General features: G+C 70.3%; 54 protein-coding genes and 1 pseudogene (1 of these 55 running past the window's edge). 31 read left to right on the forward strand and 24 right to left on the reverse strand.

Annotation, left to right across the window (positions count from 1 at the left end; genetic code table 11):
• Window positions 1-1,331 (reverse strand): DEAD/DEAH box helicase family protein (locus ABD156_RS18435; RefSeq protein WP_344274543.1); only part of this gene is annotated, 1,331 nt, incomplete at its 3' end.
• Window positions 1,332-2,316: 985 nt separating this feature from the next.
• Complete coding sequence (locus tag ABD156_RS18440; RefSeq protein WP_344274547.1) at window positions 2,317-2,511, reverse strand: hypothetical protein; 195 nt, start codon at window positions 2,509-2,511, stop codon at window positions 2,317-2,319.
• A gap of 574 nt (window positions 2,512-3,085) precedes the next feature.
• Here ABD156_RS18440 and ABD156_RS18445 point away from each other — a divergent pair.
• The 5 genes from ABD156_RS18445 to ABD156_RS18465 all read left to right on the forward strand — a co-directional run bounded on the left by ABD156_RS18445 (window position 3,086) and on the right by ABD156_RS18465 (window position 5,664).
• Window positions 3,086-3,283 carry a hypothetical protein gene (locus tag ABD156_RS18445; RefSeq protein WP_344274550.1) on the forward strand — a complete coding sequence of 66 codons (198 nt, stop codon included), beginning with the start codon at window positions 3,086-3,088 and terminating at the stop codon, window positions 3,281-3,283.
• Between the two features lie 233 nt (window positions 3,284-3,516).
• Entirely contained in the window at window positions 3,517-3,987 is a 471-nt protein-coding gene (locus tag ABD156_RS18450; protein WP_344274553.1) for a VOC family protein, read from the forward strand.
• 392 nt (window positions 3,988-4,379) lie between these two features.
• Complete coding sequence (locus ABD156_RS18455) at window positions 4,380-4,766, forward strand: YunG family protein (protein WP_344274556.1); 387 nt, start codon at window positions 4,380-4,382, stop codon at window positions 4,764-4,766.
• Between the two features lie 138 nt (window positions 4,767-4,904).
• Window positions 4,905-5,126: a hypothetical protein gene (locus ABD156_RS18460; protein WP_344274559.1), complete on the forward strand. Its 222-nt coding sequence runs from the start codon at window positions 4,905-4,907 to the stop codon at window positions 5,124-5,126.
• Window positions 5,127-5,166: 40 nt separating this feature from the next.
• A complete protein-coding gene (locus tag ABD156_RS18465) occupies window positions 5,167-5,664 on the forward strand; it encodes a tetratricopeptide repeat protein (RefSeq protein ID WP_344274561.1) in 498 nt (165 codons plus the stop codon).
• A 1,122-nt stretch (window positions 5,665-6,786) separates the two neighbouring features.
• On the opposite strand, the gene ABD156_RS18470 is transcribed toward ABD156_RS18465, so the two are convergent.
• A complete protein-coding gene (locus tag ABD156_RS18470) occupies window positions 6,787-7,089 on the reverse strand; it encodes a hypothetical protein (RefSeq protein ID WP_344274564.1) in 303 nt (100 codons plus the stop codon).
• Window positions 7,090-7,554: 465 nt separating this feature from the next.
• Between ABD156_RS18470 and ABD156_RS18475 the strand changes: the two genes are divergently transcribed.
• Window positions 7,555-8,223, forward strand: a complete 669-nt coding sequence (locus ABD156_RS18475) for an alpha/beta fold hydrolase (protein WP_344274567.1) — start codon at window positions 7,555-7,557, stop codon at window positions 8,221-8,223.
• 48 nt (window positions 8,224-8,271) lie between these two features.
• On the forward strand, window positions 8,272-8,775 hold the full coding sequence (locus ABD156_RS18480) for a hypothetical protein (protein ID WP_344274570.1): 504 nt from the start codon (window positions 8,272-8,274) through the stop codon (window positions 8,773-8,775).
• A 7-nt stretch (window positions 8,776-8,782) separates the two neighbouring features.
• On the opposite strand, the gene ABD156_RS18485 is transcribed toward ABD156_RS18480, so the two are convergent.
• Window positions 8,783-9,997 carry an FAD-dependent oxidoreductase gene (locus tag ABD156_RS18485; RefSeq protein WP_344274573.1) on the reverse strand — a complete coding sequence of 405 codons (1,215 nt, stop codon included), beginning with the start codon at window positions 9,995-9,997 and terminating at the stop codon, window positions 8,783-8,785.
• An 85-nt stretch (window positions 9,998-10,082) separates the two neighbouring features.
• On the opposite strand from ABD156_RS18485, the gene ABD156_RS18490 reads away from it, so the two are divergent.
• Window positions 10,083-11,081 (forward strand): helix-turn-helix transcriptional regulator, encoded by a 999-nt coding sequence (locus ABD156_RS18490; protein ID WP_344274576.1) that lies wholly within the window; start codon window positions 10,083-10,085, stop codon window positions 11,079-11,081.
• Here ABD156_RS18490 and ABD156_RS18495 read toward each other — a convergent pair.
• Window positions 11,059-11,691, reverse strand: coding sequence for a TetR/AcrR family transcriptional regulator (locus ABD156_RS18495; RefSeq protein ID WP_344274578.1), 633 nt, complete (start codon window positions 11,689-11,691; stop codon window positions 11,059-11,061). The genes ABD156_RS18490 and ABD156_RS18495 overlap by 23 nt on opposite strands.
• Window positions 11,692-11,781: 90 nt before the next feature.
• Between ABD156_RS18495 and ABD156_RS18500 the strand changes: the two genes are divergently transcribed.
• The 6 genes from ABD156_RS18500 to ABD156_RS18525 all read left to right on the forward strand — a co-directional run bounded on the left by ABD156_RS18500 (window position 11,782) and on the right by ABD156_RS18525 (window position 18,288).
• Complete coding sequence (locus tag ABD156_RS18500) at window positions 11,782-13,326, forward strand: AMP-binding protein (protein ID WP_344274581.1); 1,545 nt, start codon at window positions 11,782-11,784, stop codon at window positions 13,324-13,326.
• A gap of 11 nt (window positions 13,327-13,337) precedes the next feature.
• Complete coding sequence (locus ABD156_RS18505; protein WP_344274583.1) at window positions 13,338-14,528, forward strand: acyl-CoA dehydrogenase family protein; 1,191 nt, start codon at window positions 13,338-13,340, stop codon at window positions 14,526-14,528.
• Window positions 14,525-15,847, forward strand: a complete 1,323-nt coding sequence (locus ABD156_RS18510; RefSeq protein ID WP_344274586.1) for an MFS transporter — start codon at window positions 14,525-14,527, stop codon at window positions 15,845-15,847. Before ABD156_RS18505 ends, ABD156_RS18510 begins: the two co-directional genes overlap by 4 nt.
• Window positions 15,844-17,004 (forward strand): serine hydrolase domain-containing protein, encoded by a 1,161-nt coding sequence (locus tag ABD156_RS18515; protein ID WP_344274589.1) that lies wholly within the window; start codon window positions 15,844-15,846, stop codon window positions 17,002-17,004. Before ABD156_RS18510 ends, ABD156_RS18515 begins: the two co-directional genes overlap by 4 nt.
• A 42-nt stretch (window positions 17,005-17,046) precedes the next feature.
• Window positions 17,047-17,616 carry a TetR/AcrR family transcriptional regulator gene (locus tag ABD156_RS18520; protein WP_344277596.1) on the forward strand — a complete coding sequence of 190 codons (570 nt, stop codon included), beginning with the start codon at window positions 17,047-17,049 and terminating at the stop codon, window positions 17,614-17,616.
• A gap of 114 nt (window positions 17,617-17,730) precedes the next feature.
• Complete coding sequence (locus ABD156_RS18525) at window positions 17,731-18,288, forward strand: hypothetical protein (RefSeq protein ID WP_344274592.1); 558 nt, start codon at window positions 17,731-17,733, stop codon at window positions 18,286-18,288.
• Here the strand turns inward: ABD156_RS18525 and ABD156_RS18530 are convergent.
• The 4 genes from ABD156_RS18530 to ABD156_RS18545 all read right to left on the reverse strand — a co-directional run bounded on the left by ABD156_RS18530 (window position 18,275) and on the right by ABD156_RS18545 (window position 25,651).
• Window positions 18,275-18,544, reverse strand: a complete 270-nt coding sequence (locus tag ABD156_RS18530; protein WP_344274595.1) for a metal-sensitive transcriptional regulator — start codon at window positions 18,542-18,544, stop codon at window positions 18,275-18,277. The two genes, ABD156_RS18525 and ABD156_RS18530, sit on opposite strands and share 14 nt — an antisense overlap.
• A gap of 210 nt (window positions 18,545-18,754) precedes the next feature.
• Complete coding sequence (locus ABD156_RS18535) at window positions 18,755-19,339, reverse strand: mycothiol-dependent nitroreductase Rv2466c family protein (RefSeq protein WP_344274598.1); 585 nt, start codon at window positions 19,337-19,339, stop codon at window positions 18,755-18,757.
• Window positions 19,336-19,734, reverse strand: coding sequence for a DUF302 domain-containing protein (locus tag ABD156_RS18540; protein WP_344274601.1), 399 nt, complete (start codon window positions 19,732-19,734; stop codon window positions 19,336-19,338). Before ABD156_RS18540 ends, ABD156_RS18535 begins: the two co-directional genes overlap by 4 nt.
• Window positions 19,735-19,870: 136 nt before the next feature.
• On the reverse strand, window positions 19,871-25,651 hold the full coding sequence (locus ABD156_RS18545) for an outer membrane protein assembly factor BamB family protein (protein WP_344274604.1): 5,781 nt from the start codon (window positions 25,649-25,651) through the stop codon (window positions 19,871-19,873).
• Window positions 25,652-25,920: 269 nt separating this feature from the next.
• Here ABD156_RS18545 and ABD156_RS18550 point away from each other — a divergent pair, with 269 nt between their 5' ends.
• The 9 genes from ABD156_RS18550 (at window position 25,921) to ABD156_RS18590 (ending at window position 35,031) form a co-directional block, all read left to right on the forward strand.
• On the forward strand, window positions 25,921-27,060 hold the full coding sequence (locus tag ABD156_RS18550; RefSeq protein ID WP_344274607.1) for an acetate/propionate family kinase: 1,140 nt from the start codon (window positions 25,921-25,923) through the stop codon (window positions 27,058-27,060).
• Window positions 27,026-27,418, forward strand: coding sequence for a hypothetical protein (locus tag ABD156_RS18555; RefSeq protein ID WP_344274610.1), 393 nt, complete (start codon window positions 27,026-27,028; stop codon window positions 27,416-27,418). The genes ABD156_RS18550 and ABD156_RS18555 overlap by 35 nt, the downstream gene beginning before the upstream one ends.
• Window positions 27,415-28,041, forward strand: coding sequence for a hypothetical protein (locus ABD156_RS18560; RefSeq protein WP_344274612.1), 627 nt, complete (start codon window positions 27,415-27,417; stop codon window positions 28,039-28,041). Before ABD156_RS18555 ends, ABD156_RS18560 begins: the two co-directional genes overlap by 4 nt.
• A 236-nt stretch (window positions 28,042-28,277) precedes the next feature.
• Entirely contained in the window at window positions 28,278-29,270 is a 993-nt protein-coding gene (locus ABD156_RS18565; protein ID WP_344274615.1) for a nitroreductase family protein, read from the forward strand.
• 73 nt (window positions 29,271-29,343) lie between these two features.
• The gene (locus ABD156_RS18570) at window positions 29,344-29,946 is read left to right on the forward strand and encodes a CBS domain-containing protein (protein ID WP_344274617.1); all 603 of its coding nucleotides are present in this window, start codon (window positions 29,344-29,346) and stop codon (window positions 29,944-29,946) included.
• Complete coding sequence (locus ABD156_RS18575; RefSeq protein ID WP_344274621.1) at window positions 29,943-30,839, forward strand: universal stress protein; 897 nt, start codon at window positions 29,943-29,945, stop codon at window positions 30,837-30,839. Before ABD156_RS18570 ends, ABD156_RS18575 begins: the two co-directional genes overlap by 4 nt.
• Complete coding sequence (locus tag ABD156_RS18580) at window positions 30,836-33,190, forward strand: phosphoketolase family protein (protein WP_344274623.1); 2,355 nt, start codon at window positions 30,836-30,838, stop codon at window positions 33,188-33,190. Before ABD156_RS18575 ends, ABD156_RS18580 begins: the two co-directional genes overlap by 4 nt.
• A gap of 161 nt (window positions 33,191-33,351) precedes the next feature.
• Window positions 33,352-34,338 (forward strand): Acg family FMN-binding oxidoreductase, encoded by a 987-nt coding sequence (locus ABD156_RS18585; protein ID WP_344274626.1) that lies wholly within the window; start codon window positions 33,352-33,354, stop codon window positions 34,336-34,338.
• Window positions 34,339-34,431: 93 nt separating this feature from the next.
• Window positions 34,432-35,031, forward strand: a complete 600-nt coding sequence (locus tag ABD156_RS18590) for an Rv1733c family protein (protein WP_344274629.1) — start codon at window positions 34,432-34,434, stop codon at window positions 35,029-35,031.
• A gap of 24 nt (window positions 35,032-35,055) precedes the next feature.
• Here the strand turns inward: ABD156_RS18590 and ABD156_RS18595 are convergent.
• A pseudogene (locus ABD156_RS18595) lies at window positions 35,056-35,274 on the reverse strand (IS5/IS1182 family transposase); the annotation flags it as partial.
• A gap of 87 nt (window positions 35,275-35,361) precedes the next feature.
• Entirely contained in the window at window positions 35,362-36,084 is a 723-nt protein-coding gene (locus tag ABD156_RS18600; protein ID WP_344274632.1) for a CPBP family intramembrane glutamic endopeptidase, read from the reverse strand.
• A gap of 79 nt (window positions 36,085-36,163) precedes the next feature.
• Between ABD156_RS18600 and ABD156_RS18605 the strand changes: the two genes are divergently transcribed.
• The 5 genes from ABD156_RS18605 (at window position 36,164) to ABD156_RS18625 (ending at window position 41,808) form a co-directional block, all read left to right on the forward strand.
• A complete protein-coding gene (locus ABD156_RS18605; RefSeq protein WP_344274635.1) occupies window positions 36,164-37,144 on the forward strand; it encodes a threonine ammonia-lyase in 981 nt (326 codons plus the stop codon).
• Window positions 37,145-37,349: 205 nt separating this feature from the next.
• Window positions 37,350-37,796: a CBS domain-containing protein gene (locus tag ABD156_RS18610; RefSeq protein ID WP_344274639.1), complete on the forward strand. Its 447-nt coding sequence runs from the start codon at window positions 37,350-37,352 to the stop codon at window positions 37,794-37,796.
• 31 nt (window positions 37,797-37,827) lie between these two features.
• Window positions 37,828-39,117: an ArsB/NhaD family transporter gene (locus tag ABD156_RS18615; RefSeq protein ID WP_344274642.1), complete on the forward strand. Its 1,290-nt coding sequence runs from the start codon at window positions 37,828-37,830 to the stop codon at window positions 39,115-39,117.
• Between the two features lie 111 nt (window positions 39,118-39,228).
• Window positions 39,229-40,998, forward strand: a complete 1,770-nt coding sequence (locus ABD156_RS18620; protein WP_344274645.1) for a chloride channel protein — start codon at window positions 39,229-39,231, stop codon at window positions 40,996-40,998.
• Between the two features lie 156 nt (window positions 40,999-41,154).
• Window positions 41,155-41,808 carry a cutinase family protein gene (locus ABD156_RS18625; protein WP_344274648.1) on the forward strand — a complete coding sequence of 218 codons (654 nt, stop codon included), beginning with the start codon at window positions 41,155-41,157 and terminating at the stop codon, window positions 41,806-41,808.
• A gap of 123 nt (window positions 41,809-41,931) precedes the next feature.
• On the opposite strand, the gene ABD156_RS18630 is transcribed toward ABD156_RS18625, so the two are convergent.
• The 3 genes from ABD156_RS18630 to ABD156_RS18640 are packed head-to-tail and all read right to left on the reverse strand — an operon-like array spanning window position 41,932 to window position 45,523.
• Window positions 41,932-43,674, reverse strand: a complete 1,743-nt coding sequence (locus ABD156_RS18630; RefSeq protein ID WP_344274651.1) for an FAD-dependent monooxygenase — start codon at window positions 43,672-43,674, stop codon at window positions 41,932-41,934.
• Window positions 43,675-43,732: 58 nt separating this feature from the next.
• Window positions 43,733-44,656, reverse strand: coding sequence for a VOC family protein (locus ABD156_RS18635; protein ID WP_344274654.1), 924 nt, complete (start codon window positions 44,654-44,656; stop codon window positions 43,733-43,735).
• Between the two features lie 15 nt (window positions 44,657-44,671).
• The gene (locus ABD156_RS18640) at window positions 44,672-45,523 is read right to left on the reverse strand and encodes a fumarylacetoacetate hydrolase family protein (RefSeq protein ID WP_344274657.1); all 852 of its coding nucleotides are present in this window, start codon (window positions 45,521-45,523) and stop codon (window positions 44,672-44,674) included.
• 114 nt (window positions 45,524-45,637) lie between these two features.
• Between ABD156_RS18640 and ABD156_RS18645 the strand changes: the two genes are divergently transcribed.
• Window positions 45,638-46,318: a GntR family transcriptional regulator gene (locus ABD156_RS18645; protein ID WP_344274660.1), complete on the forward strand. Its 681-nt coding sequence runs from the start codon at window positions 45,638-45,640 to the stop codon at window positions 46,316-46,318.
• A 44-nt stretch (window positions 46,319-46,362) separates the two neighbouring features.
• Here ABD156_RS18645 and ABD156_RS18650 read toward each other — a convergent pair whose 3' ends face one another.
• Both ABD156_RS18650 and ABD156_RS18655 read right to left on the reverse strand, forming a co-directional pair.
• Entirely contained in the window at window positions 46,363-47,370 is a 1,008-nt protein-coding gene (locus ABD156_RS18650) for a 2Fe-2S iron-sulfur cluster-binding protein (protein ID WP_344274662.1), read from the reverse strand.
• A gap of 1 nt (window position 47,371) precedes the next feature.
• On the reverse strand, window positions 47,372-48,601 hold the full coding sequence (locus ABD156_RS18655; protein WP_344274665.1) for a cytochrome P450: 1,230 nt from the start codon (window positions 48,599-48,601) through the stop codon (window positions 47,372-47,374).
• 136 nt (window positions 48,602-48,737) lie between these two features.
• Here ABD156_RS18655 and ABD156_RS18660 point away from each other — a divergent pair, with 136 nt between their 5' ends.
• Window positions 48,738-49,667 carry an AraC family transcriptional regulator gene (locus tag ABD156_RS18660; protein ID WP_344274668.1) on the forward strand — a complete coding sequence of 310 codons (930 nt, stop codon included), beginning with the start codon at window positions 48,738-48,740 and terminating at the stop codon, window positions 49,665-49,667.
• A gap of 46 nt (window positions 49,668-49,713) precedes the next feature.
• Here the strand turns inward: ABD156_RS18660 and ABD156_RS18665 are convergent, their stop codons facing one another.
• Genes ABD156_RS18665 through ABD156_RS18680 form a run of 4 tightly spaced genes read right to left on the reverse strand, consistent with a single transcriptional unit; the run spans window position 49,714 to window position 52,409 of the window.
• Window positions 49,714-49,998 (reverse strand): FAD-binding protein, encoded by a 285-nt coding sequence (locus ABD156_RS18665; protein ID WP_344277599.1) that lies wholly within the window; start codon window positions 49,996-49,998, stop codon window positions 49,714-49,716.
• A complete protein-coding gene (locus tag ABD156_RS18670; RefSeq protein WP_344274671.1) occupies window positions 49,995-50,291 on the reverse strand; it encodes a DUF1905 domain-containing protein in 297 nt (98 codons plus the stop codon). Before ABD156_RS18670 ends, ABD156_RS18665 begins: the two co-directional genes overlap by 4 nt.
• Window positions 50,292-50,295: 4 nt before the next feature.
• Complete coding sequence (locus tag ABD156_RS18675; RefSeq protein WP_344274674.1) at window positions 50,296-51,732, reverse strand: sensor histidine kinase; 1,437 nt, start codon at window positions 51,730-51,732, stop codon at window positions 50,296-50,298.
• Window positions 51,729-52,409, reverse strand: coding sequence for a response regulator (locus ABD156_RS18680; protein ID WP_344274677.1), 681 nt, complete (start codon window positions 52,407-52,409; stop codon window positions 51,729-51,731). Before ABD156_RS18680 ends, ABD156_RS18675 begins: the two co-directional genes overlap by 4 nt.
• 244 nt (window positions 52,410-52,653) lie before the next feature.
• Here ABD156_RS18680 and ABD156_RS18685 point away from each other — a divergent pair, with 244 nt between their 5' ends.
• Complete coding sequence (locus tag ABD156_RS18685; protein ID WP_344274680.1) at window positions 52,654-53,169, forward strand: DUF4232 domain-containing protein; 516 nt, start codon at window positions 52,654-52,656, stop codon at window positions 53,167-53,169.
• 42 nt (window positions 53,170-53,211) lie between these two features.
• Here ABD156_RS18685 and ABD156_RS18690 read toward each other — a convergent pair whose 3' ends face one another.
• The 4 genes in view from ABD156_RS18690 to ABD156_RS18705 are tightly spaced (each overlapping or abutting the next) and all read right to left on the reverse strand, a layout consistent with a single transcriptional unit that may run on beyond the window.
• Window positions 53,212-53,895 (reverse strand): class II aldolase/adducin family protein, encoded by a 684-nt coding sequence (locus ABD156_RS18690; protein ID WP_344274683.1) that lies wholly within the window; start codon window positions 53,893-53,895, stop codon window positions 53,212-53,214.
• Entirely contained in the window at window positions 53,892-54,653 is a 762-nt protein-coding gene (locus ABD156_RS18695; RefSeq protein ID WP_344274686.1) for an SDR family NAD(P)-dependent oxidoreductase, read from the reverse strand. Before ABD156_RS18695 ends, ABD156_RS18690 begins: the two co-directional genes overlap by 4 nt.
• Window positions 54,650-54,934 carry an acetone carboxylase subunit gamma gene (locus ABD156_RS18700; RefSeq protein ID WP_344274689.1) on the reverse strand — a complete coding sequence of 95 codons (285 nt, stop codon included), beginning with the start codon at window positions 54,932-54,934 and terminating at the stop codon, window positions 54,650-54,652. Before ABD156_RS18700 ends, ABD156_RS18695 begins: the two co-directional genes overlap by 4 nt.
• A protein-coding gene (locus ABD156_RS18705; RefSeq protein ID WP_344274692.1) for a hydantoinase B/oxoprolinase family protein crosses the window boundary here: on the reverse strand, window positions 54,931-56,048 show its 3' portion. 856 nt of this gene lie beyond the right edge of the window; the window shows 1,118 of its 1,974 coding nt (coding positions 857-1,974); its start codon lies beyond the right edge, outside the window; its stop codon occupies window positions 54,931-54,933. The genes ABD156_RS18700 and ABD156_RS18705 overlap by 4 nt, the downstream gene beginning before the upstream one ends.

Consider the following 56,048-nt stretch of genomic DNA (forward strand, 5'->3'; position numbering starts at 1 on the left):
TCGGCCTTGCGCAGGGTCTGCAGCATGGTGGACCAGCCGGAGGTTTCGACGAGGTCGGGGATCGCGCCGTCGTCGGGCAGCAGGAGCGGGACGAGGACCAGCGAGGAGCCGCGGCCGTCGGGGTGGGGCCGCAGAGCGCGCCCGACGGCTTGCAGGACTCCGGCGCTGCTTTTGGTGCGTACGGTGAGCACGACCCCGTCGATCGCCGGGACGTCGACGCCTTCGGCGAGGCAGCGGGCGTTCGCGAGCACCGTCCAGCCCGCGTCCGGCGGGTCGCGCAGATCGGCCAGGGCTGCGCGGCGCTGCCCGCCCGGCATCACGCCCGAGACGTGGGAGGCGGTCAGCCGCCCCGGCGGGCGGTTCTCAGGCGGCAGCGCGGCGACCGCCTGGGGCAGGGTCTGCGCGAAGGACGCGGCGTCGGCGACGCGCCCGGTGAACACCAGCACCCGGCGCAGGCCCCACGTGGTCGCCGCCTTGGCGAGGGCGGCCTGCACGACCGCGCGGTGCAGGCCGGCTCCTTCGTGCCCGGTCGCCCGTCCGCCGTGCCTGCCGTTGCGGAGCAAGGACGTCGCCTCGGAGCGGGGAACGCCGATGACCGCGACCCGGTAGTCGTCCACCCAGCCTTCGGCGATCGCCCGCGACGCGGGATAGTCGTAGGCGACCGGACCGTACACGGCCGGGTCGGCCATCGACACCGACTCGAGTTCGCCGCCGGGACGCGCGACGACGACTTTCGGCGTCGCGGTCGCGTACAGCCGGAACCTGCTCGGGAACCTGGCCTCGTCGTGGACGACGGCGATCGCCTTGTCTGCGCGGCCCGCCGTCCAATGGGCCTCGTCCACGACCGTCACGTCCGCGCTCACACCCGATCGGAGCAGCGCGCACGCCACCCGATCGGCGGAGAAATGCGTCGCCAGCACCAGTTTCAACCCGCGCGACGGGCGTGCCAGCCACCGCGCAGCCACCTCGGGGTCGCGGCTGACCGGGCACGGAAGATCGTCCGGATGCGTCCAGCTTTCGCCGATGTCGGGATCGCCGCACACCGCGGTCGCCTCGTGGTCCACTCCCGCCGACGCCCAGACGGCCAGTGTCTGGGACAGAAGATCCAGGGTCGGCACCAACACCACGACGACCCCGTCCGGCGGCGCGATCCGCACCGCGGAGCACAGAGCCACGAGTGTCTTGCCGGTGGCGCAGAACATCAGCAACCGCGCACGGCCGGACGCCGCCGCGAGCGCCGTCACGCTCGCGACAGCGTCGGCCTGGTAGTCCCGCAACACAACGGGACAGTCGGCGCCGCCGCGCACCTCCGCGGGGAACGAAATGGACACGGCGGGCGAGCGTACCGGCGGCAGCCTGCTCCACTCCGCAGCGCGATCCGATGTCTAGGCGCCTGAGGACAGGGGAGCCCCGGAGGTGCCGACCAGCGCAGATCGATGTTCCGGACGACGTCGTCTAGGCGTCGGTTCACGTCAACCGATCGTGTGATGGCTGTTCGCGCACCCGCGCACGATTCGACAGAGTTCGCCGCCACGCGGGTGCGTTCGCTCCCGACGAACAACCACGGTCGCATCGGACCAGCAAAATCGTCTCCGCGCTGACGCGGTGCCGGCCCGAGCGAGGCTGGGGTCGCCGGGAGAACCGGCGGGCATGGCCCTCTGCGGATTCGAGCCGGCTTCGCTGTTTCCGGAGGACGCGGTTGCCCGGCGAGCGACACGGAACGCGGAGAAGGAGATGAGCATGGCTGCCGCCGTGCACTGCTGCGTGGCGCGTGCAGCAGTGCAGTCCTCCGCTGCCTGGTGTCGGTGCCGCACCCCGTCCTCGCTGTGGCAAGGATTCGTCTGCGATGCACACCGACATCAGGTCCGTGCGCGGAGTTCCCTTGTCTGGCTGGCACCGTCGCGCTCGGTCCGCGGTACAGCCAGCCCGCGGCAGGGCCGATAGTTGTTGCGGAACGGTCCCGGGCGCGCCGCCCGCCACTGCGGCGCCGCGCATGTCGACGTCCACTGTGCGGAGACTCTCGACGATTTCGGGCGCATCATTGCGGAGCAGGGAAACCGGACGACGTCCGCAACGCGTGGCAGGACGCTCTGTTCGTGTTCGACGGCATCGACCCCGCGCCATCCGCGCGGATCGATTCCCTCGATCGGGAAACGACCTGATTGGGCACGGCGGCGATCAGCTGATCAGGTTGGCGCTGTCGATCGGTGGGCGATGGAGCGACGTGGGCACGCGGTCGCGCGGTCGTGGTGCGGGGGCTCGGGGAGGTTTGGGCTTCGGTGGCCGCGTGTTCAAGCCGGTCGAAGGAGCGACTGGTCAGCGAGGTGGCCGGTAGGCCGGCACGTCGGGGAAGACACCAATCGTGCAGCCGGTTGCAGCCAGGTCAGTGGGGGAGAAGCAACTGCGGCAGACCCGGACGCCGATGGTGATCTCGGTCGTAGGAACGGTGTCGTTGGCGGAGCCGCTGACCGCGGAGACGAGCTGGCGTGCCTGGTCGTCGGGAAGCCCCATCGCGCCGAGTCAGGCGAGTGCCCATTCCGCCTCCGCCGGGCCGAATGCCAGGCCGGTGTCCGTGCCGTGCAAGCACAAAAGGCACGACTGGCTGTAGCTGCCGTCGATTCCGGTCGGAGGGAGGGGAGTCTGCACTGATCCGTTCAAGGGTCGGGTCTCCTTACAAGGCTGGGCCGGGTGCAAGCGCTGAGCCCGGCAGGACTCGATTCCGCTCTCGACGGTGCTCGCGTTGAGCGTCGTCCGGTCGACGCTCGCGCAAGAAAGCGCGACCACGAGCGGCTTCTCTACGTGCATGGCGAGTTGGCAGTAGTCGTGAGCGGCCAGGACGGTTTCGCCAGCATGCGATGCACTGCAAGCGCGAACCCGCCGCGAAGTCTGGCCGGGCACTCTGAGCCCGATGCCGGCTGTCTCGACCAGCGCGTGACGGCGGCATCCCTTTGCGGTGCCGGTCGTAGCGTATTTGCCAGTGCCGCAGCGGGTTTCGGCTGCGTAGCCGACCGGACCGGCGGGTGGCTGCTGCGCGGGAGGAATCAGGGAGAATCGGAGCTGTTCGCCGCTGATCTTTGCCTCAAGCATGCGGTGGCGACAGACCTGTCGGATCGTCGCGGCCAAGACCTTTGCCGCCGGCCATCGTGGCGATCGCGTCGGGCTTGAAAAGACTCATGTACTCGTCTACGAGGTGATGCTCGTAGACGTGCTGGAAGTCGGCGGTCAGCTGCGTGATCGCCTCGATGTCGGCTTCACGGGACTGAGCGTTGTTCCAGTTTGCTAGAGGTCAATGGATCACCGTCCGCATCGGCGGCGAAGTCGGCTCGGCTGACCCGGCCCGAACGCCAACCCATTCACCAGATTCGTCACCGGTATCGCGTCCCGATTCTCGCAGGATATCAGCACACAAGGGAGTTGCTTCCCTTGTGTGCGTCACGACCATCCTTGACTTTAAGCGCGGTTGAAGTTCTAACTTCGCGGTCGTCACTACATCGACTTCGTCGAAGGGATGGTCAGATGGCCGCGCGAGCAACGCCCGACCGCTACCGAAACGCGGCGATTGCGCATGTCATGGTTGACGGAGCTGCTGCGGCGATCCAGTTCTACGCCCAGGCGTTCGGTGCTGAGGAACTGTTCCGCATTGCTCGCCCGGATGGGCGCATCATGCACGCCGAGATCATCATTGAGGGCTCGGTCGTCATGGTGGGCGACGCGGAGGGCTTGTTCAAGGCTCCGGGCCAGCTGGGCGGCTCGACGGTGGGCCTGCACATTTTCGTCGAGAACGTGGATGCGCTGGGTGCGCGAGCCGCCGACGCCGGGGCGGAGTTGCTTCAGCCGCCGACCGACATGTTCTACGGGGCCAGGACGGTCATGCTGCGGGACCCGTTCGGGCATGTCTGGGTCCTCCTGCACCAGCAAGAGGATGTGCCGCCAGCGGAGATCGCCCGGCGGGGTGCCGAGTCGCTCGGGTCCGCGGCTGCCGGGTAACGCCGGTCGGCGCGCCGGGCCCAGCCTCATGGCCCTTGGCGATCAACCCAGATTTACACGGCCGGTCATCGGCAGGACGGGCCGTCAGGTGCCGGTGGCCGTGTAGGCGGCCAGCACGTAGTTCGGGTGCCGGTCGAGGTTGGTGCGGGCACGGTCGTAGCGCATGGTGGTGACGAGGGCATGCCTTGTGTCCGACGTCGTGTGCCGCTGGTTCGATGTGGCGATTCGCGTGCCAGTCCGGCGACTGGCGTCTCTGTGACCGAGGTGCTGTGCCGTGATGCGATTCTCGGTTCCGGAGCCGGCAGACGTCGCGTTCGCTGAGTATTGATGTCTTCGGTCGCGGACGGCCGCGTGCGACGGGATTGTCGGTGGTTGCTGGCACCATCTCGGCCATGTCCGCATTGAGCTTTACTGACGTTGAGCGCGCTGTGCGCGCGAGCTGGAGTGCAGAGACCTGTGATCTGCCCGACGTGGATGAGTGGCGTCCGGACAATCCCGCCCGGGGCCAGTGCGGGGTGACGGCCCTCGTCGTCCAGGATCTCTTCGGGGGTGACCTGGTGCTTGCCGAGGTCCATGTCGATGGCCGCAAGGTCGAATGCCACTATTGGAACCGGTTCGGCCTTGGACTCGACCTGGACCTGACTCGTGAGCAGTTTCGTCCGGAGCAGGTCATCGTCGGTGGCGAGGTGGTCGTGCGGCCCCCGGATGCGCCCCGACGTTGCCGTGAACAGTACGAACTCCTGCGGGATCGAGTGATGACTCGGCTGTCTTTGCAGTGATCCCGAGTCCCGTTGGCTGGTGGCCGTGGCCGTGGCCGTGGCCGACGATCCTCAACGTGATTCCGCTGCGGGCTGGTTCCGCAGCGGAATCACGATGACTGGAGTGTTCAGTGCTCTGCGTAGCCTGATGATCTCCTCATGCTGGGCGGCGAGCCCGCGAGAGCCTTGGTCTGGAAGTCGGTGAGTTCGCCGATCGTGGTGGTGGCCTTGGTGATTCGTTCCTTCAGGCCGGATGATTCGGCCGCGGACGCGCGCGTCGTGGAGCGACTGGACCTGGAGCGAGATGCCGACGAGAACCGCGACTCCTGGTTACGCTGGAACAGATCCGTCGCACTGCTGGATCTTGGCGACGACCGGTGAACTCGGCGATGGGTGACAACGAAAACGGCGGGAGTCCACTTTGCTCGATCTCGTAGCACTGGCGATCAAGGACGGCTGGACGTCCGCTCGGCGCGATGACTACCCGGTGACGCTCGAGTACTTCCAGGCTCTCCGTTCCGAACACCCGGAGGACCCGCGGACCCAGTACGCGCTCGCTTGCGCGCTGGACTACTCCGGCTTGGAGGCCGGTGCGGCGGAGGAGTACGAGCGGTGTGACTGGTCAGCGCTGCCGGATGACGATCGTCGCGGCGGGAGGGTGCAGTATGCCAGCACGCTGCGGAACCTGGGCCGGCACGACGAGGCGCTCGCCGTGCTTCGGGTCGTGCGGCAGGAACACCGCCTGGATGGCGCCGCTGCCGTGTTCACGGCGCTGACTCTGGTCGATCTGGGGAACGCGGCCGCTGGTGTCGCGGAGTTGGCGAACCATCTCCTGGATGTGTCCGACGACCAGAGGCTGCTGCGCTATGAGTGGGCGCTTCGCCGGTACATCGGGGCGATCGGGACATCGCCTTCCTGACAGTCGCCGGACCGCGATTCCGATCTGGGCCAAACTTCGCGTCGGCGTAGGTCCTGTCCGGAACGGATCCCGATCGGCCGGGAAATGCGGGTTCGCCGGGTTGTCGCCCAGCCGGCGCCCCAGGCCTCGTTGTTCCGGACAGTCTGGTCGGAAGGGCGGAAGCAGTCGATCATCTGGGCGTCGATGATCGCGGCGGTGGGCATCGGGTCACGGCCGGCCTCGACCCGGGTCCGGTCGTACAGGGCGTCGTGGATTCAGGGAGCCGGTTGAGGGTGATGGTTGGCTGGCCACTGCCACTGGCTTGAGAAGCGACGACCTAACTATGCGCGAGCTGCGGCATGACAGGACGTTCCGGGGAAGGTCCCTTCAGCCGGGCGGCGAGTGGTAGGTGCGTGAGGCTTGCCGATGTCGCAATCGGCAGCCGGCATGTTCCCGGGAGGCGAGGCGCTGCGCGAGATCGGCGCGCGGCGTCGGAGCCGTCGGTGCCGACGTCGCCGATGTAGACCAGATCGCCGGTGGCCCGGTCGTGCTCGCCGAGCAGCAGCCCGCCGAGCGTGCCGGCCAGGCGGCCTTGGCCAGGTGTTGGTAGGCAACGTGGCGAATGGCACGCGATCCGGGCGGTGCCGCGAGGTGGGGCCGCACACGACGGGCTCCGCAGTTGGCGAACTTCGGGCAAGCCTAGTCGATGCCGTGGCACCGATGATTCCGCCGAGATTCGCGAGGTGCGGCTGCGGCCAGAGCGACGTCGCCAGTGGTGGCAGGAGCCGGTGAAGATGAGACGTTGCCGTCTTCGCTGGCTTGCCCGTCTCTCCGCCGTTCGGTGGAGCAACGGAAGCCGCCATTCGAACTAGGGGCGATTTACTGTCGATTTTTAGCGCAAACTGAGGTCGATCGAGGGCGAATCAGGGCGTAAACTTTTGGAAACCTTCCAGCTGGATCGACTGACATCGACTCGAATGTGCAAAAAGCTGTTAACCGGAGGGTTCTTGGTTCGAGTCGATGGCCTGGCCTTTTTCTACCCGTAAGCAGGGTCGATTTAGCGTCGATTTTGACGGGTCGTCCAGCGATCGGGTACCGCTCCACTGGCACTGGAACGTGGTGGCCCGCCGACTGGGCTGACGATCAGGGAGGTATCCCCGTTGGGATGTCGTTGCGGGTCAGGCATCGGTCCCAGTCGCGGACATCGACCCACGCTTCCTCCGAGGCGGTGATCTGGATGTACCAGAAGCGCCGGTTGCGGCTGGGCGGGTTCCGCCAGTCCATGATCTCCATGACGATCCGGTCGGCGTCGAACCAATGGGCGTCGCCGCGGACCGCCTCGATGATCGCTTCGTCGCTGCGGCTGTGGAACTGCCGGAGAACCTGCTTGGCGAACTCGACCGGGATGATCGGGAGTGGCTTGGCCGGGATGCGGGGTGGGTTCATGCGGGCCATCGGGTGGTGCTCGGTCAGGGGCCAGTTGAACCGGGCTCTCGGCACCTGGTAGTTGTGGTTCGTATTGCCAGTACTGGTGGTCGCGAGGCGTGAGAGGCCTGGCGCTGGGGGTATATCCCCGGAAAACTCGACTTAGCGGGCTGTTGCCTCCGCTGATGGCTGCCTTGCGAGACAGCGGCCGGACGGATGCGGCGACTTTCGAGCTCGTCCAGTGCGCTGACCTGTAAGAACTTCGAGATCAACTGAGGTTCCTCGGTCTGAAGTTGGCATTGAGTGCGGTGCGCCAGTGGCGGTGGATGGTCCGTGAAGGGCTCTCGAAGTCATGGGGTTGGTTCAACGCCGGCTGGTCCTCACGGAACTCTGGACCGGGTCCTGGTTTTTGTCTACGCTTGGAGAATGACTTCCGCGTTTCCGGTCACTCGCACGCTCTCCAGTCGTCCTGTCACAGGACCCCCGGTGGTGCTGATTCATGGGTTCGCGTCGTCGGCGACGTCCGATTGGCCTGCGGAGTACTGGGCCGATCCGCTGGCGGCCGCGGGACGGGAGACGATCGTGGTGCATCTGCCGGGGCATCCTGGCGGGCCCAAGGTCGGCGCGGCCGCGGAGGCCACCGCGGCTCGGGTGGTCGACGCGCTGGCGGAATGTGCTGGCGCGGAGGACGTCGACGTCGTCGGGTACTCGCTCGGGGCGCGGCTCGCGTGGGATCTTGCTTCGCATCCCAAGGTTTCCGTGCGGCGGTTGGTGCTCGGCGGTTTGAGTCCGCAGGAGCCGTTCGCGACCGTGGATCTCGGGGCTGCCCGAGCGGCTGTCCAAGGTGGACCGTCGCCGGATGATCCGTTGACCGGGGCGATCACGGCCATGGCGGCGGCGGGGGACTCGGCGTCGTTGCTGAATCTCGTCGAGGGGTTGGCCAGCGAGCCGTTCGACCCGGGGGCGGGGGTTCCGCGGGTGCCGACGTTGTTCCTCGCTGGGCGGCAGGACTTCATGGCGCACGGGATCGAGCAGCTGGTGGCGCGGGTGCCGGGCGCGCGGTTGCGGCAGGTCGTGGGGGACCACCGGGGGGCGTTGGTGGGGGTCGAGCTGCGGGAAGCGGTGTTCGACTTTCTCGGGGCCGAGACCGTCTGAGGAGTGTCGAAATGGCCTCGGCGGCGCAGTCGTGCCAGCCTGGGGGTCATGACGACACCGGCGCAGCTCCGCAGAACCGCCCTGTCCTACCCGGAGACGGCCGAGCTCGACGTTGACGGCACGGTCGCGTTCACGGTGCAGGGCAAGGAGTTCGCTGCCTTGCGACCGGACCGGCAGGTCGTGCTCCGGATGACTGCGTCCGATGTGGACGAGATGCGCGGGGAACACCCGACCGCGCGCCGGGTCGCGCGGGCTGGGGTGCGGTTGCCGATCGGGGACATCAACGGGCAGCAGCTCAATCACTGGGTGCGCCGGGCGTGGCTGGCCCGCGCGCCGAAGCGGTTGGCGGCTCCGGTGGCCGCCGCGGGGACGGCGGTGGCGGGGGAGGTCGGAGACTTGCCCAAGGCGATCGGGAGTCCGGCCACCCGGGCGTTGCACGGTGCGGGGATCACGACCTTGGCGCAGACCGCCGAGTGGACCGACGCCGAGCTGCTGGCGTTGCACGGCGTCGGTCCGAAGGCGGTGCGTCTCCTCCGTGAGGCGCAGGGCTGATAGGCCCTCAGCGGCGCAGTCGGGCGGCTGTGGCCAGGATCGGCGTTAGCACGGCGGTGGCTGCGGCGCCGAGCGGGGTGTCGGTGGCGAGGATCCATTTGACCGTCTTCAACGCCAGAGTCAGGACCTCGCTGCCGCGTTCGCGCATTTCGGCTTCGAACCGTGCGACGGCGGTGGTGCTGTCGGTTTCGGACAGGTGCTTGACCAGGCTGGCGGCGTCGCGAATCGCTGCGCCTGCGCCCATTCCGGCGGTGGGCGGCGTGGCGTGGACGGCGTCGCCGAGGGCGGTGATCCGGCCGGTGGGCCAGGGAGCTAGGTCGGCCGCACGGGTGGAGGCGGCGTTGAAGCGGAAGGCGGCGACGCTGTCCGGGGCGGCTTTGGCGATGACCCCCAGAGTGCGCTCGGCCCAGCGGCGGTTGCGGAACGTCTCCAGGATCGCGGTCTGGAGTTCGCCGCCTCGCAGAGCGCGCAAAGCGTCGGTTGCGGCAGATTCGGGGAGCATCGCGCCCCAGATGTAGGTGGGGCCGGTGGTGACGGACATCCGCAACTCGGGCGCGTCGAGGGCGGCATTGCCGACAGGGTCTAGGAAACCGATATACAGCGCGGCACCGTGCGGAGCGATCGCGATGCCGGAGCGCGAGCGCAAGCGTTCCTGTTCCGGCAGGCTGAGGTCCCGGCGGAGGGTGCGGCCGGAGAAGCCGATGACGCCTGCGGGACGGTTGGTCGGGCCGCCTGCCAGGTGGCGGGCGACTACCGAGTGGGCGCCGTCCGCGCCGACCACCAGGTCCGCCGAGACCGGTGCGCCGTCGGAGAAGAGGACTCGGGGGCCGTCCGAGCTGACACCGGACACGGTCCGCCCCAGGTGCAGGTCGTCTCCGACGGCTTCGGCCAGCAGGGTGCGCAAGGTGATCCGGTCGACGTCCACGCTGCCGCTGCCGCGCAGATCCGGGCCGTGTCCGAGGAGCCGGCCGCGGCGGTCCCAGAACGCGTCGCGTTCGCGGAGCCGCAGTGCCGAAGCCGAGGCCAGCAATCGTCGCATGATCTTCGGTTCCACCAGTTCGGCCAGCGCCGACTGTGCCCGGTCGTCCAAGGTGATGTGGTAACCGCCGGTCGCTGTCACGTCGGTGTCGCGGTCGAACACCGTCACCTCGAATCCCCGGCTGCGCAATCCCGCGCCCAACGCGAGACCGCCGATTCCGCCGCCGACTACCACTACCCGCATGCCTGACTGTCCTTCCGCTCTTTCTGGAACGGAACCGACCTTGCCCGGGGTAGTGGACATCGAGTGGCCAGTACATGATAAGGCGATGGCGAATACTTCCCACCGGGCGCTCCGGCTGCTGTCGCTGCTGGGGTCAGGACGGGTGTGGCCGCTGCGCGAACTTGCCAAGCGGCTCGAAGCCAGCGAACGCACTGTCCGCCGCGACATCGAGACCCTGCGCGGGCTCGACTACTCGATCGCCACCGTGCACGGTCCGGACGGCGGCTATCGGCTCGGTGCCGGAAACACGTTGCCGCCGTTGCTGTTTGACCACGATCAGGCTCTGGCGGTCGCGGTGGCGTTGCAGACCGCGCCCAGCACGATGTTCGGTCTCGGCGACGACGCTTCGCGCGCCCTGGCGACGCTGCATCAGGTCATGCCTCCCGCGCTGCGGGCGTCGATGGAATCCCTGCGCCTGACCCGGCTGCGGAACTACTGGGAATTCCCCGGACCGCCGATCGATCCGGCGGCGCTCACCGCTGTCGGAACCGCGGTGCGGCACCGGCAGGTGCTCGTCGCCGAGATCCTGCGTCCGGACGGCACCCGCGCCGAACCCGGCGACGCCGACTTCGAGGCCGCGCACCGGATCGAGCCGCATCACCTGGTTGTCTGGGCTGCCCGGTGGTATCTGGCCGCTTACGACCGCACGGACCGGAAATGGCGAGTGCGGCGGGTCGACCGGCTGAAGGTTCGCCCGACCACACAGCGGTTCCCGGCCCGCGCGCTGCCTGTCGACGATCTCGCGCGGTTCGTGATGAGCACCCACGATCGCGGAGACACCCCCGCGGAGTGGGAGTGCACCGGATCCGCCCGGCTCAACCTGCCAGCGGCCGTCGTGGCGCGCTGGGCTCCGGGCGGCTCGGTGGCGGAAGACCTCGACGCCGACCACTGCCGGCTCACGCTCGGGGCCTGGTCCTGGGCCGGGATCGCGGGCATCCTCGCCACTTTCGATGCCGAAATGACCGACGTCCGTCCACCTGAACTCGTTGCCGCGTGCCAAGAACTCGCCCGGCGATGGGCCGCTATGGGGACTCCGGCCCGGTAGGAGCGGGATCCGGCGGATCGCCCTCGAAGCCGTTGGCCCAATAACGCCCGCGCAGCGACAGGTTCTGCAGCATCCCGGTCGCCTCTTCCGCCGACATCGGCGCGGGGTCCGTTTCGAGCCACCACCGCAGCACGGCGAGTTGTTCGCCGACCCACGCCCTCGCCAGCACGCCCAGGTCGATGCGCGGGGTGACCTCGTGGTGGTCGGCCCGGGACGTGAACACCGCGCGCACCGCGTCCGTCCGCGCGTCGGTGAACTGCCGCAGTGCCCGGCCGTCGCCTTCGCCGCGCAAGATGAGCAGGTAGAGGTCGCGGTTCTCGCGGGCGTGCCGGAACAGTTCCAGCGCCGGTTTGCCGGTGAAGCCCACCTCGGACGCCGGGACCAGCGGGCGCAGCCGTTCGTCCAGGTCCTCCTGGAGTTCGGTGACGACGTGCCGCAGCAGCGCGTCCTTGTCCGGGTAGTGGCTGTAGAACGTCGCGCGGCCCAGGTCGGCCCGTTCGGTGATGTCCTCCACCGTCACGTTGGCGTATCCGCGTTCGAGCACCAGCGACACCAGCGCGTCGCGGAGCAGGCCTCGGGTGCGGCGGGTCCGTCGGTCAGTCGTGGGCATGGGCGCGAGTGTAGCGAACTGTTGACACCGCGACCGTTAATAGACACAGTGTTCAGCATTGGTCAGACTGACGGAAACAAGGGAGTCGCCGTGAACCTGGGCAGCTATGTCACCCGTGCCAGCACGTTCTGGCCCGATCAACAGGCGCTGGTGTGCGGCGAGCGGCGGTGGAACTACCGCGAACTGGAAGAGCGGACGAACCGGCTGGCGTCCGCGCTGCTCGCGTCCGGCCTCGAGCCCGGGCAGGCGGTGGCCACCTTCTCCGGCAACAGCGCGGAGCTCGTGGAGACCGAGATCGCTTGCTACAAGGGCGGTTTCCTGCGCGTGCCGATCAGCGCGCGGCTGTCCGCGGGCGAGGTTGAGCACATCCTGGCGGACGCGGACGTGCGGGTGCTGCTGGTCGATGCCGAGCACGCGGATGCGGCACAGAAGGCGGCTGTCGGGACCGCGTGTTCGCTGATCGATTACGACGGTCGCACGCCCGACGCCCGGTCCTATGCCGACGTGCTGGCCGCGGGGTCGCCCGAGCCGGTCGCGGTCGAGGTGGGCGCGGAAGATCCGTCGGTCCTGCACTTCACGTCGGGATCCACGGGGAAGCTCAAGGCGGCGGTGCAGACGACCGGAAACCGGCTGGCGAACATGCGCAAGCGGCTGATGAGTCCGGAAGGCGCGCCGTCCGCCGAGGAGCGGTACCTCGCGGCGGGCCCGATCACGCACGCGACCGGAATGGGTTTGCTGGCAGCGTTTTCGCGGGGCGCGACCGCGGTGGTGCTGCCGCGGTTCGGTGCGGTGGAGTTTCTGGAGGCGGTCGAGAAAGAACGGATCACCTCGACGTTCCTGGTGCCGGTGATGCTGAACATGGTGCTGTCCCATCCCGCCGTCCACACCGCGGCCGTGTCCTCGCTGCGCTGCCTGCGGGTGGGCGGCGCGCCGGTGTCGCCACAGCGGTTGCGCGACGCGGTGGCGGCGTTCGGGCCGGTGGTGATGCAGGGCTACGGCCAAGGCGAGACCACGAGCGGCGTCACGGTGTTGACCTGCGCCGACGTCGTGCGGGGGATCGAGGAAGACCCGGAACTGCTGTCCTCGGCCGGGCGGCCGTTGTTCGACTCCGAGGTCCGGGTGGTCGACGACGAAGGACAGCCAGTGCCTGCCGGGGAACTCGGCGAGGTGGTGGTGCGCGGTCCGGACTGCGTGACGGAGTACTGGCACGAGCCGGGTCTGTCCGCGGAGACCTTCCGGGACGGCTGGGTGTACACCGGCGACATCGGCTACCTGCGTGCCGACGGCTATCTGTTCATTGTGGACCGCAAGAAGGACATGATCATCTCCGGCGGCTACAACATTTTCTGCACCGAAGTGGAGTCCGTTCTCTACGAGCATCCCGCCGTTTCCGAGGCGTGCGTGGTGGGCGTGCCCGACGAGCAGTGGGGCGAAGCGGTGAAGGCGGTCGTCGTCCGCCGATCTGCGGTCACTGCCGAGGAACTGATCGAGTTCTGCGCGGAACGGTTGGCACGCATCAAAAAGCCCCGTTCGGTGGATTTCGCCGACGAACTCCCGGTGAACCGCAACGGCAAGATCGACCGGCGCGCGGTGCGGGACCGGTATTGGGCGGGCGAAGCCCGGAAAGTCCACTGAGGAGGCCCGGCATGTCCTTCACCCTTGCCCCGGCATACGACGACAACCCGCGGCTGGCGGACCTGGTCGGCCGATTGCGCGAATACCTGGCGGGCGAACTCGCCGATTACGAAGCCGCTCTCGGGCTGACCCCGGAGACCCCGCTGACCCGGGCCATGATCGAACCGGTGTGGAAACGCTGCCGGGAGCTGGGTTTCTACGGCGTCCACCTGCCCAGCGAGTACGGCGGCCTCGACCTGAGCTACACCGAATTGGCTGCGCTCAAGGAGGAGGTCGGCGCGTCCGGCCGGATCCTGTACCACTGTGTGCTCGGCGACCTGGGCGGCCCGCTGCGCGCCGGCGCGATCTTCACGACGGCCACCGAAGACCAGCGCGAGCGGTACCTGTTGCCGGTGGTTCGCGGCGAGCGCGCGTGCTGCTTCTCGCTCACCGAAACCAATGCCGGGTCGGATGTGCGGGCCATGCACACCACGGCGACCCCGGACGGCGACGGCTGGCGGATCACCGGTCACAAGGTGTTCTCCTCGGCGGGCCCGATCGCGGACTTCTCCGTGCTGGTCGCCCGGATGGCGGGGGAGGAGGAGAGCTATTCGGCGTTCCTGGTCGATCTGGACTCGCCGGGCTGCACGGTCGCCGACGGCGAGGTTCCGATGTCCGGCCAGCACATCGAGTCCGACATCATCCTCGACGACTGCTATGTCGGCCCGCGGCAGCTGCTCGGCCGGGTCGGCGACGGGCTGCGCATCGGGCTCGGCCGGGTCACCACCAACCGGCTGCTGCACTGTCCGACGGTGCTCGGCCACGCCCGCCGCGCATTGGAGCTCACCATCGAATTCGCGCGCACCCGTCAGGTGTTCGGCGGCCCGCTGGCGGCGCTGCAGTCCATCCAGCACAAGATCGCCGACATGGCCACCTCGTACTACGCGGCCCGCGCCATGACGTACGACGCACTGTCCGAATTGGACTCCGGCAGCAAACCGAGCACGGAGGCGTTCATGTGCAAGCTGTTCGTCGCGGAGAACGCCTTCCGCATCGCCGACGGGGCGGTGCAGATCCACGGCAAGGCCGGGCTTGTCCGCGGGGCCGAGGTCGAGTGGCTGTTCCGTCGCTTGCGGATGTTCCGGGTGCTCACCGGGTCGTCGGAAATCCAGAAGAACGGAATCGCCAAAGCTCTGCTCCTGCCGTCCGGGACCCAGCGATGAAGCCCGCCGGCACCCGGCCGCGATCGGCCGCGCTCACGGACGGCGTTGCCAGGAGCAGCTGGCTGCGCCGCTGGTCGGTGGTGGCGATGCTGCTGCTGTTCATGTTGATCAACTACGGCGACAAGGCCGTCCTCGGACTGGCCGCGCGCCCGATCATGCACGAGTTCGGGCTGAGCCCGTCTCAGTACGGCCTGCTGTCCAGCGCGTTCTTCTTCCTGTTCAGCGTGTGCGCGCTGGCCGTCGGCTTCGCGTCGAGCCGGATCTCGACGCGGTGGATCCTGCTGGCGCTCGCGCTGGTCTGGGCGGTGACGCAGGTGTCCGTGGTCGCCGCGAGCGGCGTCGGATTGCTCCTGATCAGCCGGATCGTGCTCGGCGCCGCCGAAGGGCCCGCGCAGCCGATGGCCTTGCACGCCGCCTACAGCTGGTTTCCCAACGCCAGGCGCAACATCCCGAGCGCGCTGATCGTCGGCGGCGGCGCGCTGGGCGGGGCGATCGCGACCCCGCTGCTCACCGTGGTGATCGTGCACTTCGGCTGGCGGGCCGCGTTCCTGGCCATGTTCCTGGTGGGCTGTGTCTGGTGCCTGCTGTGGCTGGTGATCGGCCGCGACGGCCCGGTCGACCTCGCCCCGGCCGGTGCGGTGCCGGTCCCGGCCAGCCGCGTTCCGTACCGGCGGATCCTGCTGTCGGGAACGTGGCTCGGCGGATTCATGGGCGCGTTCGGCGCGTACTGGACGTCCACGCTGATGGTGGCCTGGCTGCCGTCCTACCTCGAAATGGCGCTCGGCTACAGCGCCGGCGAGGCCGCCGCGATCACGACGATTCCGTGGGTGGCCGGGCTGATCCTGACCTTCGCGCACGGCGCGATCACCCAGTGGCTGCTGCATCTCGGCGTGCCCAGCCGGATCGCCCGCGGCATCCTCGGCGGCTGCGTGCTGATCTTGGCGGGCTTGGCGATGGTGCTGCTGCCGACGGTCACGCAACCCGCGCTGCGGATCGTCCTGATCGCCGTGGCGTTCAGCTTCCACGGCGTCACTTTCGCCAACGGGCAGACGGTCAACAGCGAGATCAGCCCGCCCGCGCAGCGCGGGGCGGTGCTGTCGGTCAGCGTCGCGCTGGTCACCGTCGCCGGGTTGGTCGCGCCGTATCTCACCGGTCGGTTGGTCGAGGCTGCCGACGGACCGGCGGCCGGTTTCGCCACCGCGTTCGCCATTCCCGGTGTCCTGATGATCGCGGGCGGGCTGGCCGCGCTGTTCTTCGTCCGCCCGGAGCGCGACGCCCGGCGCATCGCCGCACTCGCTGTAGCCAAGGAGAAACCGTGACCACTCCGTACACACTGGACAATGCTTATTGGAGCCGCGGCTACGTCGACCCGGCCTTCGTCCGGCTCGGCATGACGCGCGCCAGGGAAACCGGCCCGACCCGGCGCGTGTGGCGCGGCTCTGGCCCGCGCTGGGACCTGCCCGAGGACTCCCACGACCTCGACGACCTGCTTGTCGGCGCACCGGAGGTCACCCTGGCCGAGTTCCTGGCCAGCGCGGAAACCGACGCGATCCTGGTGGCGCACCGGGGAAAGATCGTGTACGAGCGGTACTTCCACGGCATGCGGCCGCACGACGTCCATCTGTCCGCGTCGGTCGCGAAGTCGTGGACCGGGCTGCTCGCCGCGATGCTCCTGGACGAAGGCGTGCTCGACGCGGATCAACCGCTGGCCCACTACGCACCCGAACTCGCTGGCACCGCATTCGGCGACGTCACGATCCAGCACCTGCTGCACATGGGCACGGTGATGGACTACGGCGGACGGCCGTTCTGCAAACCCCTTGAGGCACAACGGTATTTCGCCGCCGTCGGCATCGTGACCCGGCCCGCTGGCTACACCGGCCCGACCAGCGTCAAAGAACACCTCGCCACCGCGCGGGCCGTCGCACCGCCGGGAACCGAATTCCGCTACGACAACGGAAACACCGAGGCCGTCGCGGAAGCCCTCCGCCGCGTCACCGGAGTCAGCCTTGCCGATCTGTGGAGCGAACGGGTCTGGTCCCGGCTCGGCGCGGACGAGGACGGGGCTTACTGCCTGGATCCGACCGGCACGGAGATCGCCTGCGGCCGCTACAGCGCAACCCTTCGCGACCTTGCCAGGACCGGGGAGATGCTCCGTCGCGGCGGGGCGGTCGGCGATCGGCAGATCGTGCCGGAACGCGTCGTCGCCGACCTGGCCAACGTGCCGCCGGGGCCTGCCCAGCGCGCCTTGCCGACCGGTGCTGCGCGGCCGATCGGCTACCACAATTTCTGGTGGGTCCCCGGCGACGGCCACGGCACGTTCGGCGCGCGGGGCATCCACGGCCAGCGCCTGCAGGTCAGCCCGGGGCGGGACCTGGTGATCGCGCACTACGGATCGCACCTGATGTCGCCGTCGGTCCCGGTGCCGCCGCTGGAGGCGGTGTTCGCCCAGATCAGCGACCACCTGGCCGGGTAACGCGGCTCTGCTAGCGTTGCCGTTGTGGTGCAGAAGATCCAGGTGTCCGAAGCGCGGTCGAGGCTGCTCGCGACGGCCACCCGGATCTTCTACGCCGAAGGCCTCCACTCGGTCGGGATCGACCGGATCGTCGCGGAGGCCAAGGTCACCCGGGCCACGCTGTACCGGCATTTCCCGGGCAAAGAAGACCTCGTCGTCGCGTATCTCCAGGGCGTCTCCGAGATGGAGCGCGACGGAATCGGCAAAATCCTCTCCGGCAACCCGCCCGCGGCCGACGCCCTGCGCGCCATCGCCGGATTCATCGCGGAGGGCATCCAGTCCGCGCACTTCCGTGGCTGCGCCTTCCTGAACGCGGCGGCGGAGTACCCGGACCCCGAACACCCCGTGCACCAAGCTGTCCTCGCGCACCGGGACTGGTTCCTGCGCACGATCACGGACCTCCTCGCACAGATCGGCGACACTCCGCCGGAGCCCGCGGGACGGCATTTCGTGCTGCTGCGCGACGGCGCGATGGCGTCCGGCTGCCTGACTGACGCGGCTGCGGTCGGCGAGACGTTCCTTCAGGGCGTCGACGGCATCCTGCGGTTCCGCCTCGGCTCCGCGGTGACGTAAGACTGGCGACGTAAGACTTCGGAAAGACCCTGCAGCCTTGACGCTGCCAGGGGTGTCCCGACAGGCTTCAGGGAGACAGAACGTTCGTTCTACCTGTGCCTGGGAAGGATCCCCGTGACCATCGTTGACACACCTGCCACCGCAACTGCGGCCCCGTTGCGTCGGCTGTATTTCGTCCGGTTCGCGTTCGCCGTCGTCTGGGCGGCGCTGCTGTTTCTCACCTCGAAGTCGCACGTCGGCCCGATCGGGGTCGTGCTCGTCGTCGGGTATCCGCTGTTCGACGTCGCCGCCGCGATCGTGGACGCGCGCTCGTCCCGTGCGGCCGGGCTGTACGTGAACATCGCGATCAGCCTGCTGGCCGGAATCGGCTTCGCGGTCGCCAGCGCGTCCGGAGTCCCGGCGGTGCTGCGGGTTTGGGGTGCGTGGGCCGTCGCGGCCGGGTTGGTCCAGCTGGTCGTGGCGGTCGGCAGGCGCGGGATGGGCGGCCAGTGGCCGATGATCCTGAGCGGCGGCATCTCAGTGCTGGCCGGGGCGAACTTCATCCTGAGCGCGGGCGCGCCGAACCCGCCGCTGGCGGCCGTGGCCGGATACGCGGTCCTGGGCGGGATCTTCTTCCTCGTCTCGGCGATCCGGCTCGGCCGCGGCGTGGACGCCGAGCTCAGGCGAGCGTGAGGAAGAGCTTCTCGAGCTGTTCCTCGGTCATCGCGGCCTCGTTGCCTTCGCCGTCCGTGGAGACGCATTCGCGCAGGCCGCTGGCGATGATCTTGAACCCAGCCCGGTCGAGCGCGCGGGAGACCGCGGCGAGCTGGGTGACCACGTCCTTGCAATCGCGGCCCTCGTCGATCATCGAGATGACGCCGGCGAGCTGGCCTTGCGCGCGGCGGAGCCGGTTGCGCACCTGGGTGACGGTGTCCTGGTCGCCGATCATCGGGTCCTCTTCCTGACTGGTCGGTGAAGTTCGGAGTGGTTCAGGAGCGGCGCTTGCGCCACGGCCACGAGCGCGGCGGCCGCGGTTCGGCGGGATGGCCGGGGCACCACTGCGCCGCGGGGACGGCGGCTTTGACCTGGGCGACATGCTGGCCGCATCCGGCCCAGGTGGTTTTGCCGCACGTGCGGCACGAAACGGGACGGCACATGGTCATCCTTCCGGGATCGTCGGCGCGCCGGCGCGCGGCCGGCGGAGTTCGGCGAACGCCGGGACGGCGGCGGTCGTGCGCAGGGCGTCGAGCAGGGCGCGTCCCTCGGCCGGGGTGGGCAGTTCGGTGAGCACGGGACCGAAGAAGGCCCGGCCGCCGATCTCGGTGATCGGGCTGCCGCCGGTTTCGCCGAGCGCGTCCTGGCTCGTCTGATGCGCGCTGCGCACGGCCGGGTCCGCGTCGGCGGAATTCGCTTGGTCCGCAAGGTCTTCCGGCAGTTCGGCCTCGCGCAAGGCTGCGCGAAGCACAGCGTGGTCGACCGGCTGCCGCTGCTCGTGAATGCGGCGGGCGAGCGTGAAATGGAACCGGGCGGCCGCCGCCGGGTCCTCAATCGCGGCGAGGACCCGGCCGGCGCGCAGCGAGTCCTCGATCCGCTGGCGCTGGGACTCCGGCACGGTCTGGCCTTCGTTGAGGACGGAGAGGCTCATCGGCCGCACCGAGAACTCTGTTTCCGCGTCGGCGAGCCAGCGGCAGGCGAGCCAGCCGTACGGGCACACCGGGTCCGCGTAGAGCACCACCCCGGTCATGTCAGTTCCCGATCGAGTGCGTCGAGCGCGGACTCAAGTCGCTCAGCGGCCTCCGCGGCGACCTCGGCGACGCCTGTCGCGACTTCGGCCATCATCGCGGGATTGATCGCCTCGACGATCGTGCCTCCGGTCTCGCTTTCGCGGACGACTACGTTGCAGGGCAACAGCAATCCGATCTCGCGGGTCGCGGTGAGCGCACGGTGGGCGAGCGGGGGATTGCACGCGCCCAGGATGGTGTAGCGCTCCATCCGCTCGTCCAGTTTCTCGCGCATGGTCGCCCGCACGTCGATCTCGGTCAGCACGCCGAAACCGCCGCCGGCGAGTGCGGTTCGCGTCTTGGCCATCACGTCGTCGAAACCCGCGCCGTCGTAGGTGCGGGACAAACTCAGCTGCACGGCTGCTCCTTCCCGTTGAGCTCGACGATACCCCCGGGGGCATTGCACATGCCCCCGGGGGTATCTCTCCACTGCGGATCGGGGCCTGCTTGAGCAGGCTGAGCGGCCTAGGCGTGCCGACGAATCTCGGCTTCGGTTACGCCGGCGCCGGGGGAAATCCCGGATGGTGGGCTCTTTCGTAGGCCTCCAGGTCGGCGAGCGTGCGGCCGAGCAGGATCCGGTCGACCAGCATGCCGGCGTCCTTGGCGCCGAAGCGGATCGCGCGCAGCGGAACCGTGCCGCCGATCTGCGTCCACAGGTCGACGTCGACCTGCTTCCAGTCGGACGACGGCAAATCCGGCAGCAGCGGTGTCCCCGCGGTCAGGTACGAGGTCGGCCAGGAGTAGTTGCCCGCTGTCACGACGAGGGACGGGTTCGAGGTGCCCGGGCCGATCCGCAGCGACATCCCCGTCGTCACGCCGGGCGTGGCGGGGTGCTGCCGCCAGTAGAACCGCAGGTAGCGGTACTCGCCGGGCCCCGGGTTCTGGCTGACAGTGAAGTCCCAGTCGCGCAGGTTGTCCCAGAACTGCCGATACCAGCCGACGGGTGCGGACTCCGCCGCGGCGGGCAGCTCCAAGCACTTCCCGCCCCCGTATCCGGCGCCGTCCCGGAGCGTGAGGCCGTTGTTGAAGGCCGCGGGCAGCGGCTGCCCGTCGAACAGGACCGCCACCGGATTCCCGAGCACGACGTCGCGGTGCGAACAGCCTGCCGTTCGCCCCTCGAAAACCAGCTCGCTCAGCCGCAGGTTGCCGCTGGGCCAGACGCCGCCGGTGCTCGCGAGCCGGAACCTCGAGGCGCGGACCCGGTCGAAAGCGTGCCGGTGCACGACCGGCGGCGCGGCTGCGGGGTTCGGCCGGATGTCGGCCAGGAGCATCGGGCCGTCGCGCCACCCGCCGGAGCCGATGTCGAACCACTGCAGGAGGACGTCGCGCATCCAGCTCTCGGGGTGGTCCGGGTCTTCGACCACCGTGACGCCCGTGACCTCCAGCAGGGTGCGGTAGGTGTCGATCTCGATCACCATCCGGTCGATGGTGCGGTCCCCGATCGCATTGAGGTCGTCGGTGCGCAGCCACGGCCGGCCGGGCGGCGCGTAACGGCCGTCGTACCAGTCGTTGCTCTGCCACAGGATCGAGTCGATCGGCGGGTGCTCCGGGTCGTGATTCCACGGCGGTTGAACGGAACCGGTGACCGCGTGGCCGTACACGACGTGCGGCGCGAGCAAGGCCCGGGTGTCCGCGAGAAGGTTGGCCGACGGCACTTGCGGCTGGACGTCGGTGCCCCAGCCGCCGCGCCGGGCTGTCGGCGTCCGATCGGCGCGCCGCAACCCGGCCCGCGCGTCTTCCTCCGCCGGAGCCAGCAGCGTCCGCCACTTGGGCCGCAGCTGCGCGTCGAAGCGCACGACGGTGCCCATCCAGGTCGCGGCGAGCAGATCGCCGCCGGGCAGCCAGGCCGGGACCGGCAGCGCCCGCAGGTCGGTCTCGGCCAGCACCTCGCCCGCGGCGCTGAGCACGACCAGGCTGCCCAGTTCGCTGCCGACGGCGATCCGTTGCCCGTCCGGCGAAATCCGGGGCCGGCGCAGGAAGTCGTCGCCGGTGTAGGTCCACCGCAGAGTGCCCGCGGCGTCGTACGCGGCGAGTTGCTGCGCGCGGGCCAGCACCAGGAACGAGCCGTCGCCGGACACCGAAACCTCGCTCGCCGACGTGGGGATCGCGCTGACAATCTGGCCGTCCCGGAGCACCAGGACCCGGCCGCCTTCGCTGTTCGTCACGGCCACGACCGTGTGCCGGTCGGCGCTGACGGTGCCGCCGGTGAAGGTGCCCAGCACCGGTGCCGGCACCGTCCACAAGAGACTCCCGTCCTTGGCGGCCAGTGCGGTGACGGCGTTGTCGGCCAGCGTGACGAGCGTGTCGTCGTCCACCGCGAGCAGCCGCTTCGGAGCGCGCCTGGTTCGCCACTCCACCTCGGTGACGTGCTGGCTCTGCCACCACTGCTGTGCCCACCGTTCGGAGCCGTCCGTGCGGTTCCACACGGCCAGGCCGAGATCGCCGGAGGTCGCGACCCAGGCGCCGTTCGGGGCCGCGGCGAAGTTGGCCAGCCCGGCGTCGTACTGCCACTCGGCGAACGCCCGGTCGGTCGCCTTCTTCGGCAGGCCGAACAGCGCGAACCGGCGCTGCGGGACGCCGTCGGGGCCGAGCGAGTAGAGGTGGTAGCCCTCGGCGGTGTCCAGGTCGTAGCCCATCACGTCGAATCCGCCGCTGTGCGCCGACGGCGTGAACGCGAAGAAGTGCCCGAGTTTCCGCCGCCACGACGTCGCCCCGGTCGCCAGATCGAGGCCGTAGACGTTGTGGTCCCAGTTGAAACAGGTGAGCGCGGCGCTCGAACCGTCCGCGGCGACCGCGAGATCGCGTACATGCGGCCCGAACAGGTCCGGCGCGGGCGGCACCGGGCTGGTGAACCCGGGCGGTGCCACGGCGTACATCCGTCCGGGCACGGTGCGCAGGTCGGCGGTGAACACGCCGTCCGCGTCGCCTACGGCCTCGCCGGTCAGCAGGTCCACGATCCGGTACCCCGGCGGCAGTTCGACGCGCAGTTTCGCCAGCAGCGGCACCCGGTGCGCGGGCACCGTGCTGACCCGCCACATCACGCTCGGCTCCCAATCGAACAGGGTGTTGTTGACCGCCCACAGGTAGCGGACACCGCCGTCGGTCCACTCGCTGAGCAGCACCTCGGGGTTGTCGCACTCGGCGACCGGGCGGACGCCGCTCAGCGCCGCGCGCACCCCTTGGGCGGCCTGCAAGTAGTAGTCGCGATGCCGCAGGTAGGTCGCTTCGGAATTGGTGACGCTGAGCCCGAGGTCGTGTCCCTGCCGGGCGATCCGGTCGAAGGCGAACCCGAACGGGTAGGCGCTCAGCGGCGCGTCGCGCGGCGAGAGTTTCTCGATCACGGCGGGGTGGCAGGCATCGTCGAAATACACCTGCACCGTGCTGTCGTAGAGGGCGTGCAACAGCTCGTCCTCCGGCATGACCTGCTGGCGGACCAGCAGCACCGCGTCGTACCGGCGCAGCACGTCGGCGCTGGCTTCTTCGGCGAACACGAACGACGCGGGCCGGTGCGCCATCAGGCAGGCGTTGTAGGCCTCGAGCAGCGAGTCGAAATACCTGCTGCCGATCGTTCCGTGGTAGTAGCTGTAGAAGTCGGCATCGCTGGGGGTGCCGCCGGCGTCGAGGCGCAGCATCCGGGTGGACACCACGATCGCCACCCGGTTGGCGTTCCGCGCCGCGGCGGTGAGCGGCCCGAACCGGCTCAGCAGCGCGAAACCCGCGCGCAGCACGGAAACCTTGCCCGCCCCGCCCGAACGCGGATCGGCGGGATCGGGCCCGTCGCCGCCGGAACGGGGCTCTTGCGGCTCGCCCCACTTGTGCAGGTCCAGGAATCCGTCGATGCCCGCGCCGTCCGCTCCGCGCATCGCCAGTTGCAGCAGCAGCGGAAGGATCATCCCGCCGGTGCCGTCGTCGTTGGCGATCCCCTCGGGGTGTCCCCACACCGGCTTGCCCGGGCGGCGGTAGTAGTCGACCTGGAACGCCGTCGTCATCGGCGGCCCGAGCTGCTCCCACTGCAGGTGCAGCTCCACCTCGTCGACGTTCGCGAACAGCCGCGGCGGCGAGGTCTGCGGCGCGCGGGCAGGCGAGGACATGGCCGTGACGCGGGTCTTGTCGACGCCGGCCAGCGTCTGGCGGAACTGTGCGGCGAGATCCGGCTTGACCGCGAAGACGCGGTCCGACACGGTTTCCAGCACCCCGCCGCCCTGCCAGTTCCCGGTTTCCCGGATCGACTTCAGCGCCGCGGCGTAAGCGGCCGCCTCGGACGGCAGCGCCGCCTGAGCGCCCTGCTTGATCACCCACCAGTTCGCCGCCCACGTCCAGCCGCGGAACCCGCGGTAGTCCTTCAGCCAGGTCGAGAGCAGGGTGATCGCTTGGTTCGCCTCGCCCGGCTCGCGGTTGTCCCCGCTGCCGTGTTCCTTCAGCAGCGGGACCCACGCGTCCATGTTGAGCAGGATCGGCTGCTCCTCCAGCCCGTGCGCGCCATAGCCGGCGATGGCGCGGTGCCGGAAGTCCTCGAAGGTCAGCTTGTCCGCGGCGAAGGACGCCGGATCCTGAGCGGTCGACGTGCCGAAGTCCCCCCGAGCGGAGGCGGTCGGCCGGACAGTGTCCGGGGTGGGCGTGAATCCGCCCAGCCGGTCGGCGAAGCGGGTGAAGCCGATCCGGCGCATCCGTTCCACATGCGCGGCGGCGATGTCCGGGCTGTGGCCGAGATTCGGCAAGTAGGGCGCGCCGCGCACCGGATCGTAGGGAAAGCCGTCCTCGTAGTCGCCGTGCCGGATCAGCGCGTACGCGGGCCGCTGTGCCGGGCCGATCTCCAGGTACTGCGGCGCGACGGCGAACCCGGGGACGGTCGCGTCGAGGACGCAACGCCCGGGCTGCCACTGCGTGCTGTCGAAGGCGACCTGGCCTTGGACGCGCTTGGCGGACGTGCTCATCGTCAGCGGCACGTCCTGCGCGGTCACGAGCACGCCGTCCTTGCGGACCTCCAGGTGGACGCTCGCCGGCGGGGCCGGCGCGGCGCCGGGGACGATCGTGACGCGGACCGGTTCGCCTTGACCGTAGGAGAACCGGTTGAGCGGGGTGAGGATCGCGAGCGTGCCGGCGTTCGCCGGGCGGATCTCGACCAGCCCGTCGACCGCGTACTCGCTGTAGCGCCCAGCGACATCGGGGGAGACCCGCAGCTGGTAGTAGCCCCGCGCGTCGGCGGGCACTTGGATGCGCAACTCGCCGCCGGTGCCCGGGGTCGTGGGCAGTTCGGCGAATTCCGGCACGCCGACCGGACGCAGCCAGCAGCGCAGCCGTGGCGCGGGCCGCGCGGCTCCTCCGGTGACCGCGACCGTGAGGCCGAGTTGCGCGCCCGGTTGCCACGGCCCGGTCGGGAAGGTCAGCGCCACCTTCGAAACGTCCGCGGGGATGAGCGTCGCTTTGCCGCCGCTGCGCGGATAGGTCTCGAACAGCGTCATCGGATCGAGGCGCTTGAACAGAAAGGTGTCGTCGTTGAGGACCCGCAGCGATTCCATGCCGAATGGGCTGGCGGGCGCGGGAATCTCGGAGACGGCCCCCGTGCGCGGGCGGACGGTGATCTTCGGGGGGTTTCCGGTCTGACCGGCCGCGAAGACGAAAACGGTGCCGTCGCCGGCCATGTCGAACGCGGTGCGCCGCTCCCCGTCGGGAGTGATGGCGTGGTCCTGCCACACCGGGTTCCCGTTCAGGTCGAAGGCCGCCAGGATGCCGCCGGGCCAGGCCACGCACGCCAGGTTGGCCTTTTCGGAGATCCGCAGCGCTACGGCGTCGGCATCGTTCCTTTCGGGGTCCACCAGCGCCGGGGCGAGCCCGGGCAGCGGGATCCGCGCGATCTGTCCCCCGGCGTTGAACCGGATCAGCGCCGGTGCGTGCTGGTCGACGGTGTAGAAGTCGCCGCTGACGTTGCCGGGCTCGACGGTGCACGGGGTCCGGAGGCTCTCGCCGGCTTTGAATAGTTCGAGCCCGGCGAGGAGCGCGAAGTCCGGGTCTTGCACGTCCGCCCGCCGCAGCAGATACGACTGTGCGGTGGCGATGGTGCCCTGCGCGTTGACCGCGACGGCCGTCGTTCCCGCGCCGACCGGCCCGGAGCCGAGCAGCGTCCCGTCCTGCTTCAGCCGCAGCACGTGCCCGGTTCCGGGCATGTGCGAAGCCAGGTAGACGTGCCCGTCGAGCCCGACGGCCAGTTGCGCGTTCGGCAGGTCGAAATGCGGCGAATAGTGCGAAACAATCGTCGTTCGCGTCGTGCTGTCCACGGCGAACTCCCCCTTCGTCCCTAGGAAAAGTGTGCCAGGTCACATTCGGTCGCTCTAGGGCGAAAGGGGGGACCTTCGCGCGAAAGCCGGATCCCCGGTGCTGGGCTGAATCTTCTTCCGGATCTCGGCGACCTGGCCGGGCCGCACTGCCGCCGACCTGGGGACTAAAGACTCCGGCAGCGCGGACGTCCTCCCGCAGTGACCGCGGGTCGCTCCGGAATAGCGTCGGCCGAGGGCCGTCCGCCCGGCCGAGCGCGAGGAGAAACCCAGTGCGAATCCTGACCCTCAACCCCGGTTCGTCCAGCTTGAAGGCGGCGGTCGTGCACGACGGCGCGGCGGTCGGCTGGGCTGCTTGGCAGAGCGGGAGGTCCCGCGCAGTCGCCGACGCCGTCGAGCGCTGGCCGCGGCCGGACGCGGTGGCCGTGCGGTTCGTCCACGGCGGCGCGCGGAAAGCGCCGGTGCTGGTGACCGACCGGGTGGTCGCGAACCTCGACCGGCTCGTTCCGCTAGCTCCGATCCACCAGCCGTTCTCGCTGGAGGTCGCCAAGCAGGTCCGGGAACTGCTGCCCGGCGTGCCGGTGGTGGCTTGCTTCGACACCGCGTTCCACGCCGGCTTGCCCGACGCCGCCGCGCACTATCCGTTGCCGCGCGAGTGGACGCAGCAGAATCGGTTGCGCCGCTACGGTTTCCACGGTCTTTCGGTGCGGTACGCGGTGCACCGGACCGCGGAACTGCTGGAGCGGCCGGTCGACCAGTTGCGGCTGGTCTGCGCACACGTCGGCGCCGGGGTGTCGGTGACCGCCGTGCGCGGCGGGCGAAGCGTGGACACGTCGATGGGGTTCACCCCGCTCGAAGGGCCCGCGATGGCGACCCGGTCCGGCTCGGTCGATCCGGGTTTGCTGCTGCACGTGATGAAGACCGTGCCGATGGGACCCGACGAACTGGCCGACGCGCTGTGCCTGCGGTCCGGGCTCGCCGGAATGAGCGGGACCAGCGGCAATCTCGGCGAGGTGCGGGCGGCCGCCGCGGGCGGGAACGCCGACGCCGCGCTGGCGGTCGAGGTCTACGTCCACCGGCTCCGCCGGGAAATCGGGGCGGCGGCGGTCAGTCTCGACCGCCTGGACGCGCTCGTGTTCACCGGCGGAGTCGCGGAATACCAGCCGGAAACAGTGGCCGAGGTCGCCCGCGGTCTCGAGACGCTGGGAGTGCGGATCGGGGCGCTCGAACAGTCCGATGTGGACCGGACGATCAGCGCGCCCGGCTCGGCCGTGCCGGTGCTGGTGGTCCGGGCAAGGGAGGACCTGGAACTCGCCTGCGGCGCGGAGGCCGTGCTCGCGGATCTGGGAAATGCGGATCTGGGAAATGAGGTGCACCGTGCACGTACTGCTGACCGAAGCGAAGTTCGGTGATTGCGACGCGTTCCGCCGGCCGTTGCGGGACAACGGGTGCCGGGTCAGCCGGTGCCATTCACGGGAGGGGTGCTGCCTCGCGCTCGCGCCGGGGACCTCGTGCCCGCTCGACGACCGCGCCGATCCGCCGGTGCTCGCCGTGGACGTCCGCGGCACCGGGGACGAGATCACGGCGCGCGAGTTCGGGATCGTGTGCGCGCTGCGGGCGCTCGTTCCGGTAGCCCTCGTCCCGCCGGAATCGGGGCTGCCGGTGACGGTGCCCGCCGGGCTGGCGGACCGGGTCACGGTCACCGACGCCGAGAGCCTGCTGGCGACCTGCCAGGCGGCGTCCCCGAGGATGGGCGGAGCGCCCCGATGACCGACGTCGCCTTCTCCTGGGACCGTTCCGCACGGGCGGTTTTGGCGGACGCGCTGGCGAGGCTGGACGTCCGCCGGTTCGTCGTCGAAACGCGGCCCGGCGAACTGGCGATCGCGCGCGTCGGCCGCCTCCGGCACGACCCCGGCGGACGGCACGTGCTCACCGGATGCGGCACCGCGCTGTCGACCGCCTGGATTGTGCTGCGGGGACTGGGAATCCGCCCGGTGCTGTCGTTCCCGCACGATCCCGGCCGCCCGGACGTGCTCGCGGCGGTGACCCCGGGTGCGGACGACCCGGCGACCACGAGCGACTGGGACCGGTACCTCGCGCTGCGGGCGGTCGCCGGACCGCCTCGGGGACGGGCGGTGCCGGTCGCGGATCCGGTCGTGCTCGCCGAGCTGGCGGCGGAGAACCCGTGGCCGCGCACTCAGGCCGCCCGGAATCCGGGCGGCCGTGGCCTCTCGGTGGTCGCGGACGGCGCGGGTTGCGTGGACCGTGTTCTGGTCGGTGCGGCTGTGCATTCCGTGCGGGTCGCGGCAGCGGTTCGCGGGTTGACGACTGAGGTGCGACCCGGCGGGCAGGGGAGCGTGCCGCAGGCGGTGGTGCTGGTGTTCGAGGGCTGATAGGCACGCGTCGCCGGCTGCAGGCGGGAAACGGGTTTCGGCTGCCGAGGCCAGGTCGGCAATTCTCTTCCGGCAGCCGGTTCCGGGAGATCGCGGCCGCGGCGAGTCCACTTCGGATTTCCCGGGCCGCCGGATCCGGTGACGTTGGTCCCCGCGCCCGGTGGCTTGCGGCCGGAGCGCGACCGGGGCCGTCCGGGGTTGGCTGGTTCCGGTACGACACGACAGGAGTGAGCGCCATGGAGAAGACCGCCACCGCGCCACGCTGCCGCTCCGGCGAATGGACGCTCGCCGAGGCGGAGGTGCTGGGCCGGTCAGTCCTGCGGGCTCCGTCGGCGCGCGACCCGCAGCCGTGGCGAGTCGAGCTGGCCGACGGCGCGGTGCTGCTGTGCGAACGCGTCGACGTGGCGCTGCCGCAGCACGATCCCCATCGGCGAGACCTGGCGATGTCCTGCGGGACCGCGTTGGCGAATCTCGAACTGGCGGTCCGCGTGCTCGGCAGACGCGCCGAGGTGACCGTATTGCCGGATCCGGCGCACCCGGAGGTCGTCGCGCGGGTCGAGGCGGCGGAGCCGCTGCCGCCGACGGACCAGGAGCTGCAACGCTACGGCGCGATCATGGTGCGGCGAAGCCATCACGGGGCGTTCACCGGACTTCCGGTCACCTCGCAGCAGACCGCGCGGGTTGTCGCGGCCGCCGTGACGACCGGCGTGGAGCCGGTGCGGCTGGACGGAATGGAGCGGCTGGCGAAGTTCTTCGAGCACGCCGCGCGGGCACTCCAGGACGACGAGGCTTACCAGGGCGAACTGGCGCTCTGGACGATCCGGGACGAGGCCCCGTACCGCCACGGCGCGGGACTGCGGTCCTCCGCCGAACTGCCGTGGGCCGGGCTCGTGCGGCGGGCGACGGTTCTGCCGGACCTGCTCGTGCTGCGGGAACGGCTCGAGGCGGAAACGGTGCTGCTGTTCACGACCGCCGGCGACGCGCGGATCGACCACATCCACGCCGGTTACGCGTTGGAGCGCTGCTGGCTCGAAGGGGTCACGCTCGGTCTCGCCGGCGCGGTGCTGACCCAGCCGCTGCGGGTGCCCGAGGTGCGTTCGGCGCTGTGCGAGGACTACCGGCTCGCCGGATTTCCGCAAGCGCTGCTGCGGCTCGGGCGTTCGACCCGGGTCGCGCCGTCAAGCCTGCGTCGCGGCGTCGCCGAGGGGCTCGGCGCGAAGTGGCGATGAGAACGCGACCGATCGCCAGCGCGCGGTTTCGCGTCGCCGGAAGTCTTTGGCGCACAAGGAAAGGACGGACCCGATGCGCGCACGTGATCTGATGTCCGCACCGGTGCGGACGGTTCATCCCGGGACCTCCGCCAAGGAAGCGGCGGAGATCCTGTCCGAGAACGGCTTCACCGCGCTTCGGGTGGTGGACGACGAGCGGCTGGTCGGCATCGTCACCGAAGCCGATCTGATCCGGGGCCGGATCCCGGCGGACGCGCGGTCGGAGTACCGGGAGCGGCCGGGCGTCGCCGCCCCGACGGTGGGCGCGGTGATGACGTCTCCGGCCACCGCGATGTCGTCCGGCACCGACGTCGCCGACCTCTGCCAGGCGCTGGCGGACTCGCGGATCCGGGCGATGCCGATCGTCGACGGCAGCCGCGTGATCGGCATCGTGACGCGCGGCGACGTCGTGCGGGTGCTCGCCAGGGAGGACAGCGCGATCGCCGCCGACGTCCGCCACCGGCTGGAGATTTACGGCGGCACCGGCCGCTGGAAGGTCGAGGTGCGCGACGGGCTCGCGCGGATCGTCGACCGCTTCGACGACGAAACCGATCGCCACGTCGCGACGCTGCTGGCACTGGCGGTGCCCGGGGTGGCCGGAGCGGACGTCGTGTCCGCGGAGGAGGCAGGGCGATGACTGACTGGACCCGCACGGTGCTCGTCGGGGTCGACGGGTCGGAAGGGGCCGCCGAAGCGGTCCGCTGGGCCGCGCGGCTCGCCTCGGGCCGCGACCTCGGCCTGGAGCTGGTGCATTGCCTCCAGCTGGCCGGGCTGCTCCGCGGCGGCGAGCTTGCCCGGAGCGCCGAGCTTTTCGAGGGCATCCGGCGGGACGGCGAGCGCATCGCGGCCGAGGCGCGTGAGCTCGCGCTTTCGGTGGACGCCTCCCTGGACGTGTGCAGCGAGGCGTTGACCGATTCGGCGCCGGCCCTGCTGATCGCGCGTTCTTACGCGGCCCGGATGGTCGTGCTCGGCCGCACCGGGATCGGCGGGTTCGCCGGCATGCTGGTGGGCGCCACGACCGCGGCGGTTGTGGGCCACGCCGGGTGCCCGGTGGCGGTGGTCCGCGGGAGGCACGGCGACGGACTGGTTCCCCAGGACGGCCCCGTGGTGGTCGGTGTCGACGGCAGTGCGTGCAGCGACGCGGTGATCGAGGCGGCGTTCGAGGAGGCCGGTTTCCGGCAGGTGCCGCTGCTCGCGGTGCACGCCTGGATCGACGTGGTCTACGACTCGGCCGAGAGCTCGGCGCGGCTGATGCCGCAGTGGGAAAGCCTGCAGCCCGCCGAGGAACGGCTCCTGGCGCAGCGGCTCGCGGGCTGGCAGGAGAAGTACCCGGACGTCGAGGTGCGGCGGAAGCTGGTCCGCGACCGGCCGCGGCACGTGCTGCTCGACAAGTCCAGCCGGGCGCAACTGCTGGTCGTCGGCAGCCGGGGGCGCGGCGGGTTCGCCGGGATGCTGATGGGCTCGACCAGCCAGGCGATGGTCCACCACGCCTCGTGCCCGGTGCTCGTGGTGCGGGAGTCGAGGCGGTGACCGCGACCGAGGCTCCGGTCACGACGCTCACCGACGAGGAACTCGCGCAGGTCGACGCCCAGTGGCGGGCCGCGAACTACCTCGCCGCGGGCCAGATCTACCTGATGGGCAACCCGCTGCTGCGGGAACCGCTGACCGCCGGGCAGGTGAAACCCCGGCTGCTCGGGCACTGGGGCACCTCGCCCGGGCTGAACTTCGGCTACGCGCATATGAACCGCGCGATCCTGGCGCACGACCTCGACGCGATGTTCGTGACCGGGCCGGGGCACGGCGGCCCGGCGCTGCTGGCGAGCACCTGGCTGGAGGGCAGCTATTCCGAGGCGTGGCCGGAGGTTTCGCGCGACGAGGAGGGGATGGACCGGCTGTTCCGGCAGTTCTCGTTCCCCGGCGGGGTGCCGAGCCACGTGTCCCCGCACGTGCCCGGGTCGATCCACGAGGGCGGCGAACTGGGCTACTCGCTCGCGCACGCGTTCGGCGCCGCGTTCGACAACCCGGGCCTGCTCGTCGCGTGCGTCGTCGGCGACGGCGAGGCGGAGACCGGTCCGCTGGCCGCGAGCTGGCAGGCGAGCCGGTTCCTGGACCCGCGCCGAGACGGGGCGGTGCTGCCGATCCTGCACCTGAACGGCTACAAGATCGCCAATCCGACAGTGCTGTCCCGGATCCCGCCGTCCGAATTGGACTCGCTGCTGCGCGGCGCGGGCTGGGCGCCGGTGTTCGTGGAGGGCGACGAGCCCGCGGTGCTGCACCAGGAGATGGCCGCGGCACTGGACGCGGCGGTCGCCGACTTGGCGTTGCTCCGTGACGGAGGCCCGTGGCCGATGATCGTGCTCCGGACGCCCGAAGGCTGGACCGGACCGGCCACAGTGGACGGTCAGCAGGTCGAGGGAACCTGGCGGGCGCACCAGGTTCCGCTGCCCCGGGTGCGCGAGGACCCGGCTCACCTGCGGCAGCTGGAGGACTGGCTGCGGTCCTACCGGCCGGAGGAGCTGTTCGACTCCGCGGGCCGCCCGACGGAGCCGGTCACCGCCCTGATCCCGCGTGGCTCGCGAAGAATGGGCGCGAACCCGCACGCGAACGGCGGCGTGCTGCTGCGTCCGCTCTCGCTGCCGCCGGTCGCCGAGCACGCAGTGCACGTCTCAGCGGCGGGGGAGAGCGCCTCGGAACCGACCCGGGCGTTAGGCCGCTATCTCCGGGAACTGTTCCGCCGCAACGCCGAACGCGCGAACTTCCGGCTGTTCGGGCCGGACGAAACCGCGTCGAACCGGCTCGACGCCGTGTACGACGCGACCGCGAAAACCTGGCAGCTGCCGATCGGCCCGCCGGACGACCGCCTCGCGCCGGACGGCCGCGTCATGGAGGTGCTCTCGGAACACCTGTGCCAGGGCTGGCTCGAGGGCTATCTGCTGAGTGGCAGGCACGGGCTGTTCTCCTGCTACGAGGCGTTCGCGCACATCGTGGACTCGATGGCGAACCAGCACATCAAGTGGCTGCGCGTGCACCGCGAAATCCCGTGGCGGCGGCCGGTGGCGTCGCTGAACTACCTGCTGACCTCGCACGTCTGGCGGCAGGACCACAACGGTTTTTCCCACCAGGATCCGGGTTTCGTGGACCACGTGGCGAACAAGGCCCCCGAGGTCGTGCGAGTGTACTTCCCGCCGGACACCAACACGCTGCTGGAAGTGGCCGCGCACTGCCTGCGCAGCCGGGACCTGGTCAACGTGGTCGTCGCGGGCAAGAACGAGACGCCGGACTGGCTCGACGCGGAGGAAGCCGCCCTGCACTGCGCGCGGGGCCTGGGCATCTGGGAATGGGCCGGCACGCACGCGGACCGCGAGCCGGACGTCGTGCTCGCGTGTGCGGGCGACGCGCCGACCCTGGAAATCCTTGCCGCGGCGGCGATCCTGCGCGAGGAGATGCCCGCGCTGGCGGTCCGCGTGGTGAACGTGGTGGACCTGATGCGGCTGCAGCCGGAGGCGGAGCACCCGCACGGACTGAGCGACTGGGAGTTCGACGCGCTGTTCACCGCGGACCGTCCGGTGATCTTCGCCTACCACGGGTACCCGTGGCTGATCCACCGGCTGGCCTACCGCCGGACGAACCACGCCGGGCTGCATGTCCGCGGCTACACCGAACACGGCACCACGACCACGCCGTTCGACATGCTGGTGCGGAATCGGATGGACCGGTTCCAGCTGGTGATCGACGTGCTGGACCGGGTGCCGGGGCTGCTCGCCGCGACCGGCCCGCTGCGGCAGCGGATGACCCGCGCGCAAGACCGGCACCGGCGCTGGATCACCGAGCACGGCGAGGATCTGCCCGAGGTGCGGGAGTGGCGGTGGTGGGGCCGGTAGCCGCCGTTTCCGCGGCCGCACGGCCTCGCTCCGGCGGATCCGGCCCCGGACCGCCGGGTTCCCGAGGGCCGTTGGTCCCTCGAATTCGGGACAGGTTCCGCTACTTCGCGAGCCCTCGGGGAGAGACGCTCGGTTCAGTGCCCCCTCACCCGGAGACCTCCATGAACGTTTTCCTGCCGCACGTCGTCGACCAAGCGCTCGCGGCCGCCGTGCGCGCTCCGTCCCCGCACAACACCCAGCCGTGGCGGTTCGTCGTCGACGGCCCCCGGATCGAGGTGTGGCTGGACCGGGACCGCGTCCTGCCGGTCGCCGACCCGGCCGGGCGCGAGGCACGGCTGTCCTGTGGGGCGGCGGTGGGCAATCTGGTGCTCGCCTTGCGGGTCAACGGCGTGCGCAGCCGCGTGCGGATCGTCCCGGACGCGGCGGACCGCGATCTGCTGGCGGTGGTTTCGATCGAGGGGAACACCCGTCCGTCCACTGTGGACCGACGGCTCGCCGAGGCGGTCTACCGGCGGCACACGAACCGGCGGCCGATGTCCGATCGTCCGGTGCCGGACTCCGCGCGGGCGATCCTGCGTTCGGCCGCGCTGGGCGAGGGCGGACAGCTGGAATTCCTGGACGGTTCGGGCCGCTACGCCGAGGTGTCCGCGCTCGTCCGCCGAGCGGAAACCGAACAGGCCACGGACGCGGACTTCCAGGCGGAGACCGCGAAGTGGACCGGTCGCGCGGCGGATAGCCCGGACGGCGTGCCGACCGCCGCGTTCGGGCCGCCCGCCGACGTTCCCGGGGTGGTGTCGCTCCGCGCGTCGCACGAGAACCGGTCGATCCCGCCGCGGCCGTTCGAGCAGGATCCGGTGCTGGCCGCCGTGCTGACCCGGGACCAGGGCGCGGCGGCGGACGTCCGCGGCGGGATGATCATGGAACGCGTCCTGCTGGCCGCGACAGCCGAGGGGCTGGCGACTTCGTTCCTGTCGCAGCCGTTCGAGGCGCGGTCGACGCGGGCGCGGCTGCTGGCGTCCTTCCGCGATTTGGGGCACGTGCACACGCTGTTGCGCATCGGGTACGGGCTGCCGACCCGGATGACCGCGCGGCGTCCGGCCGCCGAAGTGACGACGGTGCGCAGTTCTCCGGAAGTCCCCGCGTTGTGAGGAGTCCAGTGCGCGGAGCAGGGCCGAATTCCTCTTTGGACGGCGCGCTCGCGGGGCGATCCTGGTGGAGGGGCCGCACGGAAGGCACGAGAGATGGAAGCGTCGGCTGACCGCTTCAGGCGGTGGTGGCACCTGCTCGTTCCGGGCCCCGGTTCGGTGGCGCGGGCGTCGGATCGGTTCGAAGCCGGTCTGCTCGCCGCGGCGGTGCTCGTCGGGCTGGCCGCGATCCCGTTCGCGGCGGCCGCGGGTTCGGAGCTTTACGGGACGCAGGCGCCGGTCGCGGCCCGTCAGACGGCGCAGCGAAGCCCGGTCACCGCGGTGCTGCTGGCCGACGGTCCGGCCACCACGGTGAGCGGACGCAGCGGGGTCTTCGCCGACGCGGCACCGACCGCGGCGTCCTGGCCGGCGCCGGACGGATCGCACCGGGTCGGCGAGGTGGCGGCCGACGAGGGTGCGCGACGCGGAGACCCGGTCTCGATCTGGGTGGACCGGACCGGAAACCCGGTCGCGCCGCCGTTGACCGCGTCCGCCGTGCTGGTCGACGCGGTGTGCGCGGCACTGGGGCTGTGGGTGTCGGTGTGCTTGCTGCTGGCTTTGGTGTGCGCGGGAACGGTGTTCGCGCTGAACCGGCACCGGCTGGCCGAATGGCAGCGCGAATGGGATGCGGAGCAGGAGAAGCACACCCATCCCTGAGCGGGTGTCGCGGAACCTGGGCGATCAGTCTTTGAGGTCTTCTGCAAGGCGGCGGGCGGCTTCGGTTTCGATGGGGCCGCGGGGTTCGATGTGTTCGTCGGCGAGGCGGGCTGCCATGAGCCGGATCATCGCGAACTGGATCCTCGCCTCCGCGTGGGCGGTTTTGCGTTCGTAGTCGTGGGGCAAGCGTCCGCACCTCGCGAGCCAGCCGAAAGTTCGTTCCGCCACCCACCGTCGGGGCAGCTCGGCAGCAACGGCTCGCCCACCGCCCACCGCCACCGGCACACCGAACCGAACACCAGGTTTCACCACACCCTCTGAGCGTCCGGTTCAGCGACCGACGGCCCAGGCCAGCACCAACCCGACCGAGTTCGTGGCGACGTGCACGAGCGCCGGAGCGAGCAGGCCGCGCCCGAGGTAGCGCCACCAGCAGAGGAATACGCCCACTGCCGCCGCGGCGACCATCGCCAGCAGCGACACGACCGCGAGCGGCAGGCTGCCGACGGCCTGGCGCACCGCCTCGTTTTGCGTGAGGGCGAGCGACGGGAGCAGATGCCACAGCCCGAACAGCGCGGACGCGCCGAGCACCGGCCGCCAGCGCCAGCGTTCGCCTCCGCCGAGCAAAGCCGGGAGCACGCCGCGGAAGGCGACCTCCTCGACCAGGACGGTGCCGAACGGGATCCGTACCAGTGCCAGCCACAGGAGCTGGCCGAATCCGTGCGAGCCGACCCGGCCGTCGTGGAACAGCACACGCAACGGCGGGATCGCCGCGGCGAGACCGAAACCGAGCGCCACGACAGCGAAGCCGCCCAGCCCGAACCGCAGAGCTCGCCGCGTGTGCCGGCGGCTGAGCCCGATCTCCGCCCATCCGACGCCAGTGCCGCGCGCGAGAAGCAGGAGCGCGGCCGCGGTGACCGCGCCGCAGACCGGGTAGGCCCAGCCGGGCAGCACCCGATTGGCCAGCACGGTCGCGGTCGCGAGGATCAGCACGGCGAGCGCCACCGCTATGGCGGTGCCTTGCGGCTGTTTCGGGGCAACGGCGGGGAAGGACATCGTGATTCAGTCTGCCTCGACACGGCGGCAACGGCTCGACCGCGTCCGTCACCACGTTGCGGCGGCTACGCTGCGCCTCGTGCAGGAGACGCGTCTCGACCTCGCTCGGATCCGGGCGGCCCGCCGGATGATCGACCCGGTTTTCCTCGACACTCCGCTGTATCGCTGCGAGGCGCTGGAACCCGGCCTCGGCTGCGCGGTGAGCGTCAAACTCGAAACGGCGAACCCAGTCCGCAGCTTCAAGGCGCGCGGCACCGAGGTGATCGCCAGTTCGCTAGCCGACACTCGCTCGCCGGCCGTCGTGTGCGCCAGCGCGGGCAACCTCGGTCAAGCTCTCGCCTGGTCCGGTCGCGGCCGGGGGATCGACGTCACCGTCGTGGCCTCTCGCTTCGCGCCCGCGGTCAAGCTCGATCGCATCCGCGCGCTGGAGGCCAAGTTAGAGCTGGTGGACGGCGACATCGAGGAGGCTCGCGAGCGAGCGGTCGCGATCGCGCGGCACGACGGCATCCGGCTGGTCGAAGACAGCCTGGACCTCGAGACCTGCGAGGGCGCGGGGACGATCGGCCTGGAACTGGTGGCGACGGAGCCCGCATTCGACGCCGTCCTGATCGCGTTGGGCGGCGGGGCGATGGCCACCGGGATCGGTGAGGTGCTCAAGGCTTGTGCGCCCGAGGTCGAGGTGATCTGCGTCCAGCCGCTGGGGGCACCGGCGATGACTCGCTCCTGGCGCGAGCGGCGCGTCGTCACGACCGACTCGACCGACACCATCGCCGACGGCGTCGCCGGACGCCGGCCCATTCCGGCAGTCCTGGACGACCTGCTCGTGGTCGCGGACGACGCCGTCCTGGTCCAGGAGGCGTCGATCATCGCCGGGATGCGGCTGCTTCTCGACCGCGCTGGCCTGGTCGTCGAGCCGTCCGCCGCGCTCGGCATCGCGGCGATCCTCGAAGATCGCGAGCGCTTCGCCGGACGGCACGTGGCCACCGTCGTCTGCGGCAGCAATGTCGACCCGGCCGCCTATCAGCGTTGGGTCGGTGCAGCTCCCCAACAGCGACCCTGACGACCGCCCGGTTTGCCCCGGGCCGATCTTTGCGGCATCTTTACGCTTGGTGTGCCGGGAAGTCTGGTCGGCCGGTCCGTGCCCAGCCGGGCGGCGGGCGGTCCGGTCGACCCGAGGAGTCCGATGGCACTGATGCCGGTGTTAGGCGTGAGGAAAGAATTGGTGCGTTCCGGCGGAGCCGCCCGACCCGCCGTAGCCTGGGGGCATGCGCGCGGCGGAGCTGGCCGAGGAGTTCCCGGTCGTGGACCTCGATTCGGACGCGCTGGCGGCCGCGCGCCTGCTGGCCGAGCACCGGTTGCCCGGGCTGGTGGTGACGGAAGCGTCCGGGTGCCCGCATTCGGTGCTGCCCGCCTCCGACGTCGTGCAGTTCCTGGTTCCTCCGTACGTCCGCGACGATCCGTCGCTGGCCGGGGTGCTCAGCGAGTCGATGGCGGACCGCGTCGCGGACAAACTCGCCGGGCGGACGGTGCGCGAGCTGCTGCCCGCCGAACCGCGCGAGCTGCCGAGGGTGGACGCGGACGACACGCTCGTGGAGGTCGCCGCGACGATGGCCCGGCTGCGGTGCCCGCTCGTGGCGGTCATGCGGGACCGGACGCTGCTCGGCGTGGTGTCCGCGTCGCGGCTGCTGGAGCACGCGCTGACGCCTCGCTGATCCAGGCCGCGCCGATCCGGGCGGTCCGCCGGTGAGCACGGTGATCGCGGTCGTCGTGTTCGTGGTGGCCTACGTTTTCATCGCGACCGAGAAGATCCCGAAGATGACCGCCGCGCTGGCCGGGGCGGGAGTGGTGCTCGCGACCGGGGTGAGCGGATCGGCCGACGCGTTCTTCTCCGAGGACACCGGCGTCGACTGGAACGTGCTGTTCCTGCTCCTCGGCATGATGATCATCGTCGGAATCCTGCGCCGGACCGGGGTGTTCGAGTTCGTCGCGATCTGGGCGGCCAAGCGCGCGAAGGGGTCGCCGCTGCGGATCATGCTGCTGCTGGTGCTGATCACCGCGGTCGCCTCGGCGTTCCTGGACAACGTGACCACGGTGCTGCTGATCGCCCCGGTGACGCTGCTGGTGTGCGACCGGCTCGACATCAGCCCGGTCCCGTTCCTGATCGCCGAGGTCCTCGCCTCCAACATCGGCGGCACCGCGACCCTGATCGGCGACCCGCCGAACATCATCATCGGCAGCCGCGCGGGCTTGGCGTTCAACGACTTCCTGCTCAACCTGACGCCGATCGTCGCGATCGAACTCGTCGTGCTGGGGCTGGTGCTGCCGTGGCTGTTCCGCGGTTCGTTCACTGTCGACCCGCGCCGGGTCGACGACATCATGGCGCTCAACGAACGCGAAGCGATCCGGCAGCCCAAGCTGCTGGTGAAGTCCGGCGCCGTGCTGCTGCTGGTGTTCGCCGGATTCGTGCTGCATTCGGTGGTGCGTCTGGACCCGTCGGTGGTCGCGCTGCTCGGCGCGGGTCTGCTCGTGCTGCTCTCGGGCACGCCGCCGAAGCAGTACCTGGACGGCGTCGAATGGGAAACCCTGCTGTTCTTCGCCGGGCTGTTCATCATGATCGGAGCGCTGGTCAAAACCGGCGTGATCGACTGGCTCGCGAAACTCGCCGCAGGCGCCACCGGCGGGAACGCGCTGCTGGCGGTCTTCCTGATCCTCGGGGTGTCCGCGCTGCTGTCCGGCGTGATCGACAACATCCCTTACGTGGCAACGATGAGCCCATTGGTTCTGGCGCTCACCCACGACATCCCGGACCCCGCGCACTCCGAAGCGCTGTGGTGGTCCCTCGCACTCGGTGCCGACTTCGGCGGCAACATGACAGCGGTCGGGGCGAGCGCGAACGTCGTTGTGCTCGGGCTCGCCGCCCGGGCGGGCTCGCCGATCTCGTTCTGGGAATTTACCAAGAAGGGCGCGGTCGTCACGCTGATCACGGTGCTCGTCGCCGCGCCGTACCTGTGGCTGCGCTACTTCGTGTTCTGACCCCCGATGGTGCGTAAAACGGACGAAAACCCTGATAGGGCTTGAAAAAGCGCAACCAGGTGTGAGCGATCCCGCAACCATGTCCGTGCACAATTGTTGCATACTGCATCAATGTCGTCGGGTGAGAATGCGGGGAAACGCGGGCTGGTCGTGCCGGCGCGCCGGCAGGTGGGCCGGTGGGTGCGGGAGAGCCGGACCGGGCTGGTCGGGCTGGCGGTGCTGATCGGCGCGGGCGCGGGGCTGGGCGCGGTGGTGTTCCGCTGGCTGATCACGTCGTTCACGCACGTGTTCTCCGGGCACGCGGACTATTCGGACGCCGGGCGGGCGGCGCATTCGTGGTTCCCGGCGCTCGGACCGTGGTTCCTGCTGCTCGCTCCGGCGCTGGCGGGCCTGATTTACGGGCCGCTCGTGCACCGGTTCGCCCCGGAGGCGCGCGGGCACGGGGTGCCGGAGGTGATGTACGCCGTCGCCGAGCGGGGCGGGCGGATTCCGGTGCAGGTGAGCGTGGTGAAGGCGCTGGCGTCGGCGTTGACGATCGGGTCCGGCGGTTCGGTAGGCCGGGAGGGGCCGATCGTGCAGATCGGCTCCGCTTTGGGGTCGGCGCTGGGCCGGGCGGCGCGGCTGCCGGAATCGCGGCTGCGGGTGCTGGTGGCGTGCGGCGCGGCAGGCGGGATCGCGGCGACGTTCAATGCGCCGCTGGCCGGTCCGTTCTTCGCGATGGAGCTGATCCTGCGGGATTTCGCCGCCGAGTCGTTCGGGGCGGTGGTGCTCGCGAGCGTGACGGCGAGCGTTGTCGGACGCGCGGTGCTGGGGAACGCGCCGTTCCTGGACCTGCCGCCGTTCACGCTGCGGAACCCGGTGGAGTACCTGCTGTTCGTGGCGCTGGGCCTGGTCGTCGGCGCGTGCGGGGTGCTGTTCACCCGGGTGCTGTACTGGATCGAGGACCTGTGCGACCGCCTGTGGCGCGGTCCGGAATGGCTGCGCCCGGCCGTCGGCGGGGTATTCCTCGGCGGATTGCTGCTCGCGCTGCCGCAGATGTACGGGGTGGGTTATCCCGTGCTGCAGAACGCGGTCGAAGGCAAGTACGTCTTCGGGTTCCTGCTGGTGCTCATGGCCGGGAAGATCGTCGCGACCAGCCTGACGATCGGCATCGGCGGGTCCGGCGGGGTGTTCGCGCCGTCGCTGTTCATCGGCGCGATGGCCGGGACCGCGTTCGGGATCGCGGTGCACGCGTGGTTTCCGTCGGCGACGGCCTCGCCGGGTGTGTACGGGCTGATCGGGATGGGCGCGGCGTTCGCGGGTTCGGCGCGGGCCCCGATCACGGCGGTGATCGTGCTGTTCGAGCTGACCGGGCAGTACTCGGTGATCCTGCCGATGCTGACCGCCATCGTGATCGCGACCGCCGTGAGCCGCGCCTTGAGCCGGGACACGATCTACACGCTGAAGCTTCGCCGCCGCGGCATCGATCTGGACAACCACCCCTCCGGGCGGCGATTGGCGGGCACGAAGGTCTCCGCGGTCACCGAACCGCTGCCGGAGCCGTTGCGCGAGGACCTGCCGCTGGAACTGGCCGCGCACGCACTCGCGCTGTCCGGGCACGGAATCCTGCCGGTGATCGACGAGGACGGCCGGTACCAGGGCTGCGTCACCGCCCGCGCGGTCGCCGAGGCGGTGGCCGAGGACCATGTCGGCCAGGTCGGAGACCTCGCCGAGCTGCCGCCGCTGGTGACCGGCGACTCCACGCTCGCCGATGCGCTCGACGCGTTGGGCCAGGCTCCGGGAACCGGTCTTCCGGTGCTGACCGGGACCGACGAGCTGACCGGGTGGGTCACCCATCAGTCGGTGCTGAGCGCCCTGGAGCCTGCCGCGGCCAGCCGATGAGCGTGCCCGGGCTGAAAGCCTTGGTCACGCACTGAGCGAACCGGACCGGTCGCCGATGACCGGTTCTCGACCTGGCCTTTCCCCCTTTCCCGCCGTCATCCTCGGACCGCTTGGACCCGCGGCGAATTCGGCCGCACACCGAACGGAGAGGGTGGAATGAGGAAGAAAAACATCGCGGCTCTGCTGACAGGTCTGCTCGCGATAACCGGTCTGTCGGTCTGGACCGGACCGGCCGCGCAGGCCGCCACGGCGCCTTGCGACGGGACGTACTCGATCGCGGTCGGCGGGTGGCGGAGCCATTGGTGGGACGACCGCTTCTTCAACGTCACGCAGCACGTCGGCTATCCGACGGACATCCCCAACGGCGCCAGCACCCAGGCCGGAGTCAACGAGCTGAACCGATTGGTCCGCGAACAACGCGCGGCGTGCCCGGGGCAGCACGTCAAGATGATGGGCTACTCCATGGGCGCCGCGGTGGTGCACGTCTGGGTCACCACGAACTGGATGTCGTTCGACAACGTCAACGCCATCCTCGTCGCCGATCCCAAGCGGCAAGGACCTCCGGGAGCCGACGGCGGAACCGGCGTGTTCGGCCCCGCGGTCGGAGCGCCGCTCGCCGGGGTCGACCGGTTCTTCGGCAACGTGCCGGTCAAATCGATCTGCACGGTGGACTACGTCTGCGACACCTCCGCCAACCCGCTGGGGTACCCGGCCGACCACATCAACCACTACGACGTCGATTTCGACGGCAACCACCACAACGACAGCGCCAATGAGCAGTGGTACAACGGCGTCTGGATGCCCTGGTAAGCAGGACGGTTCCCCCGGCGGTGCGTCGGGGGAACCGCTGCCGGGATTCTGCCGGACCGCGCAGTTTCCTCGCGTCAGGCCGAGCGCCAGCGTTCGCCGACGGCTTCCTTGCGCGCTTTCGGCTCAGCGAGCCAGCACCTGGCGGAGGACCTCGCGCAGCACTCCGGCCGGATCGTCGGCGAGGCCCGCGCTGCGCCAGGCGACGTGATGGTCCGGACGGACGAGCAGGCAGCCGCGTTCGCTGATCTCGCGGACGCGTTCCCAATCGCCCAGCGGGTCGGTGTAGTCGCAGCCGAGGCCGATCTGCCGGGCGGCGAGGTCAAGCCCGAATTCGGTGGCCAGCTTGCCCGCCGCGTCCAGCCAGTCCTGGCCGCCGATGCCGGTGAGCACGGTGAACCGGCCGTGGCCGGTGATGTCCACAGTGGACACCGGGGTTCCGGCGTGTTCGAGCCACGCGTGCGGCAGCCGGGCTCCGGGATGGGTGGTGGCCTGGTAGTACAGCTCCGCGTCGCGGGCGGGGATCGGCCAGGGCGCGCCGTCGGACGCGACCGCGGCCGAGGCGTAGCGCTGGCCGAGTTCGACGCCGTGCGCGTTGAACTGGTAGTTCTGTAGTTCGACGGCCGCGCGCAGTTCGGCGCGGCGGGCCTGGCCTTCCGGGGTGTCCGCGGCGAGGCCGGCGAGACTGCGCCAGCCCTCTTCGGTGCTTTGGCCGGGCCGGAAGCCGAACGCCTGCGAAATCGGCCGCATGTCCTCGACGCTGCGCATCGCGCGATCGACCACCTGCTTGCCGACCGGCTGCCGTTCCGCGTCGTAGGTGTCCAGCAACGCTTCCCCGGCCTCGCCGCGCACCACGGACGCGAGCTTCCACGCCAGATTGAACGCGTCCTGCACCGAGGTGTTGGTGCCGAGCCCGTTCGCGGGCGGATGCCGGTGCGCGGCGTCCCCGGCCAGGAACACCCGGCCGCGCCGGTACGAGCGGGCGACCAGATGGTTGATCTGCCATTCGCTGACAGCCTTGATCCGGACCTCGACGTCCGGGTCGCCGATGATGGTCGACGCTCGCTCGCGAACAGCGTCCGGGGACAGGTCGGGCGCGCCTTCGGCTGGGTCGTACATGAAGAGCATGACCCATTCGGTCCACGGCTTGACGCAGATGAACGTGCCCGAGCCGACCCAGTAGTCGTTGCCCGGCTGGCACATCCAGTAGAGCGTCCCGGGCCGGTGCGCGGTGTAGCGGGCGAGATCGGCCTCCAGCCACACATTCGCGGCGCGGCCGAGCCCGGACTCACCGTCGAACTCGAAGCCGAGCTGGTCGGCCACGGTGCTGCGGCCGCCGTCCGCGCCGATCACATATCGCGCGACGATTTCCTGCTCAGCACCGGTTTCCCGGTCGAGCACCACCGCGTGGACGGCGTCCGGCGTCTGCGAGATGCGCACCAGTTCGGTCGAGAACCGGAGGTCGGCGCCGTGCCGCTCGGCCCCGGCGCGCAGCACTGGCTCCAGGATGTGCTGCGGGATATTGCACATCGCGCTGGGGCTGGCGGCGGCGTAGTCGGCGTGCCGTGCGGTGCCGCTGCCCCAGGTTTTGAGCCGGGCCAGTTCCTGTCCGGCGAAGCTGGTGGCCCAGACGTTGTCGCCCATCAGCTCGTTGGGCACCGCGACGTCCCGCACCGCGTCCTCGATGCCGAGGTCGCGGAAGACTTCCATGGTGCGCTGATTGGTGATGTGGGCCCGCGGAGAGTGCGCGGTGCCCGGGTATTTGGTGATCGTGACGGCACGCACGCCCTGCGCGGCGAGCAGCGCGGACGCGGTCAGGCCGGCGGGACCGGCTCCGACTACCAGTACATCGGTTTCGCAAGCGGGCATGACGGATCAACCTCCTGGGCCGCGCCCAGTCAGCGGGAATGAGGGGGAGTGGGCCGGGTCAGCCGGCCTGGTGCGCGCCGGTCATCAGCGCGGCGAGATCGTCGGGGTGCAGGAACGACGGCGGGGGAGGCGGGCCCCAGTTGAACAGCCCTTTGGCACCATCGAGGGTCTCCGGCGTCCAGAGCTGGTCGTCGAGGATGCTGTCCATGTCGGAGTAGTACTCGGAGAAGTTGCCCGCGGGATCCTTGAGGTACCAGAAGAAATTGGACCCGGCGTGGTGGCGCCCGAGGCCCCACACGTGCCGTTCGGGGTGGTCCTCGAGCATCGCGGTCGCGCCGCGGCCAACCTCGTCGACGTCCTCGACCTGCCACGACGTGTGGTGCAGGAACGCGACCGGCGCGGCGAGCGCGAGCACGTTGTGGTGGTCGGTCGAGCAGCGCATGAACGCGCCGTGCCCCTTTATCGCGTCGCTGGTCTTGAATCCCAGCCCGGCGGTGAAGAACTGGATGGTGCGCTCGTGGTCGGGGGAGCCGACGACGACGTGGCCGAGCTTGCGCGGCCGCACCGGGCCGGAGCGCAGCACACCGGGCGCCCGCGTGTTCGAGCGCTCCAGCCGGCCGGGCCCGTTGTACGGCGTGGGCGGCTCGGGATCCTGGTGCAGCCGTTCGGCGATCCGGACGACCACCTGGAACCCGGTGACCGGTTCGCGGGTGAACAGCGTGTCGCCGGCGATCTCCGCCGGAATGTCCAAAGAGGACAGCTGGCGGCGGATGCGGGCGAGGTCGTCCGGGTGGTCGGCGCCGATGCTCAGCTCCATCAGCTGGCGTCGCGGGGAGTGGACGATCTTCAGCTGACGGCCGCCGTCGCGGGTGCTGAACCAGCCGTCGGCGTCCTCGGAGAGCCCGAAGTCCCGGTAGTAGCGGGCGGTCGCGGCGACGTCGGGCACGCCGACGACGAGCGAGTTCAACCGGTGCAATCCCATTGTCCAGCCCTTTCGCTAAGCGGCGACCATCCGCTGCCGCAGTTCGCCGATGCCGTGGACGTAGCTGACGAGCTGGTCGCCCGCCTTGAGGTAGCGCTGCGGCGTGCGGCCCATGCCGACGCCGGACGGGGTGCCGGTGAAGATGACGTCGCCGGGCAGCAGCGGCGTCACCGCGGACAGCCGGGCGATCAGCGACGGCACCGAGAACACCATCTGCGAGGTGCGGCCCTTCTGCACCTGCTCGCCGTTGACGAGCGCGCCGAGTTCGAGGTCGTCGCGATCCGGCAGCTCGTCCGGCGTCACGACCACCGGGCCGAGCGGGCCGAAACCGGGGTAGGACTTGGCGAGGCTGAACTGCGGGGCGGGACCGGCCAGCTGCAGCAGCCGTTCGGAGATGTCCTGTCCGACGGTCAGCCCGGCGACGTAGTCCCAAGCTTGTTCCTCGGCGACCCGTTCGGCGCGCTTGCCGACGATCGCGACGAGTTCGACCTCCCAGTCGACGTTTCCGCCGTCCGGGATCACGACGTCGCCGTACGGGCCGGTGAGGCAGGTCGGGAATTTGGTGAACACCGGCGGCGTCTCGGGCACGGCGAAGGACGATTCGGCCGCGTGGTCGGCGTAGTTGAGGCCGATCGCGAACACCTGGCGCGGCGCCGGGACCGGATTGCCCAGCTGGTCGTCGCGCACCGGCCGTTCGAGCGCGTGTCCCTCGCCGATCGTCGCGGCGAACTCGGCCAGCTCCGCCCAGCGCTCGTAGGCGCCCTGGACGTCCGGGCCGAACCGCCCGCCGCTGGCCTCGGCCGCGTCCACCGCCTTTCCCGGTGCGGTGACCAGGGCCAGTCGTCCGTCCACAGTGGCGACTTTCATGCGGGGCTCCTTCGCGTCCGGCTTCGGTGCCCTCCAGTTGTACTCGCCGAGATTCGAGGAGGCAATGAACTTTCGAAAGTTGCTCTCAGATTCGTATCCGCTACAGTGGACGGCATGGCAGGGGAAACGACGCGTGCCGAGGGCGTCTACCAGCAGCTTCGGGCGGACATCCTGGGCGGCCGGATGATTCCTGGGCAGCGCCTCAAGTTCCCCGAACTGTGCGAGCGGTACTCGACCAGCGTCGGCGCGGCCCGCGAGGCGCTCACCCGGCTCACCGCCGAGGGGCTGGTGAAGACCAGGCCGCACCTCGGCTACACGGTCACGCCGCTGTCGCACGAGGATCTCGCGGACCTGACCAAGGCGCGGCTGGAGATCGAATCGCTGGTGCTGCGGCTGTCGATCCTCGAAGGCGACGTCCAGTGGGAGGCCCGCGCGGTCGCCGCGCACCACCTGCTCGAACGGACCCCGTTCACCGACCCCGCCGACCCGGACCGCCCGGCCGACGCCTGGGTGGCCGCGCACGCCGACTTCCACCTGGCCCTGTTCGACGGCTGCCGCAACCGCAGGCTCGTCGCGACGGCGCGCGGCCTGCGCGAGGAAGCCGAGCTGTACCGGCAGTGGTCAGTCTCCTTCGGGCAGGAAACGGACCGGGATCTCCCGGCCGAGCACAAGGCGATCCTCGAAGCCGCGCTGGCTCGCGACGGGGACCTGGCGGCTGAGCGGCTTCGGGACCACATCGCGCACACGGCGCAGCTGCTGATCAGCTGCGCCGAGGACGAGCCGAACCGGCCGTAGCGGCGGAATTCGTTGCCTGTGCGGGAATTCCGGCCGCCGGTGCGTCAGGACGCGGCCGGGGTGAAGTTCTCCCGGTGGATCATCCGCGGTGCCATCCGGCGGCGTTTGAACGCTTTCACCCCGGCGTCGACCATCGGCGGCGGCCCGCAGAGCCAGCCCGACCAGCCGCGTGCGCTGGGGACGTCTTCGAGGAAGCAGTCAGTCGGAAAACCGGTGCGGTGCGTGCTGTTCTCGGGCTCGTGAGACAGCACTGGCAGGAACGCGAAATCCGGGTTGCTGTCGGCGAGTTCGGCCATCAAGTCGAGGTCGTAGAGGTCGGCTGCGCCGCGAACCCCGTGATACAGCAACACTTTCCGGGCCGGATCCCGGGACAGCGCGGTGCGGGCGAGGCCGATCAGCGGTGCGAGACCAGTGCCGCCGCCGATGAGCACCATCGGGCCGCCGTCGTCCTCCTCGGCGGGTGGCAGGAAGAAATCACCGAGCGGACCGGTGACCTGGACCTGTTCCCCGACGGAGAGATCGGCGAAAATCCACTGCTCGGTCGCCGCGCCGCCGGGGACCAAACGGACGTGCAGTTCCAGGACTTTGTCCTCGTCGGCGGTGTTGACCAGCGAGTACTGGCGGCGCACGCCGGTGCCGGGCACGGTGAGTTCGACGTACTGGCCCGCGTGGAAAGCCAGCGGTTCGGGCAGGCCGAGCCGCAGCCGCCGGGTGTCGCGGGCGATGTCCTGGATTTCGCGGACGGTCGCGGTGAGGTCGCGCAGCGGGTGCGTGGCCCGGCCGCCGCCCGCGGTTTCGATGACGACGTTCGACCGGAGCCGGGCCTGACACGCCAGTGCCAGGCCCGCCGCGCGCTCGTCGTCGGTCAGGGTGTCGGCGGGGGAATCCCGGTGGTCGACGGCGCCCTCGACCACCCGCAGCTTGCAGGTGCCGCAGGTGCCCTGGTTGCAGGAGTTCGGCATCCAGACGCCGGCCCGGAGGAAGGCGTCGAGCATCGGCTGGTCTTGCCCGCACGGCACTTCCCGGCCGCCGACGGTCGCGGTGAAGGACATGTCAGGCCTCCCAGGCGACGTGCAGCGACGTCGGCCCGCGGAAGCCCCAGCCCCAGAACTCCACGTCCGAGGAGGTGTCGCGTTCGAGGTTCGGGATCGACTCGAACAGCTCCTCGAGGGCGATGCGCATGACGTGATTGGCGAAGTAGATCCCGGCGCAGGCGTGGTTTCCGGCGCCGAACGCCAGGTGCGGCAGCGGGGGACGGTGCAGGTCGTAGCGGGTCGGGGCCTCGTAGACGCCGGTGTCGTGGTTGGCCGAACCGTAGGAAAGGATCACCGGAGTGCCCGCGGGCAGGTCGACTCCGGCGACGGTGACCGGCTTGGTCGACATCCTCGCGGTGGCCGACCAGATCGGCGAGGTCCAGCGCATTCCCTCGGAGATCGCGCGGGGGATCAGCGCCGGGTCGTCCACCACCTGCTCGAGCTGATCGGGTTCGCTGAACAGCCCGGTCAGGGTCGAGGCCATGCCGTGGCCCGGTTCCTGCATCGCGCCGAGCAGGTACACGTAGATCGTCGGGTAGATGTATTCGCGGTCGCGGGTCTTGCCGGGCGGCATCCCGTCGTGCAGCCAGTGCGAGATCGCGGTGTCGGCGGGTTCGGCGATCCACCGGTCGATCAGCGGGTCGACGGTCGCCTGGATCTCGGCCTTCGCCTCGTCGCCCTGGACGAACCCCTCCGGGTTGGCGAATTCGCCGTCCTCGGTCATCGCCGCGTTGGTGAAGGACCGGCTCAGTTTCGCGAACCACTCGCGGAGCTTGTCCGAGCTGACGTCGTGCAGCCCGAGCAGATCCCCGAGGGAGCGGACGCTGACCGGTTCGCAGTACTGCGAGACGAGTTCCGCGCGGCCGTCGTTCTCGAACTTCTCGAGGTAGTCCCGCGCGATGGGGCGGACGAGGCCGTCGATCCAGCGGTCGACCTCGACGGGCTGGAGGGCGGGTTCGACCATCGAGCGCAGGTCGGTGTGGATGTCGCCGTTCACCCCGATGATCGCCGGATGGCCGAAAGTCCGGCCGCCCGCCGGGGTGATGACGGCTTCGAAGTCCGGGCTGGTCGCGATCTCGCGGCAGATCTCCGCGGTGGTCGCGACGTATGACCCGAGCACCGGCACGTACGCCAGCGGAGCTTCGCGGCGCAGCCGTTCGTAGGGCTCGTACGGGTTTCGCTCCAGTTGGGCCATGGTGATGTCGCCGATCCAGGAAAGATCTGGGACAGCGGTGGTGTTCGTCGTCATTGACGCGGCCTCCTTCGTGCGGGTTGGACGAGAAGGTAGGTCCGCGCGGCCCGGGCCCACGACACGCGAAGCGCGGATCCGGTACGGATCGCGCGACGAATCCGGCGCGTCGCCGCTGATCAGCTAGCATGCGTCCATGTCCGCACGCCGTGGTGCGGCGCCGCGGGACTGGGAGCGAGTCTCGAAGTCGGTGGCCGACGCCTACTTTCCGCACCAGCTGACGCCGCTGGGCGCCGGCCGCGAACCGCGGCTGACCCTGCGGACGCTGGACCTCGGCCCGGTGCTGATCGGGTACGTCGGATGGGGCGCCGACGTCGAGATCGCCTGCGACTACCCGGCGGCCTACGAGGTCAACCTGCCGTTGACCGGCCACCTCGCCAGCCGCGGCAAGCACGGCCCGGTGACGTCGGTGCCCGGGCAGGCGACGGTCTTCCGGGCCGACACCCCGTCGCTGATCACCCACTGGGACGCGACCTGCACCGTGCTCGGAGTGAAATTCGACCGGGACTGGCTGGACCGCGAGGCCGAGCGGGTGCTCGGCGCCGGGACCGTCCGGGTCGCGCTCCCGGACCAGCTCCGCCTCGAACACGGCCCGGCGCGCGACTGGCGGCACCTCGTCGCGGGCCTGTCGTCCCAGATGCGCGACGGCGCGTTGTTCAGCGACCAGCCGATCGTCCGGGAACAGCTGGCCGGAGCGGTCGCGGCCGGATTCCTTCTCGCCGGTTGCCCGGATTCCGGCCGCGTCCCGGCGCCGCGCCCCCGGGCGATTACCCGCGTGGTCGACGCCGTCCGCGCCGATCCGGCCCGGGCGTGGACGGCTGCGGAGATGGCCGCTGTCGCCGGGACTACGGTGCGGAGGTTGCAGGAGAGTTTCCGGGAGTGGGTCGGCTGCACGCCGACAGAGCACCTCGTCGGGGTTCGGTTGCAGCATGCTCGCGCGGATCTGGAAGCGCATCCGGAGTCGTCCGTGAGCGAGATCGCGGCGCGGTGGGGTTTTTCGAGCGCGAGCCGGTTCGCCGCGGCTTTTCGTCGGAGGTATGGGCGGCCGCCGTCGGAAGCTCGCTGAACCCCGGCGAGTCCTTTGTGGACGACGACGCGGCAGGCGCCCGGGGTCAGGCCAGCGAGCCCGCGCGCCGGCCGAAGACGACACCGGCTGCCAGGCCTGAGCCGCCGGGGTAGTTGCCGGAGAAGAGGCCGCCGAGCATCTCGCCGCATGCGTAGAGGCCGGGGTGTAGTTGCCGGAGCGCCCGCCCAGCATCTCGGCACGCGTAGAGGCCGGGGGAGCGGCCGCAGTTGTCGAGGACCCTTCCGTGCGGGTCGCATTTCAGGCCGCCGAAGGTGAAAGTGATGGCGCAGGGAACTTCCCCGCCGGACCGGATCGGCCACGGCGGCCTCAGATATCGAGGACCGTCACGGTCACCTGCGCGATGTCGCCGGGATCGAGGTTTTCGGCTTTGCGTACCGCGCGTTTGACCGGAAGCACGTAACCGCGCTCGCTGTCCGGGAAGATCGACGTTCGCCAGGTGGTGGCGCCGACCCGGACCAGTACTCGCATCGATCCGAACCCGCGGCGCGGCCCGCCCAGGTCGCGGATTTCGTCCGAGATGTCACCGGGCAGGCTGACGAAGGTCCAGGTGTCGGTCCGCCGGGCGTCCCAGATCCACAGTTCGGCGTCGAAGTGCACTTCCACTCCGTCAGCTTCGCACGCGACACCGACAGTTTCCGGGGCGAGCCGCGCGATCAGGCAGTCGCGACAGGACCGCGTCAGCCGCGCGCTTCGGGGAGTTCCACGACGACCGCGCCCCGCCGCCGGGTCTGGCTTCCGCCCATACCCGGCCGTCGTGGCGGTACACGTGGTCCGCGACGATCGCCAATCCCAGCCCGGTTCCCGAGTCGGGATCGCGGCGTCCGGCGTGCAATCCCCGGGAGAATCGCTCGAAAATCCGCTCCCGGAGTTCGGCGGGCACTCCCTCGCCCGCGTCGTCCACCTCCAGCCGGACGACGCCGTTGCGTGCGTGTGCGGCCACTCGGACCGCGCCACCGCCATAGCGGGCCGCGTTGTCGAGGAGGTTTGCCAGGACTCGGTCGAGGCGGCGGCGGTCGGCGGCTACGAGCAAGGGCTCCGGGGCGAGGTCCAGCGTCGGGTGCGGGGCGGGGCTGCTCGCGACCCCGCTGCGGACAAGCGGGCCGAGGTCGACCAGTTCGCGTTCCTCGCCGTTGTCGGCTTGGTCGACGGCTGCGATTTCCAGCAGGTCGAGCACCATGCCGCGGAACCGGTGGAGTTCGGCCAGCAGGAGCTGCAACGCCTTCTGCGCGGGCGCGGGCATGGCGTCGCGGCGGCGTTCGAGCACTTCCGCGACGGTGGTCATCGTGGTGAGCGGCGAGCGCAGTTCGTGGCTGACGTCGGCGGCGAACCGGGCGTCGCGGCGGACTCGCTGCTCCAGAGCGTCGGCGGTCGAGTTGAAAGTCTCGGCTAGCGGAGCGAGGTCCGGCCCGGCCTGTTCGGGCAGGCGGGCGCGCATGTCGCCGCGTGCGATGCGGGCGGCGGTTTCGGTGAACGCGGCGAGCGGGCGCAGCGCGCGCCGGGCCGCCCAGGCACCGAGGGCGACGCCGAACAGCCCGCACGCCAGGGTGCCCGCGACGAGGATCAGGCGCAGGTTGCGGAAGGTCCGTTCGAGCCCGAGCAGCGGATGAAGCTCGACGTAGAAGCCGGTCGCGGTGGCGAGTGGTTGCGCGACGGCGAGGACCGGGACCCCGTCGGCGGTGAAGCGATCGTGCGCGGGCGCTCCGGGGCGGGCCCGCGACAGCAGGCCGGACGGGAGGGCCTCGGGCCGGACCGGGCGTCCGGCGGTGTGCCAGCCGCCGGGCAGGGACACGAGGATCGTCGAATTCGGTCCGGAGGTGAGGCCGGACAGCAGTTCGCCGAGACCGTCGGTCTGGGTGCGGACCTCGTTGTCGACCAGCCGCGCGTTGATCCGCGAATGCCGGTCGGCGCTCTGCTGGCGCTGGTTGAGCAAATACCCGGTGGCGAGGTGCCAGGTCGCCGCCGACAGCACGCTGACCACCACCAGCAGGCCGAGCCCGAACGCCGCGGAAACCCGGAAGCGCAAAGAAAGCCGGGCCCGGTTCACTGCTGGGGCTTGGCGCGGTAGCCGATGCCCCGGACGGTCAGCACAAGGTGCGGACAGTCCGGATCCGGCTCGACCTTGCGCCGCAACCGCCTGATGTGCACGTCGAGCAGCCGGGTGCCGCCGAAGTAGTCGCGGCCCCAGATCCGGTGCAGCAACTGCTCCCGTGTGACGACCTCGCCCTCGGCGGCGGCCAGCTCGGCCAGCAGTCGGAATTCGGTGCGGGTAAGGCGAATCGGGGAACCGTTGCGCGAAACGGTCTCGTCGTGCGTGCTCAACAGCAGATCGCCGACCTGGAGGCAGCACCGCCGAACCGGCGCGGCTCGCCTGAGCAACGCGCGAACACGGGCCGCCAGCTCACCGGCGACGAGCGGCTTGGTCACGTAGTCGTCCGCACCGGCCTCCAAGCCCGCGATGACGTCCTGGCTGTCGGCGCGCGCGGTGATGACGATGACCGGCAGGTCGCCGCGCACCCGCAGTTCCCGGCAGACGGCGAGCCCGTCCATGCCGGGCAGCATCAGGTCGAGCAGGACCACGTCCACGCTCACCGAGTCCAGCATCGACAACGCGTCCTCGCCGCACGCGGCCTGCGTCACCATGCAGCCCTGGTCCGCGAGAGCAAGCGAAAGCGCTTCGCTGATCAGGGCGTCGTCCTCGACCAGCAAGACTCGCACCGTCATCGGGTCGCCCCTCCGCCACAGAACATGCCCTAGAAATTGTTCCCTATCGCGGCAAGACCGGAGCCGATGCGGATTCCTCCGTGCCCAGCGGCAGACGCCGGGTTTTCAGTGGAGCGAGCTCCTGCTGGCTGATTGCCGGGCCGGGATGCGGTGACTCAAAGAGGGTCCTTGGCCTCTCGGGCGGCCGGGCGGTGCCTTGCCACGATGGAGCAGCAGCGGAATCTCGGACGACGGGAGAACGACAGTGATCTCGGCCCGGTACCTCGTAATCGGCGGCGTCGTGGCCGCACTCGCCGGCACGGTCATCGCGAACCAGTCAGCTTCGGCTCGGACGGCGTCCTGCCGGACCAGCGGATTGCATCTCGCGCTCGGCCGGGGAGAGGGGGCCGCCGGGCATTACTACGTGCCGATCGTCTTCACCAACTCCGGCCGCGGCGCCTGCGCGCTGGGCGGTCATCCCGGGGTTTCCTACGTCGCGGGCCCGGATCGGCACCAGGTGGGCGATGCGGCGGCACGGGAACCCGGCGTGGCGCCGAGGCTGACGTTGGTGCCCGGCCAATCCGCCACGGCGTGGGTCGATCAGGTCGACGTCGACGTTTACGACCCGGCGAGCTGCGCCCCGCGATCGGTCTACGGCTTGCGGGTTTATCCGCCGGGCAACACGGAGTCGGCGATCGTGGCGGAGCCCGGCGCGCGGGCGTGCGCGAAGCACATGCCGGGACAGCGTCCACTGGCTGTCCGGGCGGTTCAAGAACGCTGACGGCTGAAGGTGCGCTGCCCGGCCGGACAGCGCACCTTCAGCTCACGGCAACTGCCGCACCAAGTAGTCCCAGACCGCTTGCACCGCGCGCGGGTGGTAGATGTGTTCGCGCTTGGCGTGCGATTCCTCCGGCGGTGACCAGCTAGGCCAGCCGCCGAAGGACTGTGTCAGCAGCTGCTGCTCACACGCCCGCTCCAGCACCACTGCGGCGACCGTGGCGCTCTCGACCGAATCGCCGACTGCGACGATCCCGTGGTTCACCAGGAAAACCGCCCGGGCATTGCCCAATTCCGCGGCCAGCGACTTGCCCAATTCCGGCGTCAGGATCAGATCAGCGGTTTCCGTATACCGCGGCACCTCGGGCGGCACGAACAGGTTCGCGGCATGGCTCACCGGCCGCAGCTGCTGTCCCGTCGCGGCCAGGGCGACGGCGTGCGGCGCATGGGTGTGCACGACCGCGTTCACGTCCGGCCGCGCGGCGACCACCTCGGTGTGGATCGGGTATTCGCTGTGTCGCGGGCCGCCGCCGGAGACGACCTCGCCGTCGGCGTTGACCAGGTGCACCCGCTCCGGCGTGACCTCCTCCATGCCCCATTCCGCGGACTTGATCCAGACGCCCCGGCCGTCGGCGTCGCGGCACGAGACGTGGCCCCAGATGAGGTCGCCTTGTCCGGCGGCGGCCAGGATCCGGGACGACAGCGCGACGAGTTCCTGGTGCGTGCTCATCGGTGCACCAGCCCGCCGTTGACGCTGAGGGTCTGCCCGGTCAGATAGCCCGCGTCGTCGCTGAGCAGGAACGCTGCCAGGCCGGTCATGTCGTCAGCCCCGGCGGGGCGGTGCAGCGATTGGGCGCGTAGCATGGCCTCGCGTTGTTCCGGCGTCACGGTCTCCCGGGCGACTTCGGTGTACACCGGGCCCGGCGACAAAGTATTGACCCGGATGCCGAATTCGCCGAGTTCGCGCGCCATCGAGAAAGTCATGCCGTGCACGCCGCCCTTGCTGGCCACGTAGTGCAGGTAGCCGGGACGGCCGAGTTGCACCGCGTCGGAGCCGATGTTGACGACACTGGCCGACGGCGACGCCTGCAGCAGCGGAAGCAGCGTCGACACGAGCAGCCACGGGCCGCGGAGGTTGACCGCCATCAGGCGATCCCATTCCTCGTCGGTGATTTCCCAGAACGGTTTCATCTTGATGGTGGAGAAGATCGCGGCGTTGTTGATCAGGCCGTCGACCCGGCCGTGGGCCTCGGCCAATACCGCGGCGAACTCCGCACAGCTGCTACGGCTGGAGACATCGAGGGCGTACGCGCTGGCCTTGCCGGGACCTTCAAAAGAGGCGGCGGTGGCTTGGACGCCCTCGAGGTTGAGGTCCGCGAGCACGACGGTCGCGCCTTCGGAAACCAGACGCCGGGCGTAGGCGGCGCCGATGCCTTGGGCCGCGCCGGTCACGACGACGACCTTTCCGGCGAGTCCGTTGAGGGTCATGTCAGGCTCCAGCTTCGGTAGGAGGGTTCGCCGTCCGGGACGATCTCGGTGGACAGCAGCGTCAGGCAGCCGGGGCAGAAGGCTTGGCGCAGCAGGACTTCCCGGTCGACGAACGCGGCGGGATCGGCGTGGACGCCGGGTCCGGCTTCGGTCGAGGGGCGTGCGTGGCGCAGCGCGTGCGCCATCGGTTCGGCGGTGGTGTCGCCGATCCGCGTCGCGCAGTGCCGGCAGACGACGGTGCCGGTCGCGTCGTCGACGCGGAGGTTGAGGTCGAGGTTCACTGGTGCGCTCCTTCCGGCGGAGTGAGGCCGGCGCGCTCGTACCGCAGCCGGTCGCGTTGTGCCGCAGTGGCCGCGAGGTCGGGTTCGCCGTCAGCCAGCACGACGCCGTACACCGCGACAGCCGCGACAGCGGACACCTTGCCGTTGCGGACATCCGCGGCCACGCGTTCGGGTTCGCGGTGCAGCGGGTCGCCGATTCCGCCGCCGCCTTGCCAATGGGTGAAGTAGACGTCTGCCTCGGCGAGATCGGTTTCCAGGTGTGGCGGAAGGGTGTCCGCCTGGCCGCTCAGGTCGTCGATCGTCTGCGGGATCCGGCCGTTCGCGAGCTGGTCGCGCACGGTGGTGTCGCGGACGAGGACGTCCCATTGCGTGGCGGCGGGATAGCCGCCGGAGATGCCGGGGGCCTGCGGCACCGCCTTGCCGTTGGCCGAGACGACGAGGTGCACGCTGCGGGTGGGGGAGTCGTAGGGGATGAAGCAGCTCGACGCCCCGACGCCGCCGCGCCACCGGCCCGGTCCGCCGGAATCGACCTCCTCGCGCCGCCACAGGTAGAGCATCGGGAAGCTGAACTCGTTGATCTCGATGTCGGCGATCCGGCCCATCGGGATGCAGTTCTCGCCGCCGGTGTCGACGCCGTCCCCGTCGACCTTCGCGCCGAGGCCGCCGGACATCGCGTCGCACAGCATCGTGGCGAAGCCGCCGCCGCGCTGGTCGACTCCGGCGAGCAGGGTGAGATCCCAGGTGCCGCAGCACACGCTCATCGCCGACCGGCTCAGCTCGGCGTGCGTGCTGAGCATCTGCGCGACGGTTTCGGAGACCGCGTTCTGCGTGGACCAGGCCGAGTTGACCGACGCTTTCCCGATGCCCGCCGGGAAGGTGCAGTTGTTGATCGTCCCGGGTTCGCTGACGATCTCGACGCACCGGTAGATCCCGCCGGGCGACCACGAGATGTCCGGGCACAGCATGGTCAGCAGGATCGGCAGGATCCCGCCGCGCAAACCAGCGAGAGTGCAGTTGATGATCCCGTCGACCTGCGGGTCGGTGCCGGTGAAATCGAACGTCAGGGTGTCGTCCTGTTTGGACATCGCGACGACGATCTTGTGGATGTCCCGGT

The organism is Amycolatopsis albidoflavus, assembly GCF_039525725.1.
Classification (GTDB): domain Bacteria; phylum Actinomycetota; class Actinomycetes; order Mycobacteriales; family Pseudonocardiaceae; genus Amycolatopsis; species Amycolatopsis albidoflava.

Bases quoted from the DNA above. Each gene is read 5' to 3' on its own strand.
- ABD156_RS18440 (WP_344274547.1), bottom strand. From the start codon at position 2,511: ATGGGGCTTCCCGACGACCAGGCACGCCAGCTCGTCTCCGCGGTCAGC.
- ABD156_RS18445 (WP_344274550.1), top strand. From the start codon at position 3,086: ATGCGGTGGCGACAGACCTGTCGGATCGTCGCGGCCAAGACCTTTGCC.
- ABD156_RS18450 (WP_344274553.1), top strand. From the start codon at position 3,517: ATGGCCGCGCGAGCAACGCCCGACCGCTACCGAAACGCGGCGATTGCG.
- ABD156_RS18455 (WP_344274556.1), top strand. From the start codon at position 4,380: ATGTCCGCATTGAGCTTTACTGACGTTGAGCGCGCTGTGCGCGCGAGC.
- ABD156_RS18460 (WP_344274559.1), top strand. From the start codon at position 4,905: ATGCTGGGCGGCGAGCCCGCGAGAGCCTTGGTCTGGAAGTCGGTGAGT.
- ABD156_RS18470 (WP_344274564.1), bottom strand. From the start codon at position 7,089: ATGAACCCACCCCGCATCCCGGCCAAGCCACTCCCGATCATCCCGGTC.
- ABD156_RS18480 (WP_344274570.1), top strand. From the start codon at position 8,272: ATGACGACACCGGCGCAGCTCCGCAGAACCGCCCTGTCCTACCCGGAG.
- ABD156_RS18485 (WP_344274573.1), bottom strand. From the start codon at position 9,997: ATGCGGGTAGTGGTAGTCGGCGGCGGAATCGGCGGTCTCGCGTTGGGC.
- ABD156_RS18490 (WP_344274576.1), top strand. From the start codon at position 10,083: ATGGCGAATACTTCCCACCGGGCGCTCCGGCTGCTGTCGCTGCTGGGG.
- ABD156_RS18495 (WP_344274578.1), bottom strand. From the start codon at position 11,691: ATGCCCACGACTGACCGACGGACCCGCCGCACCCGAGGCCTGCTCCGC.
- ABD156_RS18505 (WP_344274583.1), top strand. From the start codon at position 13,338: ATGTCCTTCACCCTTGCCCCGGCATACGACGACAACCCGCGGCTGGCG.
- ABD156_RS18510 (WP_344274586.1), top strand. From the start codon at position 14,525: ATGAAGCCCGCCGGCACCCGGCCGCGATCGGCCGCGCTCACGGACGGC.
- ABD156_RS18530 (WP_344274595.1), bottom strand. From the start codon at position 18,544: ATGATCGGCGACCAGGACACCGTCACCCAGGTGCGCAACCGGCTCCGC.
- ABD156_RS18535 (WP_344274598.1), bottom strand. From the start codon at position 19,339: ATGACCGGGGTGGTGCTCTACGCGGACCCGGTGTGCCCGTACGGCTGG.
- ABD156_RS18560 (WP_344274612.1), top strand. From the start codon at position 27,415: ATGACCGACGTCGCCTTCTCCTGGGACCGTTCCGCACGGGCGGTTTTG.
- ABD156_RS18565 (WP_344274615.1), top strand. From the start codon at position 28,278: ATGGAGAAGACCGCCACCGCGCCACGCTGCCGCTCCGGCGAATGGACG.
- ABD156_RS18570 (WP_344274617.1), top strand. From the start codon at position 29,344: ATGCGCGCACGTGATCTGATGTCCGCACCGGTGCGGACGGTTCATCCC.
- ABD156_RS18575 (WP_344274621.1), top strand. From the start codon at position 29,943: ATGACTGACTGGACCCGCACGGTGCTCGTCGGGGTCGACGGGTCGGAA.
- ABD156_RS18585 (WP_344274626.1), top strand. From the start codon at position 33,352: ATGAACGTTTTCCTGCCGCACGTCGTCGACCAAGCGCTCGCGGCCGCC.
- ABD156_RS18590 (WP_344274629.1), top strand. From the start codon at position 34,432: ATGGAAGCGTCGGCTGACCGCTTCAGGCGGTGGTGGCACCTGCTCGTT.
- ABD156_RS18600 (WP_344274632.1), bottom strand. From the start codon at position 36,084: ATGTCCTTCCCCGCCGTTGCCCCGAAACAGCCGCAAGGCACCGCCATA.
- ABD156_RS18610 (WP_344274639.1), top strand. From the start codon at position 37,350: ATGCGCGCGGCGGAGCTGGCCGAGGAGTTCCCGGTCGTGGACCTCGAT.
- ABD156_RS18620 (WP_344274645.1), top strand. From the start codon at position 39,229: ATGTCGTCGGGTGAGAATGCGGGGAAACGCGGGCTGGTCGTGCCGGCG.
- ABD156_RS18625 (WP_344274648.1), top strand. From the start codon at position 41,155: ATGAGGAAGAAAAACATCGCGGCTCTGCTGACAGGTCTGCTCGCGATA.
- ABD156_RS18630 (WP_344274651.1), bottom strand. From the start codon at position 43,674: ATGCCCGCTTGCGAAACCGATGTACTGGTAGTCGGAGCCGGTCCCGCC.
- ABD156_RS18635 (WP_344274654.1), bottom strand. From the start codon at position 44,656: ATGGGATTGCACCGGTTGAACTCGCTCGTCGTCGGCGTGCCCGACGTC.
- ABD156_RS18640 (WP_344274657.1), bottom strand. From the start codon at position 45,523: ATGAAAGTCGCCACTGTGGACGGACGACTGGCCCTGGTCACCGCACCG.
- ABD156_RS18645 (WP_344274660.1), top strand. From the start codon at position 45,638: ATGGCAGGGGAAACGACGCGTGCCGAGGGCGTCTACCAGCAGCTTCGG.
- ABD156_RS18650 (WP_344274662.1), bottom strand. From the start codon at position 47,370: ATGTCCTTCACCGCGACCGTCGGCGGCCGGGAAGTGCCGTGCGGGCAA.
- ABD156_RS18655 (WP_344274665.1), bottom strand. From the start codon at position 48,601: ATGACGACGAACACCACCGCTGTCCCAGATCTTTCCTGGATCGGCGAC.
- ABD156_RS18660 (WP_344274668.1), top strand. From the start codon at position 48,738: ATGTCCGCACGCCGTGGTGCGGCGCCGCGGGACTGGGAGCGAGTCTCG.
- ABD156_RS18680 (WP_344274677.1), bottom strand. From the start codon at position 52,409: ATGACGGTGCGAGTCTTGCTGGTCGAGGACGACGCCCTGATCAGCGAA.
- ABD156_RS18690 (WP_344274683.1), bottom strand. From the start codon at position 53,895: ATGAGCACGCACCAGGAACTCGTCGCGCTGTCGTCCCGGATCCTGGCC.
- ABD156_RS18695 (WP_344274686.1), bottom strand. From the start codon at position 54,653: ATGACCCTCAACGGACTCGCCGGAAAGGTCGTCGTCGTGACCGGCGCG.